The organism is Dorea hominis (assembly GCF_014287705.1).
Lineage (GTDB): Bacteria > Bacillota > Clostridia > Lachnospirales > Lachnospiraceae > Dorea_D > Dorea_D hominis.
In genome coordinates this window covers 1-57671 of sequence record NZ_JACOOY010000015.1, presented here as the reverse complement: position 1 = coordinate 57671, position 57671 = coordinate 1, and the positions used below count along the sequence as shown (strand labels likewise).

The window sequence follows — 57671 nt, the reverse complement described above, 5'->3', positions numbered from 1 at the left end:
TGCGGACAGCGATAATCTTGTATCAAAACGTCCCTGAATCTTGGAGAAGTCATTTCCCTTCGTCTTTGTGATGGAGTCAATATCTTCCTGGCTGGTTACAATTACCCATGCTTTTCCGCGGCATGCAGTTCCCAGATCTTCTACGATGGTCTGCAGGTTCAGCATTAACTGCGTATCATCGGCAATGTACTGTCCGATCTCGTCTACCAGGAAAATGACATGGTGATTCGGTCCTTTTTTCTCACAGTAGTCTTTTACGAGAGATACGAATTTCTCGATGCTGAGATCATAGCTTCCTTTGGCATTTTTGCACCAGTTGCGGGCTGCTTCCTCACTCATGAAGTCCATAGACACGAGTGTTTTTACGATTTTATCCTGAATAACTGCAAATGCTTGCCTCTTCTTTTCCCACGTTGCTCCTGCGATTTCTTCAAATTTTTCTTTAAATTCTTCAAATCTGCCTTCGTTATCTAACTGGCGCTCAAATTCTGCAAGATACGGAATGGAACCACAGTAACCTTGCATCTCATTGAACACTTTCATAAACACTTCTACAATCGCTTCTTTGCCGGAGCCGACTTTTGCAGATCCCTTGGAATCGATATTAAAGAGCATGACATCGGAAGAAATCGTTCCCGAATTCGTCATCTTGGCGATCAGCATCGGATCTTCGATCTTTTTGCCATCTGTAAAATATTCAATGGCTCTCTTTCCTTCGATCACACTGTTTTTCAGCAGATAAGAAAGAATTTTCAGGAAGTGTGATTTACCACTTCCAAAGAATCCGGAGATCCAGACGCCCATTTTATCTGTATTTCCATTAATTCCTTTTTCATAATTTTCAAAGAAATCCCGGAAATGTTTTAACAATTCTTTCGTTACTACATATTCATCCAGTTCCTGATATACATTTTCTTCATCAGACTGACCGACTTTGATAACGCCCTTAATATCACGGTCAATCTGTTTCTCAAACATATCTTTAATCTGCATATTTCTTTTCCTCCGTATCTACACAAGCCGGAATGCCCGGTAATAATTTCTGGAATCCATCGTTCCAAATAGTTTCAGATCCTGTCCGCTGTATTCTCCCGGATAGAATAATACAACAGGTACACTGTCCAGCACCTGATGTAAATTATTCAATATATTATGGCTGGCAATGATCGGATGACACTTACCTACTCCTGTCAGGAACACGACACTGCCTTCCAGGTCTTCCTGCAAAATCTTTGAGATGATCAGATTCAGCTCATTCGTCTCATCCAATCCCAGTGTCTCCACCAGGCTGTCAGCCATTTCAAAAAATCCGTTATCTTTTTCCAGGTCAAGAAAGGCTTCCAGATAGCCTTCTTCTTCCAATACCTGAATCATCGTATGAAACAGGTCAAATTCTATAATTTTAAAATCTTTATTGCCGTTATTAATTCTGTCTTTCAAATATGCAATGTGGCTGCGGACTTCCAGTTCTGCTCTCGGATCATAATCGAATACATAATATCCGACTTCATTTCCAAGTCCTTTGTTCTCTCTGAAAGATTTCTCCGAGATCTTATCCTCGATCTGATTCAGCCGTTCTTCTAAACTTAAATGTGCCATTCTTAGACTCCCTTCACTGCTTTCAAGTATTCTCCTAATCCACTTGCAGTCAGTAGTTCTTCTGTCCGGTAATCGATGTGAACCTGCCTGATCGTTCGTGGCTTCGCACTGCTTTCCAGCATTCCTGCCTCGAACATCATTCTTGTGAAACACTGCTTCAGCTTCCGCACTGCTATGTCTGTCCACCCCGCTACTACATCACTCTGCGTTGCTTTATCGGAGAAAAATACATTCAGATCCCTGTCTGTGATTTCTTTCTCTCCCAGGCGGATTTTCTCGTCATATACTTCATGAAGGAAATCAAAAAATAGTCTGCTGTCCATCAGAATCGCAATCAGATTCAGAATCTTCGCTGTCTCCACATCACAGGTGGTAAATGCCTTAAGCACTGCTTCCGGCAATACCGATAATCTCCGATAAGTGCCATTTAACACTTCATATGCACGATACTCTGCTTTTACCTGATAGATATTTTCTTCCCATGCGATCCCACGGATCTCTTCTCTGCTGTATCCCTTTAACATATATTCTGCTGTCTTCCTCGATTCCTGCAGCCAGAATAATTTTGATGTCAGTCCTGCACTGTATTCCATTATTGTCCACCATCCTTTGCTTCTTTTTCGTAGTGAACAATGTCTCCGAAATCACAGTCCAGCTTCTCGCAGACTTTCTCCAGAACCTTCATGGAAACCAGCTCTCCGTTGGTCATCTTTGCCACGGTACTGCTGCTGATTCCCACCTGATTCATCATATCCACTTTCTTCATATTCTTATCAATTAATAACTTCCATAGTCCATTATATGATACTGCCATATGCCCTACCTCTTCGTTGTACAAAACTTATGGTTTACTTGTGTAATTGTACCATACTGTATGTATTTCTTCAATGAAAAGCGCAAATGGCAGCTTTGACTTTGCGAATATTTTATTTGTATTTTTAAATATGATTGCTAAATATTTTCTACTCGTCCTCCAAATACACCTTCAATGCATTATAACAATTGACTGTATTGCTGTCTGCATCATTAAAATTCTGCGAAAAAGTCTGTAAACTTCCTGTTGGATCTGTTGCCAGATTGGTCAATGATATATATGCGTCATACATTTTTGAAAGAGATGCATATACCTCTTTATACTCTTTCGGTGGATTTTTTAATTCCTTCATTAAAGAATTTACCAGGTCCTTGTTATCATTGATTTCATCGATCTGACTGTTAAAATCACTGTCCGCGTAGAGATTTTCCAATGCATCATTAAAATCAGACACGAAATATCCCTTTGGTTTTGTAAATTTATTTGTTTCACTATCACTTTTTTCATAAATAGCATTGTTCCAGACCTGCTTAACCAGATTTCCACAGGTTTCTGCATCACTGGCACCTGAAAGCATGGAATATGCTGCTGTATTTAAGTTTTCACCATATTCCTTACTCAGTTTCTTTGCCTGCGCCGCTGCTTTTGCAGCTTCGTTCTTCTTGTGTGTCTGTACTCCAACGGCTGCAATAATCGCCACAGCAATAACTGCGATTATTGCTATTATGATCATTTTCTTTGATTTTTGTGTAATCTTCACTCCGGTTACTTCCACCTGCTGTGGGCTTATCTCTCCCCCCCTCTCTGGTTCAATCGGGCATCCGCATTTCGGACAGGTATCCGCTCCTTCTTTCAGTTCTGCTCCACAATCCGGGCAAATTTTCTTCTCTTCTTCAATTAATACCGTACCGCAATGTACGCATTTTTTTGCTTTCTCTGATATTGGTTCGCCGCAATTTGGGCATGTTGTCATAGCCATAATCTTTTTCCCCCGTGTTTTCTATTCTTGTAAATTTATTTTCTACTTCTGACTCTTTTCGCAATATTCTTCGATCTCATCTGCCCAGTCATCCTCGAACAGATCATCATAATCCGTGTCATCATTCAGTTCCATATCGACTGCTCTTCGGATGACTCTTCCGATAGTCCGGAAATTCAGCAGGATTCCTTCGGAATCGTTGGAATAAGTAACGGACCGTTTTCTGTCGATTCCGATCTTCTCTGCTTCTTCCCCGGCGTCTATATTGGCACCTAAGAACAGGAACTGCCATCCACATTCTTTTCTGGCTTCTATCTTCTGTCTGATCTCACTGTACGTATAATTGTCACTGGAATTTTCCAGACCGTCGGTTATAATCACAAAAATTACTTTTCCGGCTTTGTTTTCTTCCGGTAAATGCTTTTGCACATTTTCGGTTTTTTCAATCGCCATTCCAACCGCATCCAGCAGTGCTGTGCAGCCACGCACATAATAGTCGTCCTCGGTCAGTGGTTCAATGATCTCAATCGGAAATCTGTCATGAATAAATTCGATTTTATGATCGAATAAAATTGTAGTGACATTTACACTGTTTCCGTCTTTTTTCTGCTTCTCGATCATACTGTTAAAGCCACCGATCGTATCACTTTCCAGGCCTCCCATTGATCCACTTCTGTCCAAAATAAAAACCAACTCTGTTAATTTTGCATTCATGTGATATCCTCCTTTTTATTTGATAATCACATTCTATATACAAAATGAACGGAGTTGGTCTCCTGTCAGGCGACAATATTTTTAAAATATCTGCTGCCCATATGCTTCCAGTACATCATTTATTTCAAACATATCGTAGATTTTATTTTGCAGAAAATACGCTACGATAATATCTGTCTTCGAGCTTCTTGACAAAGTAAATCCTGCGCTGTTCAGCAGATCCATTGCTTCATCCAGCGACAACTCTAACGCAATTGTAAATGCCAATACGGTTTTCTTGTTCGGCACATAATTAATATCGTTGCGTATTTTCGAAAAATGTCTGCGATCTACATAAGCTTTCGTATATGCTTCGGAATCGGTCATTCCGCGCTCGTCTATCATACGAAGTAATCTCTGCGAAAATGTTTCTTCCATCTGCTTCATAAGATTTTCAATCTTACGATTGGATACCATCGTTGATGACATACCTTTCTTGACCTTCTTCTTTTTCATTGTTGAGATGTCAAATTCATCAGGATCGCATGCGTCAATCTGACACTCTGCTGCCTGAACTTTCCCTTCCGGTTCTTCGTAATATTTCTCTATGTACTTTCCTACTTCATCAATCAATTTCTGGTTTGCCATTGTTCTGCCACCTTTCTCTCTGAAAATAAGTATTGGTTTCCCCTATCTGTTACTCACTGGTTATACTCTATTCCCGGGCCTGTCCAATAAAAAGGTCTTGGCGAAGATATTTATATATTTATATATTTAAAGGATATTTTTAAACTTTTTTACAACATTTCCCTTTTCGTAACATTTGTTACATCTATTTTCTTCATTCTTCGTTATACTACTATCACAAGTTAAGAAACAACACATTAACTTATAAATTAAAAAAAGGAGATTTTAATTATGAAAAAATATGTATGTGAACCATGTGGCTATGAATATGATCCAGCTGTTGGAGATCCAGATAATGGTGTTGCACCGGGAACTCCTTTTGAAGACCTGCCGGACGACTGGGTATGTCCGATTTGCGGAATGGGAAAAGAGGTATTTGTTCCGGAAGAAGCTTAATGCTTCTTCCAGGCAAAACGGTTTCGATTTAGTGAAAGAAATTGCGCTATTCTTCTAACTGCAAAGACGCATGATCCAAAACCTCAATTGTCTTTCTACCTGCCAGACGGATCGTTCCTTCTTCCTGAAGGTTAAGAAGCATCCGCGATAACGATGGTCTGGTTGTATTAAGATAAGATGCAAGATCTTCACGATTCATTTGCAAATTCACTTGATTATCTGCATTGCAGTTTTCCAGAAGATATGTAGCAACTCGCTGACGGAGATTTCCACTGGTCAGTACTTCAATTTGATGATTATTTTTATCGGCTTTTTCTGCAAAGACCTGAAGCATATTGAAAACAACTTTGCTATGATGTACACAATTATTTCCGCATCTGCCTCCAAAGAAATTTTTCGATACTTCCAGTACTTTTACAGCATTCTTAGCCTTTGCATAGCCCGAATAAGCCGATTGATGGAGAAACAATTCAATTTCGCCGAAGTCTTCTCCTTCAGACACCTGGTTGATTCTTGTAATTTTCCCATTCAGATTGATACTCCCCACTTCCACATCTCCATTTAATAGAAAATAAAGTTTTTCAGGGCGGTCACCCTGCCTGAATATATATTCATTTTTTTGATATTTCTGTACGACAGCCTGAGAACAGACCAAGCTTTTCTGCATCTCATCTTCTGTCAGGTTATGAAATATCTGTAACTGTTCTAATTTCATATGTTTCGCCCTTCTCTCTGATATGCCCGGCAGTTAAGGATATGAACCCGGCTCTTTGTTAATAGCTATTATAGGGCAGATATATGAGTCTTTCAACGAAAATACGGAGGTTTTTATTATGACAATTACTTTTGATAATAATTTAATTACAGGGAATGAAACCATTGACACACAGCATAAAGAACTGATTGATCGTATCCAGCAGTTTGTGACTGCCTGTGAATCCGGCGACGGGAAAATAAAAGCAATTAAAATGCTCGATTATCTTGACGCATATACAGATTTTCATTTTAAAGAGGAGGAGACTCTTCAAGAAAAAGTTGCATATCCTGAGCTTGTAAATCATCATGCAAAACATGAAGAGTTCAAGAAATCTATCCAGGAGCTGTATGATTTTCTCAATGAAAATGAAGGTCCAAATGAGCAATTTATTGAACAGGTAAAACGTAACGTTGTAGACTGGTTATTCCATCACATTAAAACATTCGACCGTTCTGTTGCTGAATATATCCACTTGCACGATAATTCTGAACGTTTATAATGGATATTAATAAACATAAACTCAGACAGGAGGGCACACGATATGGTTCATCTCAATCCAGAAGCTATCGCTTATATGCAGAAATATAATCACAAAGATATTCTTCTCTCGATAGAAAAGATTACCAGTTGATGTGCGCCTCCGCGTCTGGAGATATCAGTAGGATTTACTGATAAGAAAAAAGAGGACTTACTGGCAGATGGTTATGTTTGCGAGCAAAGTCCTCTTGGTAATGTGTATTATCGCTCTGATGGAGTTGTTGCCACGGGAGATATTTCTGTAAATTATGTAACTTATCCATGGCTTACTTGTTTTGAAGTAGACGGGCTCACCATTAAAAATCAGACCTCTATTTAAACTGTACTACGACCTTACGTCCGCCTACCGAGCCGTCAAGGATCTTATGGATCAGTTCTTTTGCATGGTCATCTGCTTTCTCCAGAAGTGAGGATGTATCTATATCATCATTGTTCTCTATATCTTTTTCTGCCAAAGAAATTGCTTTCTTGGCATCCTCTTTTGTCTGCCAGTTAAAAATGGCTCTCTTTTCATCCATGAACTTGATGGAATCCGGATCCACCTGTGGTTTTCCTAACACTTTTGCATGTGGAATCGTAACAATTATTTCTTTATCTGTAATCTTTTCTTTCACCTCATCCATCTGGATTCCGGCTTTCAAAGTTGCGCTGTAATGCATCAAAAAACTTTTCTTATTAATAAACGGAATACTTCCATCTTCCATCTGCTCTGTGGACGAATAGGTAACCTGCTGTGTTGCGAGTTCACCAACGTCTTCCAGTTTTCCAGAAATATAATCATTGGTAACTTCTGTCTTTGTCATTGAATTGTAAATATTAATTCCACCAACTGCTCCAATGACAATTCCAACAACCAAGCTAATACAAATTGTTTTCACTTTTTTCACTGCTTTTTTCGATGTTTCTTTCATGTTCATTTTTCTTTCTCCGTTTTCCTTTGTTGTTTCAATCTCTTTAAACTCTTTCATCGTTTTTTCCTCCTTATGACATTGCATTTTGTGAAAATGTAATTGAAATGCTTGTCTTTTTTACTTTTGTTGATTCTAAGTATAAGGATTCTGTCTCTATAAATATACTTCCGTTTCAGGGAATTATCTACCTCTATTCCCCTGATATAGAAGTTATAGCTGTAACCACCCTCCACTTGCAGCAACTGCCAGGTTTAATTTTCGTATCTTATCCTTGAACTGTATCTGCACATTCTTTCCATCTACAGCAATCACGGTTCCCGTTCCGAATTTCCGATGCACAACAGTTATGCCGGGATGAATTTTTTCTATCTTATGCTGCGTTCCAGTAGCAGAATCTTTTTTGACTGCATGAGATGCATATGTCAGATATGTCCCGTCTTTCTTATATCCTGCGGGCTCCCCATTTCTTCCTGCCCTACTATTATTCGATCTGTTTCCGTTTTTTCTATTTCCGGTTGCGCTGTTCGACAAGCTACTATAAACGCTTTCTTTTTTCCCGGAGCGAGTGTTTGTCTTCTCCCGTTTTCCAAGAAGTTCCTCGCAAAAACTGCTCTTTCGATTCGTTGTCATAAGCCGTAAATCCTGCTTTGCTCTTGTTGCTCCTACATAAAATAAACGTCTCTCTTCCTCGTATGTTTCTATTTCTTCTCTGGAAGGCTTTGAACTATGAAGGCTCCTCGGGATCTGTGCCGGCAGGATCCCATCCACTACATCTAACATATATACAATTTCATATTCTAACCCTTTACTTGCATGAATCGTAGAAAGAATAAACGGACAGTCTTCCGATGTTTTCTTAGTTTGAATGATTTCTTTCAATTCATCCAGGCGCCGGATCAGATCCTCTGCCGTAGGCTCTAATTTCCCAATAATCTTCACAACTTCCAGCTTGCTGTCATTTATTTCGTTTCTTTGTAAATAATCTTGATACCCCATATAATTTGTAATGCGATTCACTGCCTTGTCACCCGGTTCCTGTAACAGATGTTTCAAATGTGTTCGCATTGCTTTTGCATTGCTTTTTTTATATTCATCAAGCTTGGAACTTACAAGTGCAGCATCCAAGATCGGCAAATCTCTTTCACGGCTGATTTCTATAATTTCCAACGCTTCTTTCCGGCTTAAATATAGTCTCAGTTTATAATAAATCTGCAGGAACAGTTCTTCATCGCTCGGATTTGCAGCAAATTGAATGATATGAACAATATCAAGAACAACCCGATTCGTGAAGAAAGTCACTTCTGCGTTCCGCATCCGATATGGAATTTCCTGCCGTTCCAAAAGATCAATAAGCGGAATTGCGCATTCATGATCCCGGTACAAAACAGCTGTCTGGATTTCACAACGTTTTGCTACTTTTAACAGATACTGATATTGTGCTCTTCTGCTTTTCAAAGCTATTTCCCGTATCTCTCTTTCTGCTTTTTTTGATGCCCGCATATGTTTCTCATGTCGGAATTGATTCTCCTGGATAAACCGGTCTGCCGCTTCTACGATTTTTGCATTAGAACGGAAATTTTCTTCCATCAGGAGTACTTTTGCTCTCGGATGATCTTTTTCAAACGAAAGCAATGCTTTCGGATACGCCGCACGAAAGCCATAGATACTCTGGTCTTCATCCCCCACCATGAATAACTGTTCTGTTCCAGATGCAAGAAGTTTTATAATTGCATGCTGAATTCTGGATGTATCCTGCGCCTCATCCACACAAATATACGGATAAAGTCTCTGAAAATATGCCAGTAAATCAGGAAATTTACGAAGCATATTGTAAGCGTATACCATCTGGTCGTCATAATCCATCAGACCTTCTTTCCGCATTTTTACACAGTATGCCTGATAGATTTCCAACAGTTTTAATTCTTCTTTTTCTTCTAAATGCCGGATTTCTTCTTCTGTCAGCATCATGTTTTTTATGTATGTAATCAATGTCCTCACATTTTTCAGATCACTTTCTGTCGGGTAACTGTGTTCTGTTTCCTGATAGATTTCTATCAGAAAATGAAGGATGATCTTTTCATCCTGCACCAGTTCAAATGCAGATTTACCGACACTCCGGCTGTAATACTGTATAATTTTTGCACAGATTCCATTGATTGTGCGAAATTCTAACCGTTCAGCCAGTTCTTCTCCAAAATAAGATGCAAACCTCCTGGACATATCTTTTGTTGCTGCGACTGTGTATGTCACTGTCAAGATTTTCTCCGGTGCGATTCCTTTACAGAAAATCATATATCCAAGCCTTGTAACCAATACGGTCGTTTTACCGGATCCTGGTACTGCTAAGAGAAGTATCGGTCCGTCTACACTTTTTACCGCTTGCTTTTGTTGTTCATTTAATTGTACAGGAAACTGCCTTTCAAATGCTTCCCATGACATTTCTTTCATGATTTCAAAATCCTTCCTGTTTCTTGATTCCTTTATTTCTTTACAATATTATTATTTTCTGACTTATTTTCTCTGTTTTTATCTGCCAATTATGTCGAATAACCTGCTGAAAATGTCTGTTTCATTCATTTGCTTTTTTTCATGCTATAATAATTATTCACCAAGTGAAAAATAATAGAGAAAAGAACCATTGTGTTATAGATATTACATCGAAATCTATCTATCACGCAATGGTTCTTTTTATTTTCTTTTTATAGTATCTTTTTCTAAATAATAATATCCATTAATTAAAACCATGGAAGAGCACTGATTACAACAGATACCGTAATTGTTGAAATTGTCATAGATGTTACATTCGCTACTGTTCCATGTACACCTTCCGGCAGTTTTTCTGAGAAAAACTGTGCAATCGGTCCTCCTATAATTCCACCGAGAACACCTGCAAATACCGCCACCGGAATATTCGCACCATACATTAGAACACATGCCGGTCCGACACTGACAACCGGAACATACGTTGCATACCAGCCACCATTATCAAATTTTCCTGCATACAGGAACACTCCCGTTGCCGCTCCGACAAACTGTGATAAAATTATAGCCGGTACAGCTCCTGAGCCATATGCTCCATGATTTCCACATACGATTGTGCCAATCACTGCGCCTGCCAGCAAAAATGCAGATGCCACTTCATTTCCATAAAACTGTGCTTCTGTAAAATCTGCAAAAACCCTGCGTACAAACCAGCTTGTACTATATACATCATCTGCCGGTGCTGCCTCCGTCCGATGTGGTTTCACCGGCACAGGTTTTACCCACGGAAGGATCTTACAAACCATACATACAATAATTCCCGTAATTGCCATCGTTGACACATTTGCTACGACTCCCGGAAGTTTCCACGGAGTCACAATTGCGTTTCCAATCCATATTGCAGTAGGGGCACAGATCAAACCACCGATAATGGAAGATGTCAATAATGCCGGAACGCTTGGACCGTAAAGCAACATAACTGCCGGTGGAGCACCTACTACAGTAATAAATGTTGCGATCCATGTTACGGATGAATCTGCAAATCCATTAATATAACGAAATACAAAAATTGCCAATCCCAGGGAGATGAGCTGTGATGCCAACACCCACGGGAATAAGGTACTACTTCCATAGCAGACATCAAATCCTGCATATTTTGAATTTTTGATCGCCAATATCCATGCTACAATTCCTCCAAGTATAATTCCTATTCCGGCAAATACGCTTGCATAAAACTGTGCTTCTGTAAAATTCATAAAGAACCAGGCAATCTGTTTTGGCACAGAATCCAAAATTCCAGAAATCATATTATTATAATCAAATACTGCATTATTACCGCTTAATGCTTTTAAGCCAAAATAAAATACAAATCCAATGACTATACTTATGATAAATCCCGGTAATGCGCCAGTCATTTTTTCTTTCGTCTTTACTGTCTCACCCATTTTTACCTCCTCATAAATAATATTTTTCCAGATATTTCTGATACAATTTTGCATATCTTCTTACGCTTTCCAGAGAAATATGTTCATTAATACAATGTGCAAGTGCATCATCTCCTGGTCCTGCGATTACAAATGGTACAGATATTTCAGGAATGATCTGTGATGCATCTGTATAGAAATAATGTCCTTTATCTTCTGTTGAAATTCCCACCATCTGTGCTGTTTTCATGATCTGTTTCACCAGCGGGCTGTCTTTTGATGTCTCCAATGCCGGTCTGTCATTCATCACTTCAATGGTAATTTGAATTCCCGGTATTTCTTTTCTGAATCGGTCTGCAATCTCTTCTGTACATTTTAAAATATGTTCATGACTGATTCCCGGAACTGTGCGTATATCCAATTCTGCTTCTGCAGTAGGTGGAATAATATTCGTCATAATTCCACCACACAGTTTTGTAACGGATGCTGTTGTCGTTCCCAGAATAGGATGCACCTCCCCGGTTTCCACTTGTTCTTTTAACTCTGCGACTAATTTTTCTACATACTCAACAGCATTAATCCCAAGGTCTGGTCTGGATGCATGCGACTGCTTCCCTTGCACCGTAATTTTCAACCAAAATGCACCTTTTTCACAAGTACCTATTTTCTCATCTGAAGGTTCGCATATAATTATTTCATCAACTTTATTCACCATACCATCTTCTAAAATTCCGCGAATTCCGCTTCCCTTACTTTCTTCATCTGCAGTAAAGCAGAAATAAATAGATTTCTTTGGTCTTTTTTTTGTTTCCAGCATCCATTTTAATGCCAATATCATGGCCGCGTCTCCACCCTTCATATCAGCAGAACCACGTCCATAGAGGATATCACCTTTTACAATAGCATCATGTGGCGGATAACTCCATTGACTGTAATCTCCACATGCAACCGTATCCATATGACCGACAAATGCGATACCGCCTTCCTCCGTTTCTCCATTTACTTTTATGATCAGAGACGCTCGGGTTTTTGAATGATTAATTTTTTTATATACGATGTTTTCTGGTAACATTTCTAATATGACATCCGCAAGTTTCCCTTCATTTCCTTCCGGCTGGCAAGTATTGATCTGCACCAATTTCTGAAGAATTTGTTTGCATTGTTCAGTTGTTATCTGTGCATACTTGTTATCATTTTCTTTTTTCAACTGTCTTCTCCCCTTTATTTCTGGTACGAAAACATTACAAGCTCACCTACTCCGGTCTTTCTTACCATACCAAATTTGCTAATCCATCCACCTGCTCCACAGTTTCTTCTCACCGCACGGTTTTCAAAGGATACAATTTCTCCATTTACGATTGTGTACGTTGCAAGTTTATCGTCCATATCTACAACTGTAACATTTGCAAGTGCGCCAACACCAAGATGACCAATCTTATCTGTCCACCAATTATTTGCTGTTCTATTTCCGATTAACGCTGCCGGATTACAGGTCATTGTCGCAACTGCATCACTCAGGCTTAAAACTCCACTTTGTGAAAGTTCTATAATAGCCGGAATATTATCTCGTGTATCCCCGAATCCTTTCATCGTTCCCTGATTCTGTCCATCCGAAATCAGAATCTTTACTTTTCCTGATTCCAATGCATCATATGCTAATTTCTGCGATTCTTTTGGAAGTTGAAGCCCTTCACGACTTCCTCGTCCTGCACGAAGCATGGTTGTAACAAACTCTGCGGAAATATTGTCTCCATTTACCAGATCAAGAACGCGTTTCATACCTTCTGCTGCTCCCATGTGTGTTCCACATCCTGCCGCTGTAGCATGTGCCAGATGTAATGGACGTCCTTTTGCAAGTGAGACCAGTCTTTCCGCATGTTCTGGGTCCTGTGTATGGGACATATAAATCAGATTTGCTTTTGAAGTAATTTCATAAATCTTATCAATATTTTCATCAGACATAATAAAATGTCCCATATGATCTTTAATTCCAACCGTTAAAGCAGCCGTTGTATTGGTAATTCCATTTCTTGTCATCTTTGTAGATAATGTATCTGCATCTATCTCGCCTTTAAACATACGAATCAACTCATCTACTGACATCTGTGTTCCAAGTACATTTGCAGCTCCAAGATAAACGCCAAGGTTAATCGGAACTCCATGATCTACTTCCGCACCGAGAAGAGATGGTGCCATAAATGTATTTCCGGCTCCCGGTGATAATCCTAATGTCACGCCATCTTCTGCTGCACAGAAAATTGGATTTGTACTTACTTCAAATAAATCGCCAAGATGTAAATGCATGTCAACCAATCCCGGCATAACAGTAAGTCCTTCGCAATCAATTACGCGATCACCGGTCTCTGCTGCGATATCATCTGCGACCTGACAGACAATCCCATCTGCAATCAGGATATCGGTCTGTTTGTCTACTTTATTCTTTGGATCAACAACATGTCCGCCCTTTAAAATTAACCGTCCGCTCTTTTGTATCTGCCCGATTGTATCCTGCATCTGATTCTTTTTTACAGTTGCCAGTGCTCCGTCCAAAAATCCTACTTTATTTTCGTACATTTGTCTACCTCCTTCTTTGAATACTGTATTGTTATTTATGTGACGTAGTATACCAGACTTTATTTTGACTTTCTTCATCTTTTTGATACTATTTTCTCAGTAAATTATTGTACCAAGTGGACAACAGCGAAAAATATACAAAAAAATATACAGCTAAAAAATTCCTATTTACAAAATTTATTAGCTGTATATTTTTATTTTTCATGCATCTGATATAACTTCAATGCGAGTTCCAGATTTAAACGTTCTTCCTGATCCTGCAGATCCAGTTCTAATATCATTCCCAGTTTACGATATCGGTATTTCATAGAATTGTAATGAATAAATAACTTTTCTGAAGTTACTTTTAAATTCCATCCATTCGTTACCAGAGCAATAAAAGTATCCATCATATCTGTATGATGCTTTCGATCATATGTACAAATTTTTTCGATATATTGTTTTTCAAACTCTTTCGCTTCTGCACTATGACTTACCAGTGACAGCAACTTAAAAATCCCAAGTTCATCATAAAATACAACCGTATCTTCACGTTCCATACTACGGATAATTTCTATCGCTTTTCTGGCTTCTTCCCAGCTGTCATGAATCTGGCTTATATCTTTTCTGTAATTTCCAATTCCGATAGTCGCCGTAAATGGAATTACACGAGCAATCTCATCTTTAATTTCCTTTGCCAGTTTCTTTAAGTTTCCTCTAAACGTCTCTTCATCCTTGTATTTTTCTGTAATAATAAATACAATCTGATCACTTAATTTACTATACACATAGTGTGCATATTCCTGTCCGACACGCTGTTTGCTGATTAACAAAACCCGTGTCATCATTTCCATCATACGTCTGTTTACATTTTCATCCAGATGTTTTAAATACTGTTTTTTAAAATGATCAATATCTACAATAAATACGACTCCACCAAGATAAAAATCCCAGTTATAGATCATCGCACGATTTATGATTTCTTCTTTAGAGCTAATATTTCTGGTTAACATATCCTGCACAAACTGCTCTCTGTAATCAGCTTCAATTTGGCGCGCTGTAAGTTTTTTCTGTAATTTTAATATTAAAATAGTGCCCGCCTGCTCAATCGCAATCTGATAATAATCCCGAAAGGATTCATCATAGTCGTTCCATTTACTTCCAAATACAAGGTATCCGTATTCTTCTTCATTGATATGAATCCGATACCGCCCTGTTTCTTCTATTCCCCCCTGGGCGGTGTCTTTCGTATAATAAGTTTTATCAAAACAGGTATCTACAAATGCGGCTTCCTGATGAATATGTTCTTCCAGAAAAGATAAAATAGTAGAAATATCTTCATCTTCCAATACCATCTTTGTACAAGCCTGATGCACTCGTTCCGAATACTGCAGGATTCTGGATTGATGATTAATCACCTCCTGCAGCACTGGATTGATCACATCTGCAAATGCAAATTCGAATGGAATAGCAATAATGGGAAAGTTCAATTTATTTGCCTTTTCTATTGCATCTTGCGGATATTCATAAATAAACCGGTCTAACTTTATTCCCAGAGCACATGCTCCATGTTTGTCCAGATTTTCAATTAGAAAAGCTAAATATTCCGGCTGATCTTTGACTACATAACCAGATGTAATCAAAAACTCACCGCCTTTCATCCACTTATAAATATCCGGCGCATCCATAACACTGACCGTTTTCACTTCCCGATCACTGCCGTTTTTCCCGGCTATAATCTTAAAATTCCGAAATATATCCATGGCAAGAATATCTCTGAGTCTTATCATTTTCTCACCCGCGTTCCTCTAAACCGCCTTTATTGTCTGTTAATCAACGCAATAACTATTTTTCCTACATTTCCTGTATCAGCTTAACCAGCTTCTCTATGCCATCTTCCGTCCACGCCGGGATCTCCAGAATTGCATTCGGGATGTCCTGATGTCCGGAGTGTGGATTATGCAGCCATACGCAATCCATCTTCGCTGCCCGTGCTGCTCTGCCGCCATTCGTAGAATCCTCAATGACAAGGCAGTTATCTGTCGGAACATTCAGCCGTTCTGCCGCAAGCAGGAACGTATCCGGTTCCGGCTTTGGATGTTCTACATGGTCTCCGCTTGTAATGCTATCAAAATACGGCATCAGACCAAGTCTTGTCATTGCATCCATAATCTCACTCTCTGGTGAGGAAGAAGCAACTGCAAGCTTGTATCCCATTTCTTTTAATTGTTTTAAAGCATTTTCTACTCCTGGCATCTCCGGAAATCCTTCTGCCTTAACAATCTGTGATTTCTTCACCTTCATAATCCGATTCATTTCATCCAGATCCGGAAAATCCACTCCATAATGCTCCTTTACCAGATCTCTGAAAAACTGTCTGGTTGATCCGATACATGGTAAATAAATATCATAATCAAACTCCACATCATAGTGTTCTTTTAAGATCTCTTTCCAGCATCGGTAATGCAGTGGCTCTGTGTCAATCAGTACTCCATCCATGTCAAATATAACTGCTTTTATCATCTTGTAAACCTTTCTGTTTCTTATATCAGTTTTTTATTTATGATATCAAGATTTCTGACATCATCGCAATTATGCTAATATCTCGTCTTTCTTTGCCAGAATTGCTTCGCATGCCGCACATGCCGGACAGTCACAATACTTCGCACCTGCTGCTTTGATCTCTTCTGCATGAGCAAGTACACCTTTTGCAGCATCTCCGAATACTTTTGCTCCCATATCAGATCCTGCAAATGCAATCAGTCCATCGATCGGCATGATATCTTCTTCCAGTTCTGCAATATAATTTTTTGTTACTTCTGCTTCTTTCTCTGTCCCAACTGCTTCAAGCCATGCATTTGCTGCTTCTTTTGCTTCTGCTGAGCAGGATGTTGCCGCGATCAGTTCTTTTGTTTTTTCTGTTACATAAGTTTTTACGTTCTCTGTCATTTCTACACTACTTCCTTTCTTTTATTACCCTTGCCGGAATTCTCTATTTCAGATTATAAGCATATCCGCATAATTTTGCAATCAGGGTTGTATTTCTTTTTTCTGAAATCTATAATGTATTTGCCAGATAGAATTATAGTACTTTACTTTAATTATAAATACAGATTAATCGATTTTAACAGGAGATTTAATAATATGAATGAAACTACGAAAAAAGAATCGCGCCAGATGGATATGCTCCATGGCAAAATTTTCAAAAATATGCTGATCGTTGCACTTCCGCTCGCCGCCTGCAGTATCATGCAGCAGTTATTTAATTCTGTCGGTGTCGCCGTTGTCGGTCGTTTTGCCGGAAGTGAAGCGCTCGCTGCCGTTGGCAGCAATGGGGCTGTTATTAACCTGCTGGTTACATTATTTTCCGGCATTTCACTTGGATCAAATGTAATCATCGCCGGCTATATCGGCGAAGGCAATCAGCAAAAGATTCCAAGCGTTGTACATACTGCCGTTACGCTGGCACTTATAAGCGGAATACTATTACTTTTGCTTGGTCAGATCATTTCACATCCAATCTTGCTGCTCATGGGCGCACCGAAGGATGTCCTTCATCTGGCAACCGTTTATCTGCGGATCTATTTTCTCGGTATGCCATTCATGATGCTCTATGATTTCGGCGCATCGATTCTTCGGAGTATCGGAGATACAAAACGACCACTTCTGGCATTAATTGTTTCCGGTGTGGTAAATGTAATTTTAAATTTCCTGCTTGTTGCCGGTTTCCACATGGATGTTGCCGGTGCCGGTATTGCTACAGTTGTTGCAAATGGTGTAAGTGCACTGCTTGTCATCTTGTTTTTACTGCATGAAGAAGAACCGATCCGGGTTTCTTTTAAAAAGCTCGAAATCAACACTTCGGAACTTATCCGTATTTTAAAAATCGGTGTTCCTGCCGGACTGCAGGGCATGGTCTTTTCTGTTGCCAATGTCTGTATCCAGTCTTCCATCAACAGTTTTGGCTCAAAGGCGATTGCCGGTTCTTCTACTGCGTTAAATTTTGAATACATTACTTATTTTATCGTAAATGCATTTGCGCAGACAACAGTGACTTTCACAAGTCAGAATTACAGTGGAAAAATGTATGACCGTTGCAAGAAAGTCTTTCGGGAAGCCATGCTTGCAAGTATGATTTTCTGCGGGATTTTAAGTATGGTCTTTATTCTCGGACGTAACTTTTTTATCGGTCTGTATACGACAGATCCGGATGTCATCCACTATGCAATGATCCGCCTTGTGATTATTACTTCTCTGGAACTTCTGACAAGTACTTATGAAATCAGCGGCGCTGCACTTCGTGGGATGGGACACTCAATGACACCTGCCGCACTTACAGTCTTTGGTTCCTGTGTTCTGCGTCTGATCTGGATCGCAACCGCCATCCGTATCTGGCACAATTACACTTTGCTGATCTGGATTTATCCGATTTCCTGGGTACTTACCGGAACGATGGTTTTGACTGCATACTTTCTCACAAGGAATAAACTATTTAATCAATAATGATCGCGTAAAAAAGGATTCGAGATTTCATTTCTCGAATCCTTTTTTATGACAGCGAGTAAATACGCCCTTTCTCGTGCGACATCATTTGATGACTGTAAATCATCGTATAAAGTTTGTTCCCCGCCTTGCTTCTTTTTCCGGCAGTCCATATGCTTCTTTTCCAAGTTTGATACTCTTCATTAAGAATGTCATATTTCTTGCAAGTGTACGCATTGTCTGCAGTCCTTCCGCATCCTGACAAGCTTCCTGTGGTTCTCTTCCATGGATACTGTTCCAGTACTGGCTGGATGCGACCGGCATTCCGGAGATTGTAAAATATTTATTCAGTTCATCAAAAGTCGCTGAAAGTCCGCCTCTTCTTGCGGCAACTACACTGGCTCCGACTTTCATCGTCTTATCAAAATGTGTACTGTAGAACAGACGATCCAGATAAGCGATCAATGTTGCATTTGCGGATGCATAATAAACAGGACTCGCAATTACAAGACCGTCACATGCTTCAAATTTTGCTGCGGATTCATTTACAATATCATCAAAAACACATTTTCCTTTTTCCATACATGTATAACAGGCAATACATCCCCGGATGTCTTTGTTTCCGATATCGAGAATCTCTGTCTCGATTCCCTCTTCATGAAAAATCTTCACCATCTCTTCTAAAGCAACTTTTGTGTTTCCTTTTACATGTGGACTTCCATTGATCATTAATACTTTCATCCTATACTTCCTCCTTCTTTTGGTAATAATAAACTCAACAGCAGTGATACAACAAATACACTGACAACCACGTTACCACTAAACACATCACCAACTGCCTGTGGCTTAGTGCAATCTTTGTCACTATAAATATAATTGAAAACAGGATCCAAAGATCAGGGAGTTAGCCTGTTAGCTTATGAATCCATTTATAACTTTTAAAACGCAGAAAAATCGGCAGACACTTAAATATCTGATCTGACTGAACTGCGATCACTACTATTTCAACTGGAAGTTTCCAGTAAAATGCAGTTAAAAAGGATAATGGCATGACAATCCCCCAAACCGAGATCAGGTTAAGATACATGGAAAATTTTGTATCTCCACCACCCTGAATGAGCCCCACTCCAACCGGCATTTGATACGCCATTCCAACCATAACCACACTCATGATCATCATAAAATGATCTGCATATAAAGTTGCCTGCGCACTTAACCGGTACATAGACAATAAGGGGGCTTTCAATGCATGTTGACACTGTATGCTACCAAATTCTGCAATGCGATCACTGCCATCAACTTGAAAAAGGACCGGTAAAACACCGGATCCTTTGAAAAAAATGATTGCTTCATTTATTTCTTTTCCTCTCTGACCTTTCATGCAGGTTTTTGTACTTTATATTTTATATCATTTCGCATAAACAGGTAAAGGAAAATATAAATTTTCTGCTACTTCCTTCTCGCTTATATTGTTCTGAGCAGATTAACCATCTCAACCGCGCCAAGTGCACAATCATATCCTTTATTTCCGCCTTTACTTCCGGCGCGCGCAATTGCCTGTTCAATGTTTTCTGTTGTAAGCACTCCAAACATAACCGGTATTCCGCTTTCCAGGGAAACTGTCGCAATTCCTTTGGACACTTCATTGCAAACGTAATCATAATGCGTTGTATCTCCGCGGATAACCGCGCCAAGACAAATCACTGCATCGTACTTTCCGCTTTTTGCCATTTTCGATGCAACCAGTGGGATTTCAAATGCTCCCGGTACCCATGCGATATCTACATCTTCGTCTTTCACATCATGTCTGAGCAATCCATCCATTGCTCCGCCTACCAGCTTTGATGTGATAAATTCATTAAATCGTCCTGCTACGATTCCTACTTTCATGTCTGTTGCAACTAATTTTCCTTCTAATGTATTCATGTCTTATCCTCTTTTCTTTTTCAGAGTCATTTCCGGCTCTGTTTTATTTATGTATTGTTCCTGAACAATCTGCTTCTATCAAAATTATCCCTCTGTTTTGTCTGTTTAAAATTGTAATAAATGTCCCATACGTTCCTGCTTTGTCTTCAAATATTTCAAATCATAATTCGTTGCATCCATCTGGATCGGCACGCGCTCGCTGATCTCCATTCCGTAATCCTGGAGCTGATATACTTTATCCGGATTGTTTGTCAGAAGACGAAGCGAACGGATTCCAAGCTCTCTTAAAATCTGTGCTCCGATATAATACTCTCTCTGGTCTGCCTCAAATCCCAGTGCCAGATTTGCATCCAGTGTATCCATTCCATTATCCTGCAGACAATAAGCCTTTAATTTATTAACCAGACCGATTCCGCGTCCTTCCTGCCGCATATATAAAAGTACTCCACGTCCTTCTTTTGCAATTTCTTTCATGGAACATTCAAACTGCTGTCCACAGTCGCAACGGAGAGATCCAAATACATCTCCGGTAAGGCACTCCGAATGTACCCGGCATAACACATTTTCTCCCTCTCCGATCTCGCCCATAACAAGCGCAATGTGATGTTCCTGATTCAATTTATTCACATAACAATACGCAGTAAATAATCCGTATTTTGTCGGCATCTTCGTTACTGCCTCGCAGGAAACGAGTGTTTCTTTTACTTTTCTGTACTCCTGCAGCTCTTTGATAGTCATTGTCGGAATTCCATGTTTTTCTGCAAATGCTTTTAATTCGCTTGTACGCATCATCGTACCGTCTTCCTTCATGATCTCACAACACAGCCCACATTCTTTAAGCCCGGCTAAGCGCATAAGATCTACGGTTGCTTCTGTATGTCCGTTCCGTACCAGCACACCGCCGTCTCTTGCAACCAGCGGGAACATATGTCCCGGTCGCCTGAAATCTTCCGGTTTTGCACCGTCTTCAATGCATTTTCTTGCTGTAAATCCACGTTCCTCTGCTGATATTCCGGTTGTTGTATCCACATGGTCAATAGATACGGTAAACGCAGTTTCGTGATTATCTGTATTGTGTGCAACCATTGGTGCCAGTGAAAGGCTTGCTGCTACTTCTTTGCTCATCGGCATACAGATTAGCCCTTTCGCATGCACTGCCATAAAGTTTACATTTTCTGTTGTCGCATACTGTGCCGCACAGATCAGATCACCTTCATTCTCTCTGGTCTCGTCATCCATAACAAGAATATTTTTCCCATCCCGCAATGCTTGTAAAGCATTTTCTATCTTTTGAAATTCCATAGTTTCTCTCCTTCTATTTGACTAAATTATTAATTCTCTGCTGAACCTGTCATCGACAGTTTCCTCTTGATCTCCTGTCTGTTAATACCCGTAACGTTCCAGAAATTCTGCCGTAATTCCACCTGATTTTGAAGATTTACCATTTTTTCTATCTGTATTTCCTTCTGGTTTCTGCAAATTACTGTTCCTTTCCCGCAAGAATTTTTCCACATATTTTCCGATACAGTCTGTTTCCAGGTTTACCGGATCCCCCACTTTCTTTTCCTGCAGTGCAGTATGATTCAGTGTATGTGGAATAACAGATACCTGAAAGGTTTTATCGTCAACTGCCGCTACTGTCAGACTGATTCCATCGATTGTGATCGATCCTTTTTCTACTATGTAGTGTAGTATCCCAGCTGTTGTTTCAACCGTATACCATATTGCAATACTGTCTCTTTGCATTTTGCGGATTGTGCCTGTCCCATCGATATGTCCACTGACAATGTGACCGCCAAATCTTCCGTTTGCCGCCATTGCCCGTTCCAGATTCACTTTGCTTCCTCTTCTAAGAAGTTTAAGGGAAGTCCGGTTCATTGTCTCATGCATAACATCTGCACAAAAACTGTCCGTGTCATATTTCGTCACTGTCAGACAAATACCGTTGACGGCGATGCTGTCTCCTATATGAATATCTTTTAATATTTCCTTTGTCTGGATCTGAAGACGGATTGAGGCATCTTCTGTCCTGATACTGCTTACCTTTCCAACCTCTTCTATGATTCCTGTAAACATTTATATTTCACATCGCTTTCTATTAAAAAATCTTCTCCGATCTGTTTGAGCCGACTGTTCACCAGTTGATATGCATCTGCCGGTTCATCAACGCCCATACCGCCTACCGGTCCGATTCCGGTGCCCCCGAAAATCTTCGGTGCAATATAAGTCTGTACACGGTCCACAATCTGTGCTTCTAATGCATTTGCATTTAATGTGCCGCCTCCTTCCAGCAAAATGCTGTCAATTCCAAGTGCTCCGATTTTCTGTACAAGCTCTTTAAGATCTATTTTCCCATTCTTCTTACTGACCACCAGAACTTCACAGCCTGCTTTTTGATAAAGTTCTATTTTCTCTCGGTTTGTTTCACATGTTGCAAAAATTGTCCTTACCTGCCTTGCTGTCTTCACAATCTGCGAACCCGTTGAAGTGCGAAGTGACGTATCACAAATGATACGGACCGGATCTTTTCCATTGGCAATCCGGCAGGTCAAAAGCGGATCATCTTTTCTGACTGTTTCACTTCCTACCATGATCGCCTGATATTCCAGTCTTGTTTTCTGAACGCACATTCTTGCCGTCTCACCGGTAATCCATTTGGATTTTCCGCTTGCAGTTGCAATCTTTCCGTCCATCGTCATTGCATATTTCATTAATACATAAGGAATTTTTGTTGTTATATATTTCCGAAAAATATGTGTCAGTTCCATGCATTCTTTTTCCAGAACCCCAACTTCTACTTCCACGCCTTTTGATTTCAAAAGCGCAATACTTTTTCCCGCCATCAAAGGATTCGGATCTGTCATTCCTACAACAACTTTTCGAATCCTGTGTTCTAAGATTGCTTCCGTACATGGCGGCGTCTTTCCATAATGACAACAAGGTTCCAAAGTCACATAAAGAGTTGCTCCTTCCGAAGATTCTTTACAGTTCTTTAATGCATTGCGCTCTGCATGCAGTCCGCCATAATATTCGTGATAACCTTCCCCGATAATTTTTCCGTCTTTGACAACCACCGCACCTACCAGCGGATTCGGGTTCACTCTTCCCTTTCCTTTTTCAGCAAGCGTAATCGCACGCTGCATATAAAATTCTTTCTCATCTGTCATTCCTTTTTCACCTCCTGTTTTCTACAGCAATAAAACACGCTTTGCGAGTTTTATTTGCTGATTAGCGGTCGTTAAATGCAACCATTCAAGCATGGCGCATTTTCCTCGTCGCCATAACAAAAAAGAAAATGCCTTGAATTCTACCTCATTCAAGACATTTAAAAGTTTCTTTTGATTATTTTATCAGATATAAAATATAAAAAGCTCTGAAATGGATGTTCATTCCAGAGCTAAATGTTCAAATCTGATTCTTCGTATTGCTTATCAAAGATTCTTCTCATCTTCTTTCATCCAGACTATACTGTCGGCTTCGGAATCTCACCGAATCATACCTTACGGCTCGCGGGCTTTACCGCCGGTAGGGACTTACACCCTGCCCTGAAGATAGTTATTCAATTGACTGCCTTTATTATAGCACTGCGCAAGAATCTGTCAAGAGAGAGTTTTATCCCCACACTTCTTCTGCTACTTCTTTAACGAGTGCAAGTTTTGCCCATTGTTCTTCTTCTGTAAGTTTGTTTCCAATCTCGCAGGAAGCGAATCCACACTGCGGACTTAAACACAGACGGGAAAGTGGTATATATTTTGCAGCTTCATGAATTCTTGCAATAATCTTGTCTTTGTCTTCCAGTTGCGCAGATTTTGTTGTCACAAGTCCGAGTACAACTTTCTTCTCGCCCGATACGGCTGCCAACGGCTCAAATCCACCGGAGCGCTCATCGTCAAATTCCAGATAATATGTGTCTACATTTTCTCTTGCAAATAATACTTTTGCAACGCTGTCATATGCTCCGCTGCTTGCATAAGTAGAATGAAAATTACCGCGGCATACATGTGTATTGATGATCATATCCCCTGGTTTTCCTTCAATTGCAAGATTATTAATACGAACAAGCTGCTCTTTGATCGCTTCCAATCCTTCTTCATCTGTTCCGAAAAATGCTTTTGCATTTGGATCTACCAGCATGCCCCAGGAGCAGTCATCTAATTGTAAATTTCTGCATCCTGCTGCATACAGATCTTTGATCACTTTACGGTATCCTTCTGCAATATCCTGCACCAATTCTTCTGTATCTTCATAATATTTGCTCGTATTCGGCATTGCAAATGGCATGATCATCTGTTCTAAAAACTGTGCCGGAGCAGGAATTGTCTGTTTTGCAACTGTGTTTTCATCTTCCAGTGCTTTCACAAAACGGAAATGCTCTACAAACGGATGCTCTCCTGTTACAGCTACTTTTCCTGTCAGGTAAGTGTCATCGATCATAGCTGCTTCCCCGTGGAACGGAAGTCCTGTCTCTGTTTTGCTGTGTCCGACTCCGTCAAATCCCCACATGAAATCCAGATGCCAGGTTGCTCTTCTGAACTCTCCGTCTGTGAGCACTTTGTATCCTGCTGCCTTCTGTTTTTCAACCAGTGCGCGGATTTCCTGATCTTCTACACTTGTCAGTCCTTCTTTTGTAATGGTTCCTGCCTCATATTTGCTTCTTGCCACTTTCAGCGCTTCCGGACGCAAAAAGCTTCCTACATAATCATATCGAAATGGTGTGTTCTGTTTTGCCATTGTAATTCCTCCTCTGTAATCTATTTTTATTTGCTTTGGTATCTTGTGTACAATGGCTATTATATCGGCATTCCTGTTATTCGTAAAATACACAAAAATAGTTGTTTGTCATAACTTTAAGCTATATCAAGCAACTATTTCTTATATGCATTATTTATAATTAAACGCTAATAAACTATGGTGACAGCGGATTTGTAGCATATTTCCGCAGTGCCTTAAGATACGCATCTCCAAGTTTACTCGGATGAAATTTCTTATGCAACAGAATTCCAATCTCCATCTCCCCTTCTTCATCCAGCGGAACTGCAACAATGTCTGAACTATTCAGATTTTCATCAATCACACCACTGCATACCGTATATCCATTCAGACCGATCAGCAGATTAAATAATGTTGCCCGGTCTCTTACACGGATATTTTTCGGACGCTCTACCATGCTGAATATTTCCTCCGAAAAATAAAATGCATTATGCTCTCCCTGTTCAAACGACAGGTACGGATATGGTTTCAGTTCTTCCATTGTCACGCTTTTCCTGCCTGCAAGCGGACTTCCGGAACTTACAAAAATATGCGGTCGTGCGACAAACAGTCTCTCAAAGCAGAGATCATTCGACTTCAGAAGCTTGTCGATCACCGCTTCATTAAAGCAGTTCTTATATAAGATTCCGATTTCACTTTTCAGACTTGCCACATCTTCAATGATTTCATATGTCTGTGTTTCGCGTAGAGAAAAATCATATTTTTCATTTCCATATTCTTTAATCAAGTCAACAAAAGCGTTTACTGCGAAAGAATAATGTTGCGTCGATACACAGAATTCCTGTTTTCTGGCACTTTTATTCATGTATTTTTCTTCCAGAAGTTCTGCCTGTTCCAACACCTGTCTTGCATATGCAAGAAATTCTTCACCGTCTTTTGATACAACAATTCCTTTGTTGGTCCGCTCAAAGATCCGCACATGCATTTCTTTTTCCAGCTCTTTGATTGATTTTGTCAGACTCGGCTGTGAAATAAACAGTTCTTTTGCAGCTTCTGTCATCGTACCTGCCTTTGCAACTGTAACTACATATTTTAATTGTGCCAGTGTCATCCTCCCTGCTCCTTTCTGTGTGGCATTTGGTGTTATCATACTTTCTTTTTCCTTTCATTGTCAACTTTTTTTGCTTCTTGTCTTGAATCCCCTATTACCCTCCGCTATAATAGGTTATTGATGATTGGAGGAAAAAAATATGATTTCTACAAAAGGCAGGTATGCCCTTCGCGTTATGTTAGATCTTGCCATGCAAGATCCTGAGCGTTATATTCCGCTGAAGGAAATTGCCTCAAGGCAGGAACTCTCAGAAAAATATCTGGAGATCATCCTGAAAACACTTGTAAAACAGAAACTATTACGGGGTATGCGTGGAAAAGGCGGCGGATATCAGCTGACACGTGCACCGAAAGACTATACCGTTGGCGAGATTCTCATGCTTACCGAAGGTAATTTATCTTCCGTAGCCTGTCTTGCACCGGATGCTGAATCCTGTGACCGTGCTTCGTGCTGTCTCACATTACCAATGTGGCAAAAATTCGATTCTATGGTGCATGATTTCTTTTTTGGCATTACCTTAGCCGACCTTTTGGAAAATCGCTCTGGTCAAACAACAGAAAATCAATCACAGGAGTTGTAACAAATGAAATTTATTAAACAATTTGGCATTATTCTTGCCATCTCTTTTATCGGAGAGATTATGAATTATCTGATTCCTCTCCCGGTTCCGGCAAGTATCTACGGTCTTGTTCTGATGCTTCTCTGTCTGCATTTTGGAATTGTACATATTGATTCCGTGAAGGATTCCGGCAAATTTCTCATAGAAATCATGCCACTCATGTTCATTCCTGCGGCCGTAGGTCTGATCGAATCCTGGAAAACCATCGGTTCCAAAATCGGAACTTACCTTATTATAACGGTATTATCTACCATCTTTGTTATGATTGTCGCCGGTCACACGACACAGGCATTTATCCGCTTTTCAAAAAGCAAAGACAATCAGGAAAGGAAGGACTCATGAATTTTTTTGAAAACTCTGTCTTCTTCGGCGTCACAATAAGTCTGATCGCTTATGGCTTTGGTCACGCCCTACAGGGCAAGTTTAAGCTGGCTATACTGAACCCGCTCCTCATCTCTGTGGCATCTATTATCGCCCTGCTTGCGGTCACCCACATTGATTACAAAGCTTATTACAGTGGCGCACAGTACCTGAGTTATCTGCTCACGCCTGCAACCGTCTGTCTGGCAATTCCATTGTATGAACAGTTCGAGCTGCTGAAGAAAAATCTGGCTGCTGTCATATGTGGAATCTTCTCCGGAGTTTTTGCATCCTTATGTTCCATTCTTGCAATGGCTGTATTCTTCGGCTTATCCCACAAAGAATACATTACATTCCTTCCGAAGTCTATTACAACAGCAATTGGCATTGGTGTATCAGAAGAGCTTGGCGGATATGTGACATTAACGGTTGCCGTAATTATCCTGACCGGTATTCTCGGTAATATTATTGCGCCGTTTATCTGTCGCCATTTCCGAATTACAGAACCGATTGCACGCGGAATTGCTATTGGAAGTGCTTCGCACGCCATCGGTACTGCAAGAGCTATGGAAATGGGCGAGATTGAAGGTGCAATGAGCAGTCTTTCCATCGCGGTGTCGGGACTTATCACAGTTATCGGTGCATCCATATTTGCACAATTTATGTAATATCAAATAACTATGGAGGATTCTTTATGCGAAAACTTGTAATTTATCTTTCGAGTTATAAAAAAGAGAGCTTTCTGGCTCCCTTTTTCAAACTTCTGGAAGTCGTTTTCGATCTGATCGTACCACTGGTTGTGGCACGGATCATCGACGTGGGCATTGTGAACAATGACCGCATTTACATTTTACAGCAATTTCTTATCCTGCTCCTGATGGCAGCAATCGGACTTGCCTGCAGCTTTACGGCACAATTTTACGCCGCAAGAGCCAGCGTAGGCTTTGCTACAAAAGTAAGACAGGCTCTGTTCGACCATATTCAGACGCTTTCCTTTACAGAGCTGGATACACTTGGTACAGACACGCTGATCACAAGGATCACCGATGATGTAAACCAGGTACAGAACGGTCTGAATCTTGGGCTTCGTCTTCTTCTTAGAAGTCCTTTTATTGTAATCGGTGCAATGGTTATGGCATTTATGATCAATGTGCGCTGTGCCCTGATCTTTGTTCTGGCGATCCCGATTTTATTTGTCGTCGTATTTTCAATCATGCTTGTCAGCATCCCGCTTTTCAAAAAAGTACAGGGACACTTAGATCATGTAACCGGGCTTACGCGCGAGAATTTAACCGGTGTACGTGTTATCCGGGCTTTCTCCCAGGAAGAAAGCTCTGTCCGCGACTTTGACAGTGCCAACCTCGCTCTGACAAAATTAAATGAATTTGTCGGACGTATTTCTGCATTGTTAAATCCACTGACTTATCTGTTGATCAATATGGCAACGGTCTTTCTGATCTACAAAGCCGGAATTGAAGTAAATCTTGGAAATTTAAAGCAGGGACAGGTCGTTGCACTTTATAACTACATGGCTCAGATTATTGTGGAGCTCATCAAACTGGCTTCCCTCATTATCACTCTGAATAAATCCATGGCATGCGCAGATCGTGTAGCTTCTGTCTTCAGCCTTTCTTCTTCCATGACTTATCCGGAAGAAACAAAAGCGGACAATGACAATACCGACACAGCCGTTGCTTTTGAGCATGTCAGCTTTACTTATGAGGGCGCAGGTGCCGCCAGCCTGAGTGACGTTTCATTTTCTGTAAAGAGGGGACAAACCGTCGGCATTATCGGCAGTACCGGAAGTGGTAAGTCTACACTGGTAAATCTGATCGCCAGATTCTACGATGCAACTGCCGGTTCAGTTTTTTTAAATGGAAAAAACATAAAAGATTACAGCCGCAATGATCTCTGCGACAGAATCGGCGTCGTTCCGCAGAAATCCGTTCTGTTCAAAGGCACCATCCGCGATAATCTCCACTGGGGCAATCCGGATGCAACAGATGAGGAGCTCTGGAATGCACTGGATATTGCACAGGCAAGAGATGTTGTAGAAGCAAAAGAAGGTTGTCTTAATTTTGATATTGCACAGAACGGACGTAACCTCTCCGGCGGACAACGTCAGCGTCTGACGATCGCCCGTGCACTTGTCAAACATCCGGAGCTTCTAATTCTGGACGACAGTGCAAGCGCACTTGATTTTGCCACAGACGCAGCACTTCGAAAAGCACTGCATAATTACTGCAAAGGAACAACAACTTTCCTTGTTTCCCAGCGTGCAGCCAGCATCCGTCAGGCAAATCTCATCCTTGTACTGGATGATGGATCTCTTGTCGGTACCGGAACTCATGATGACTTATTAGAACATTGCAGTATTTATCAGGAAATCTATTATTCGCAATTTCCGGAAGAACGCAATAAAGGAAGAAAGGAGGCAAACGTATGAACCCGAACAAAAACAGCTCCAACCAGAAAAGCTTAACAACTCTCTGGAAAGTATTACGTTTTATCGGAAGATACCGCTTCCTTCTGATTCTGTCTATCCTGTTTGCCTGCATCACTGTCGTCATGCAGTTATATGTGCCAATCCTGTTCGGAGATGCGATTGACCAGATCATCGCGGAGCATCAGGTACATTTCCATAAAATGATATATTTCCTCGGTCGCATAACAACTCTGGTTATCCTTTCCAGTATCATTACCTGGTTTATGAATATGATCAATAACCAGCTGACTTACCGTACCGTACAGGATATCCGTTCAAAAGCGATCCGGCAGATTCAGCGTCTGCCACTTTCTTATCTGGACGGACACAGTACCGGAGACATTGTAAGCCGTGTCATTGCAGACACAGACATATTATCTGATGGTCTGCTTCTTGGCTTCACCCAGTTGTTTTCCGGAATTGTAACAATTATTGTAACTTTACTTTTCATGTTATCCAAAAATATCTGGATTACTTTACTTGTCATCGTATTGACACCGTTTAGTTTCTTTGTTGCGAAATTTATTTCTTCTCGTTCTTATGAGATGTTCCACAAGCAAAGTACTACACGTGGAAAGCAGACAGCTCTTATTGAAGAAATGATTGGAAACCAGAAAATCGTACATGCTTTTGGATATGAAACCACAGCATCTACACGCTTTGATGAGATCAATCAGGATCTGAAAGAATACAGCCAGAAAGCTGTCTTTTACAGCAGTCTGACAAATCCGTCCACACGTTTTGTCAACAACATCATTTACGCAGGTGTAGCGCTTCTAGGTGCCTTCCTTGTTCCTTATGGAATGTTGACCGTCGGCGGGCTGTCCGTTATGCTCTCCTATGCAAACCAGTATATGAAACCATTTAACGATATCAGTTCCGTCATTACAGAGCTGCAGAATGCGCTTGCATGTGCTTCCCACATTTTTGAGCTTCTGGAAGCAGAGCCGGAATCTGCGGATTCAGCAAGTGAGCTGACAGATATAAAAGGAGAAGTGACCATTGATAACGTATCCTTCAGTTATGATCCGTCAAAAGAGTTGATCCGTGATTTTAATTTAAACGTAACACCGGGTATGCGTATAGCGATCGTTGGTCCTACAGGCTGCGGAAAAACAACACTTATTAACCTGCTTATGCGGTTCTATGATGTTCAGAGCGGTTCTATTTCCATTGATGAACAGAACATTCAAGAGATTTCCCGCCATTCTCTGAGACATAGTTTTGGTATGGTTCTTCAGGATACATGGATTAAATCCGGGACTGTCCGCGAGAATATCTGTATCGGAAAGCCTGACGCAACAGATGAGGAAATTCTCGAGGCTGCTAAACGATCCCACAGTCTTGGATTCATCCGTCGCCTGACGGATGGGCTAGATACGATGCTCCACGAAGACAGCTTAAGCCAGGGACAAAGGCAGCTCCTTTGCATTACGCGTGTCATGCTCTGTCTGCCGTCTATGCTGATTCTTGATGAGGCAACTTCAAGTATCGACACACGTACAGAAGTGCAGATTCAGGAAGCGTTTGACAGACTCATGCAAGGACGTACCAGTTTCATCGTTGCACACCGTCTCTCAACGATCCGAAGCGCCGATCTCATCCTTGTGATGAAAGACGGAAAAGTAATTGAACAGGGAACACACGATGCACTGATGCACGCCGGCGGTTTCTACAAAGACTTATACAACAGCCAGTTTGCAAAGGTAACCGAATAATTATAACAATAGACCCTACCGAACCTGCCACTGGCTGATTTCTATAAATATTATAGCGACGCAAAAAGCAGATTCTGTATGAATGCTCTTCATACGGAATCTGCTTTTTATAACTGATTATTTATTTTGTTTTCTATATACTCTTTTTGTATACATTCTGCCTGAATTCTGCAATCTAATAATCTTATACGTCATATACTCCCATGATCACAATACCGATTGCGACAAACAGGATCATCAAATAATGCTTCCATGAAAGCTTCTCCTTTAGGAAGATACGGCTCCACAAAACCGACACAACGCAATAAGATGAGATCATCGGCGCGCTCATTGTAAGATGCTTACTGTCTGCAATTGCAAAAATGTAAGCCAACTGTCCTGCTGTTTCACAAATAGCTCCTGTATACTTTGGAACTTCTAATTTCAATGTAAAATGATCTTTCTTGATCACAATCACATAAATGAAGCAGACAACAGCTGCGATGAAGAATGTCAGCTCATATGCTACATTTGCACTGCTTTCATTCAGTGTCTCAAGAACACGGTTATCTGCATATGTCCCTGCTGCATCCAAAAGGCAATATGCAAGCGGCAGTGCCAGAGCCAGCCAACTCTTCGCATATTGATAATTTCCTGCTTCCTGACGCTTCTTGCGAAGCTCATCATCCTCTTTGGACTCAACAACACCCAGGCCGATTACTCCGACGCATACAAGAATAACTGCAATCAGTATTGCCTTATGCTCTGTATCAAACTGTCCGGTTACCAGCGTTGTTACTGCTACAAGTGCGCCGGATGCATTACAGATTGGTGAAGAGATGGACAATTCAATGTACTGCAGTCCCAGATATCCCAGTGTCATAGAACCGATATATAATAAAGATACCGGTAAATATGTCCAGATTACATGAAGGTTAATCTCTACTCCCTGAACAAATATCTCAATCGCCGCATGGATACCCATAACTACACCAACAGCAATTACCATTTTTAAATGATTGTACTTTTCATTACCATTACGGCAGCCAATCTTCGAAAAAAGATCTGAGCCACTCCAGCAAAGAAGCGCAATCAATGCAAGCCAAAACCACATTTTTTATTTCTCCTCTATTCTTTAGTTTTTCTCTGTATCTTCAGTCTTAGCTCCATCAAGGCTTTCCAGGCTAGAGAAAAATAATTCATAGAAGTCATCTTCTGCTGTCAGCATCGGGGAATTCTCACCACCGCCATTCGTGCTGCGTTTCATTGCCGCGTGAAATTCTTCACCACTGGCAATCAGCTCCATCTCATATAGCTCGTATCCCATCCCACGGCAAGTTCTGCAAAAAGCACTCACCGGATCGGATTTCAGGCGCGTCCCAAGAAGCTGTTTTCGCAAATCCGGATCCTTCCCTGCCCTTGTCTGCAATTCATCCAGAATCTCCACCACGTTTCTCATATTTCTCACTCCTGCTTTTTCTTTTGTGGACTTCACATGACTAAATTGATACATGAATCAGTCACCATGATACCAAAAGTAGGAATACCTTGTCAAATAATTCGAATGTCTTTTATCTATTTTCAGGCTTTTCTGCTTTGTTTACCTATCAATAATGCCGCCATCGGCATCACGATAACGCATGCAATCGCACCAAATATCATAGATACACAATTTTGAAACAGTATTTTTGAATTCAATAATGTTTCCAGCGTATAATTCCGCATCTTCAAATACGAAAATAGCAATAAAGATTCTCCAAGATAAGCAAATAGTAATGTATTCACTGTTGTTCCGATTACTTCTCTTCCAATCTGTATTCCACTTTCTATAATTTCCACAATACTCATATCCGGTTTATGAATGCTGATTTCATATACAGAAGTTGTCACAGTAAGCGCCATATCAAGCACAGCTCCTAATGTACTGAGTATAATCACAGCTATTGCAACATTACGCATATTGATATCAAGATCCATATTATAATACAACACATCCTCTTCCGCCGCCTGAATCTCATTCAGCCCTCCCGTTTCGCTGCTCCATACTATTATATAGATAAAAACAAATAGAACTGTCATTGTCAGTAATGTTGCTATAAATGCACTCTTTGTCTTGACATTTGTGCCATTTTGATAAAATAACGTTATGCAGGAAATAATGACAGCTGCTCCGACTGTAACCAGAAGCACCGGTGCACCCGCGGCCATGAGCCAGATTGCCAAACTTAGAAACAGCATATTTCCACACAATGAAATAATGGATACAACCCCTCTGTCTCCACCAATAACGACAATCAAGAACAGTAACAGCAAACCAAGTATTATCAACATGTCTTCTTCACCTTCCTCACTGTTAATTTCATCATCACAGATGTGATCAGAATGGATACAGGTATTGCCAATACAATTCCAATACTCTCTACAAAGAATCTACATAATTCGCAAGGTATATGCAATCTGATAATCGTCATAAGCCGAACACTGTTATTCATTCTGATCAGACACATCGGAATCAAACCACATCCAAATACAAAAAGCAACACATTAATCATTGTTCCCATAATGTCATATCCAATCTCTCTTCCGGACCGAAACAACTCCCGGAATGTAACTTCCGGCTTCTTCGTAACAAGTTCACTCAGCGCCGCTGCAATTGCCACTGCAACATCCATAATCGCTCCAAGTCCAGACAACAAAATCTCCGCATGAAAAATCTTGTCCGGAGTATCAATGCTTCCCAAATATTCCATCGTAGAATAATCTAACTCATCAACATGACGAATCACAACGTCAAATACTCCCATGATCATCGCCAGTACGAGCAATGTTGACACTAGCGCTGCCCATGTTTTTCTATGGATTCCGTTTAAACCAACCAATGTAAAAACTGCAAAGAAAATTACCATTTTATTACAGATTGCTACCACGTCTGCCTCATCACTACTGCTTAGAAATCCGATTGCAAATATTATGATGTTGATTCCCACCGTCACGATAGTGAGTATGCCTTTCTTTCCCGCAATGGTCATCAATATAAATATCAAAAGTCCCAATAATATGACAAGTTCAGCATCCCTTTTCTTTCCTTGAATACCGGAACCCACATTACTGTAAGATCCACTCAACAGTACTTTATCGCCTTTGTGATATTTCTGTTTCAACATTCCTGTATCTGTGTATTCATTGGAAAAGTCAACAACTTCTCCTTTATTTTTCCCATTCAGCACGACACCCCGAATCTTTTGCTTATATTTGATCTCATGTGTTCCACGGGTGCTCTTATTCTCTCCCACCTTGCTTGTCTCAACTTTTGTCAGTTTTGCAATCGGCGTCTGATACAACCAGGCATCATTCATAACAAATATAACCATAATCAGATATATCATTCCGAATATTCCATATAGCTTTGCTCTTTTACTTTTCTTTATGTATTCTTTTATTTTCTTTGCAATCAGTTTCATTTTTTTCTTTTCTCATTTTATCTGTAATTTTAAATTTACAAGATGACCATACAACATATCATCTTCGAATTCTTTATATGTTTCGAATTTACCAGTTACCTCTATCTCTATCTCATCTTTGGGGTATTCATCCTGACTATTTCTTTCCTGTTCGGAAAATCTTTTTGTATAGCTGTCTGCTGCGGTAAATATCCAACTGCCAAATTCTGACAACTGATCTGCATATCGGAACCTCCTACTGCAAAGCTTCTTTCAGTGCACCGTCTACCCATGCATCAGACTCTCCTCCTACATAGATGAACAGATCACAATCTGATACTTTTGCAAGATCTGCTGTTGTCGGTTGATAGCTGTGTAAATCCACACCATTATCAAGGAGCATGGTCAGTTCCATGTTCTTGCTTTTTTATGAATAAAGCCCTCCGTTATTTTGCATATTTTCTAAAAAAGCATACAAAAACAAGACGGTATCTTTTTATACCATCCTATTTTTCAGAAACGTTTTATTCAATCATTCATCCTGACCTTCTGGCTTACCAAGGAGAACGTAAGCAAAATCCAACCGTATGCCGGAAACAGAGAAACTACAGCTATTAACACAAAATTTCCTGTACAGTAACATGCTGTCCTTGTATAGATTTCAAATAATTAACTAACTCTGTCATCTGTTTTGTCTTGTATCTGGCTTTTGCCATTTCGATCTCTCCCCTTCAATTTGGAAATCGTTTTCATTTTATCACAGCATTTAATCTTGTCAATATAATTTGGAAATCATTTTCATTTTTCTTAAATTTCTTCTGGTACTTTGTTCGTTCCCATCAGTATCAAAACCATATCTTCGCTTAATGCTTCGGAAGGATCCGGGTTAACTTCTATAAAACAAAAAGAACCTGAAAGTCTTAACTTTCAGATTCTTAAAGAGCAGGGGATGAGAGAATCGAACCCTGTGGGAACTCCTCACAATCCCCATAAAATAAGCATTTCTTCGATTGAGTTTTGACTACATTTGACTACCTTTTGACAACATGGGTGGTAAAAAACAAGAAAGGAGAAATCGTTCGGCATGGTATCATCTTTTTCATGCGTCACTTCATATCTCCTCTAAAATACATTATCGTCTGGATAGTGTGTCATAATATCTTCTACATTACAATCCAATATATTACACAGCTTATCAATCGTATTCACTTCAACATTCTGATTATGTCTTAATCTGTTCAGTTGAGAACGGTTCATATGATAATGCGTATACAAATCATATTGTGAAATGCCTTTGGCTTTCATTGTCTCCCATAATTTATCGTATTTAATCATCTCACGAATTTTCCGCTTTCTTTCATAATTCCTTGCTATGTAATTATTATTAGCGTAAAATAGCATTTATAATAGTGTTCGTATGCGAACACTAATTTGAAAGGTGTCGTATGAGAAAACGCTATATTATTATGAGAATATTGATATGTATTATTGCTCTTCTGGGATATTTACAATACGGACGTGAAGAACAAGCTGTTAACACTATGGTCAGCACTTCTGATACTTTTTATAAACAAGAGTTTGATGTCATTGCTAATAAGCTGTTTAACTTAGACAAAGAAAAATATGCAGAAGAACTCATTGAAAAGGCAGTTGAGAATAAATATAGAAACGTTCGCTTTTCTTATGATATTACAGGTTATCCGAACGAAATAGTTATATCTGTTTATTCCAATGAGTGGAGTTATGAGCATAATCAACGTATGTATCAGATTATATATTCATCAGATAATGACGGTAATAATGTTAAAAACAATGCTGATAAATTTAAGATTCAAATATACGAAAAATGATTTAGATTTTCATATGACTTACTTATCGTTTAATGATACAATAGTTACAGAAAATTGAATTTTATTGAAAAGAGGGTATATAGATGAATTTTATAGATAAGGCTTTATCAGAGATTACCAATGGTGAAGACTTTGTTCAAGCAATGGCAGATATTTATGAACATGCAGAAGTCCGAAAAGAGTTCGGAAATTTGCCATCTTGGATTCAAAATATTATAACAGTCATAGATTATGACACAGAATTAGCCATGAATGGTTTAGACTTTAAATCTTATAAGAATGTTATTGAAGCTCTCACTGATATGGGATTGATTGAAGAAGCAAAAGTACTAACCGCTTTTGAAAATGACTCTTCACAAGAAAATACAGATATTTACTATTATAATCTTGCTCTAAATAATGATTATGAATCTTTTTGGGATAAAGTATACTCGTATGCTGACCAAAATATAAAGAGATAAATTCACACTTGTAAAGTAAGGATACAATACGATGAAAAATAACATCAAAAGAAAAGATAATATTAAATCTGTAACATTAGTAATAGATGCATATGACGATAGGAAATTGGAAATTCCACTTGAGGTGTGGCAAGTTGATGTTATCTGTAGAATGCTTGGTTTAAGCGTAGATACAGCTAACTTAGACACTTATAGTATGCGAAGTAAAGAGCAAGTAGATGAGGATATGAAAATGTATTATCACATCTTAAGAAATTTACATAATAAAGAGTAGGATAATATAACAGCAGGGGGAATATAATATTGAAAATTATTCCGCAAAATACAGAAAATCTCTTATGGAACAAATTATATAATGAATATAAATTCACACCCAAGATACACGGACAATTTGAATGGATAAAAATCCCCATTGAGAATAAGACGTATCACAAAGACACTCCTTGGTCAGATGAACAGGAGCATCTAATTAATTCTTTTTTGGAAGAGTTGGTAAGTGATAAAATGTATGCTTTTGATTGGCAACATGACTGTTTTACATTTTCCCCAAAAGAATATATCCCTTGTGATTATGAATATTATGACACTAACAGAAAATGTACTGTTTATTTTCCTACCTACTATCCGAATGGGGATTATCATTTATTTTTTGATTCTGACTGGAAATATGGAATATTTGGAAATCCTTGGAAAAAAGAAATTATTGTAATGGGGAAAAATCTAATAGAAAAATTTGAAAGCAATAAAACGAATTTAAATATTAATTGATTTTTATAAGTTCATTCTAAAATAATGTTTGAATGCTGATATCCTACTGAATATTTCCATGTTTTCATTTTATAAATAAGATTTTCGTCATCTAGTGATGTCAAGGAACAAGGCGAAGCCGATACGCCGTTAGGGCAGTCCTTGACAGAACGGACGGTATCCAATACAACCATGCTATATAGAGGACTTGAAAGGTCACCAACCTTGCAAGTCCTCTTGTCTGTTATCTGGAAACTTTCCGGAGATAAAGCACTTCCTTTTCGATTTCACGGACAAATTCATCACACAAGACAGGCTGACAATCACTCGCTACATAGCAATTTTTTTCGGACGAATAGGCAAACGAAAAGATTTCCGTTTCCAATGTCTTTTCATTGATTCCATAATAATATATCTGAGAAGTGGCAAGTGTCATATGAATACTGGAAAAATCCCTTGTAAATATCTCATATGATTCTGGTTGAGTAAGTTCTTTTGGATATTGATAATACTCTTTTGAATCTTCCCGTAAGAAAATAGGTACGATATGCATTTCATTTAAACTGACATTTACATATATTTGATATCTTGGGATTAATGCCCCATACTGTGTCTGAAATCCGATATATGCCGTGTCGGTGTTATTCAATAAGTATTCCATTTCTTTGTAAAATACATATCCCGTAGTCTGATTATCTGTAGCACTGATATTTTCCATAGGCACATTTTCACCCATTAACCAGTTAATATTGATATCCAGTGCGTCAGCAATCAGTTCCAATTTATCCTTTTTGGGATTGTAATTTCCAGAAAGATAAGAACTAAACGCACCCTTTGTAATTCCTGTTCGCTGTACCATTTCCACTTGCTTTACATTTCTTACATTCATCGCAAATCTGATTCGTTCTGCAATTGTGTTCATTTCGATATCCTCTACTTTCTCTGTGTGGCTGATTCATTTATTCTGTACTCACTATATCATAAATACTCTGCAAAGAAAATAAAAAGTTTATAAATTTCTAAACTTTATATTGATTTTCGTTTTGCTCAATGTTATGATTTAAATAGTTTAGAAATAACTAAACTTCAAATATCCATGGATTTCAATACTTATTAAGACGACTGTCCTATCGGTGATACGGGGAGAAAGGATAATGCTTATGCAGATTACATTAACAAAAGAACAGATCAAAGAGGTATTCGGGGAACTTCGTTATATGGGAGCTGATTATTGCTACCGCTATGACAAAGATACCAGAAAGAAAACCGAAGATATCGAAGCGGTCAAACTTCATCTTGGAAGTATGAAACTTGGTAACAGTGTTGATATTCGACTGGAAATGACAGAAATCCCAACTATCGAGCCATATTCTGTAGTGGAACTGGATACACCTGTCTATGCTCCATATGTTCAGAGAGGAAATTATCCTACACTGGTAGAACGTGTAACCTGTAAAGGGATTCGTTGTATTTCCCAGAAAAATGCATAGTAACATATGAACTTCCTGTCTCTTGCTGTCCGTACCAAACGGACAGTAAAAGAGACAGGGATAGTGGCTCTGCCACTATCGGCAAAGGAGGATTATTATTTGGAAGAAAGAAGTAAATCAGTTCTTTCAGAACCCTCCTATACTAACAGGAGGGTAACACGACAAAAAAACAGTCTGACAGCCTTGATTGACTGGTGTCAGATTACAGCGAAAGATGTAGATTTATTCACTGTCATAACGGACATCCTAAAAATTCCTCTTTCACTTATGGAACTTCAGAATAAAGGGAAAGGAATTGCCGGACATGAACTGGTTGCCGGATTTGATAATATCAAGATTCTAAAACCGACTGGTAAAATGCAGTACAATGGATTTCAGATATTAATGAGTGGCTCTGGCTGTAGAAATTATGAAAACTTCCTTGTGATAAACAAAGAAACATGGTTTGATTTCTTCGCAAGGGTATGTCAGTATCATGTGAATTTTCCACGAATTGATTTAGCAATAGATGACCATAAACCATATCTTAACATTCCAGAACTGATACGTTTAACAAAGCAAGGCTTAATATCTAGTCAGTTACGTAATTATTCTGAAAATGCTTCTGGTGAATTAAGTGAATCAATACCTGTTCATAAAGGAAACACGCTTTATCTTGGGAGTAGCAACAGTGATTTCCGAATTGTTTTCTATGAAAAAGGGTACGAACAGGCAGAAAAATTTGGCAAAGAATTAGACCCGAACTGGAACAGATATGAACTGCGATTCCGACAGGAACGGGCAAATAAAGTTGTACAGGAATTAATCGCCAGACGTGATGTTGCAGAGATTGCAATGTCTGTACTAAATGGTAAAATCCGTTTTCTTGAACAGCCGGAAAACAAATCTACTTCACGGAAAAGACTTTATCCTACTTATCCCCCTTGGGAATTATTTATGCAAGATATAGAGAAAATAAAGCTGACAATTCAACCGCAGAAAAAGACACTTGATAGTATCTGGAACTGGTTAGAAAGTTCCGTTGCTCCGTCTTTAAAATTATTTTCAAAAATCGGAGAACTGGATAACTGCGATTATATACAGGTATTAATCGAACAGGCAAAGATGAATGATACCCAGATAAAAATTTATGAAGATTACAAAAAATCTTCCAAACTACCAATAACAGAAAGGAGTTATTCTGATAATGAGTAAGCGAAATATCTGAATGATTCGCCCATAATAACAGATAAATGACAATATAAATTTAAAATAAAAAAATACAGGGCATTAACTATACACAGAAAAATTAAATAGGCACAAGATATTTTGAGACAATACCCTTATCATATTGATGTAATTTATGACTGAACCCAACGCTTACGACGATACAGATTTATTGAATTACGCAATCCAAACAGGTATAATCTCTTTAGATACCATGCTGAATGATATAACAGATATGGAAAGAAAGGAAATACTTGCACAGCATGTTTACGCAATTACAGTAACAACAGACAAATCGGGAAAAGAAATTTATTCCACGTATCTTCCACAACAAGACGGAAACCGACTTTACAGACGCAGAAATACCCGTGAAGAACTGGAAAATGTCATTGTAGAGTTTTACAAGGCTCTACAGGAAGAAATTTATATTGATGATGTTTTCTATGAATGGATAAATCGCAAACTGGATTTCGGCGAGATACAGAAAGCGTCTTATGACAGATACGTGAACGATTACAAAAGATTTTTCCACTACACTTCTGTTTCAATTACCAAAAAGAAATTTAAAAATGTCACAGAAGATGATTTGGAAGTATTTATCAAATGCACCATTCGTGACCTTACACTTACTAGAAAGGCATATGCCGGATTACGGACATTGATTCGTGGTATCTTCAAATACGGTAAGAAGAAAAAGTATACTGCAATCAGTATCACTGAATTTTTTGGAGATTTAGAACTGCCGAATAATCTTTTTAAACGGAAGATTATAGATAAGCAGAAAGAAGTGTTTATGGAAGATGAAATTCCCGTAGTCATTCAACGTCTGAAAGCAAAGCCGGATATTTATAATCTTGGTATTCTGCTTACATTTCAGACAGGTTTACGTGTCGGTGAACTAAGCACTCTAAAGAAAGAAGACTTACACGGACGTATTATTAAAATCAGACATACCGAAGATAAATACCGAGACGAAAACAATAAATGGATTGTAGCTGTAAAAGAACACGCTAAAACAGATGCTGGTAATCGGGATTTAATCATATCCTCTACCGCACTGGATACGTTGAATCAAATATTGGAACTGAATACATCGGGAACATATTTATTTGAGCATAACGGAAAACGTATCAGAGGAAATACTTTTAATAAAAGACTGTCCAGAATATGTAATGAATTACATATCCCACATCGTACCATGCACAAGATACGAAAGACTTATGGAACAACCTTAATAGACAGTGATGTAGATGAGGGATTTATTACAGAACAAATGGGACACAGTGATATCAGTACAACAAAAAAATTATATTATTTCAGCAATAAAACAACGAAAAACAAAGAAAAACAGATTGAAAATGCTATCTCATTTTAGGAATAATTCCTGTTTGACTACATACTTGACTACATTGGAATTATCTAGAAAATGAAAAAAGCCAGAAGCCTTGGAAATTCAAGGTTTCTGACTCTTCGGTCAACAGGGGATGAGAGAATCGAACTCCCGCCAAAGGTTTTGGAGACCCCTATCATACCACTTGACCAATCCCCTATGTGCTTGTCTGTGTGATTGACACTAGATATTTATACCACAGATTAGCACTATATGTCAATATTTTTTCTAAATTTTTTCATTTAATTTTTATATCCCTTTATTTAGAAGGCATGATTTCCTATCGCATAAATAAGGCGACAGAAAAATCTGCCGCCTTATAATTATATTCTGTATTATATTTATTTTGCCACTTCTGCACGTCCTATTCCGATATCCATCTTCTTGAATACACTGAGCAGGACTTTTCCAATTGCGAGTACAAGCACTGCTGCTGCAATCGCTTCCGGGATTCCGGATGCTGTTACGGTTCCCATGACAAGGCCCCATACTGCACTGACCGCAACATCTTTTGCTTCTGCATACTGCTTTGCAAACAAGAGATAAATACTTCCCATCACACAGATTGTATTCACCATTGATCCTGCAAATCCAACAATTGGAAGTGCAATAACTGCATTCATCTTAATCTTCTCAAACAAAATCCAGAGCCATCCTGCAGCTACTCCGATCAAAATTCTGCATCCTACAGATATCCAGATTGCCTTTACTGCACCAGTAAGTCCTGTTGTGCTCATAAATGGTGAGAATGCAAAGGATAACAATGTTGGAGCCATCGTGTTGCTGATCAGAGAGCAAATACCAAATACGCCGCCAAGAATTGCTCCTGCTGCCGGTCCAAGTAAAATTGCTCCGAGAATTACCGGGATGTGTACCGTTGTCGCCTTAATAATCGGAAGCTGGATCATCCCAAGCGGTGTGTTCGCCAGTACGATTACAATTGCTGCCATAAGTGCAACACTTACCATCCACTTTGTGTCGTGTTTCTTTGTTTTCATTATTCAATTCCTCCTTGTTATCATTCCTGCCTTGCAGGATACAATACAATTACGCTCGTTATTGTATCATCCCAGACACGATAGCACAAGGATTTTCTTGTATAATTTCACGTACTTTATAATTCTACAATCTTTGCTTTATGATAGATTTTCGGAAGGAATTTCTTTCATATTTTTTTCAGATAAATTTACTGTCAGAATCGTCGAAATTCTTATATGGATATCTTCTTTAAATTCTTTATTTAAACGAATCAGATTCTCTTTAATTCTCTGTTCTATGCAGGACTTCAGAATCTTCTGTGCAAAATCTACCTGTAAAAGCACTTCTACACCACTGATTGTCACACCACCGCCAGAATGAAAGAAGAGAATCGTCTCCTTTGCAATTATTTTAACAATCGTTTTTGCTAAATGTTATAAATTATTTAGCGTTTAGTATAAGTTTGTCTTTCATATTATGAAGCATTTCATAACCACAGGGAAGTCATCCACTTGCAAGATTCTAAAAAAAACGATATAGTGAACATTAGAATATCAGAAAATATCAGAATAGAAAGAGGTTTTTTTATGAACTTAAAAGATAAACATGTCTTGCTTGGCGTAACAGGTGGCATTGCCGCATACAAAACTGCAACTCTTGCAAGCAGTCTTGTAAAAACCGGCGCAGATGTCCATGTGATCATGACTGAAAATGCAACAAATTTTATTACACCTGTCACATTTGAAACTCTGACCGGGCACAAATGTATCATTGATACTTTCGACCGCAATTTTGAATTTAAAGTAGAACACGTATCTCTTGCACAGATGGCAGATGTCATCATGGTTGCCCCTGCAACTGCAAACGTCATTGCAAAACTGGCACACGGTCTTGCTGATGATATGCTGACAACAACGATTCTCGCAAGCAAAGCGCCAAAACTGATTGCTCCGGCAATGAATACCGCCATGTATGAGAATCCAATCACACAGGATAATCTGAAACGCCTGCAGTCTTATGGAATGGAAGTCATCACACCGGCAAGCGGACGTCTCGCCTGTGGTGACACCGGAGCCGGAAAAATGCCGGAACCGGATACTTTGCTTCAATATATTTACAGAACATGTGCATGCGAAAAAGATATGACAGGCATGAAAGTACTGATCACAGCCGGACCTACCCAGGAGGCAATTGATCCAGTCCGTTATATTACCAATCATTCTTCCGGGAAAATGGGCTATAATCTTGCCAGAGCCTGTATGCTACGTGGTGCGGATGTCACTCTCGTAACCGGAAAAACATCCCTGACTCCTCCGCTTTTTGTTGAAACGATTCCTGTCGTAACTGCATGTGATATGTACGAAGCAGTCACCGAGAGAAGTGCCGACATGGATCTCATCATCAAAGCTGCTGCTGTCGCTGATTACCGTCCTGCTATTGTTGCTTCTGAAAAGACAAAAAAAGCAGACGGACAGCTTTCTATTGAACTGGAACGCACCGATGACATTTTAAAATACCTCGGCGATCACAAAAAACCGGGGCAGTTTTTATGTGGCTTTTCTATGGAAACGCAGAACATGATTGAAAATTCCAGAAAGAAGCTGGATAAGAAACATTTAGATATGGTAATTGCTAACAACTTAAAAGAAGCCGGCGCCGGTTTTGAAACAGATACGAATATCGTGACAATCCTGACGAAAGATACCACTATAGAGCTTCCGATCATGAGCAAGGAAGAGGTTGCTTTTCATATTTTGGATCACATCCTTGCCTGCAAGGATGCAAAAAACGAATTTTAGATGTAAGTTATTCTATGTACTCCGGTTCATCTGCTGTTTTAATTTTCAGACGATGAATTGTCATAAACTTTAATCACAGCGATAAAATAAGGCGGTGGTATAGATGTCCAATTCTATACCACCGCCTTATTATAATTCTTTACTTAATATAATACTCTCAGGTTCTCACTCACTTCATGCTTCCACAAACTGTCTCTGGCAGCATTACATCGCTTCTATATAAATCTCCCGCACTTCTTCTTTTGTAAATACTCTCGGGTGATTATTAATGCTTGCAAGAGATACCTTGAATGCATTCTCTGTCATCCAGTCTACATCTTCCATTTTTACACCTTCGTTGCCCAGAGATGTTTTAAGTTCCAGCGTTTCCAATAACTGCTCTAAAATATCGACCAGTTCATTTTCATCTTTCCCGCCGAGAAGTCTTGCAATCTCAGCAAATCTTTCCGGTGCTGCCGGAATACTCTTCTTATAAATAACCGGCGTCAGTGCCGCAAGTCCTCTTCCATGTGTAATATTTCTAAGCCCACTTGCCGGATGTTCCAGGCCATGAGACGCTGCAACTCCTGCCTGATTGATCACCATTCCGCCATAAGTACTTGCAAGTGAAATCGCGCCCCACGCATCTTTATCTTCATAATTTTCATACGCTTTAACCAGATTTTCACCGATCAATCGGATTCCTTCTTTTGCAAATAATTCCGTTACCGGCGCACATGCTTTGCTTAAATATGCTTCCATACAATGGCAGAGCGCATCAAAGCCAACCGATGCCAGAACTTTCTTCGGCATTGTCATCATCAGTTCCGGATCAATAACAGATGCTTTGGCAATCACAGAATAATCCCGCAAAGACTTTTTGTCCTTCGTCTCATCATCTGTCAGTACTGCAAAACAGTTTCCTTCACTTCCGGTTCCGCAGGTCGTCGGTACAAGAATCAACGGCAGTGCTCCTTTACCAGTCTTTTTTCCATAAATATAATCAAATATTTTTCCTTCATTTACTGCTGCAAATGCGATGGATTTCGAACAGTCCATAATACTTCCACCGCCCAGGCCAAGTACTACTTCACAGCCATTTTCACGTGCAATCTGTGCTCCTTTTTCTGCCGTAGAGGCAAGTGGATTCGGTTCCACCTCATCAAACAGCAAATGCTCCAGGCCTTCTGCCTCCAGCAATTTTTCTACGCGATCCAGTAATCCGGAACGCTTTGTACTCCCACGTCCGGTTACGATCAACACTTTTTTTCCGTATTTTTTTACTTCTTTTCCAATGCACTCTGCTTTTCCTGCTCCGAAAATCAAATGTACCGGTAATTCATACTCAAATGCTTTCAGTTCCATATTCTCTCAACCTTTCTTATTTTAAATAAAAAAGCTACAGCATCTCTGCCATAGCTTCCTCGCTTCCAGTTAGTTTCATTCTATCTGTGTCTTTTCTGTTTGTCAACTGATTTTTGATATACCAAGTTTCTTCTTTGTTTTTTCTGCAGTATTTTTCGTCATTATTCCATTCCTCCTGTCTCATCCAGATATTCTTTCAAAGCTGTCTTCCAATCTTGCGGTTCCTCGATACCTGTGAGACGGAGCATCATATTATCCAAAACGGAATAAGTCGGGCGTGCAGCGTCTTCCTTTACAACCGGATACAATTCCAGTTCTCCTGTCTTTCCTGTAAGACTCAGGATCGTTCTTGCAAACTCATATCTGCTGCAGCTTCCCGGACACACTACATGGTAAAGACCATACTCTTCATTATCAATAAAATGACGGCCTGCCTCCTGGCAAGCCGTCAAACACGTTGTTCTTCTACTTCTTTACAACTGTAAAGTCAAGATTTTTCTATAAAATTCTACTTCTCATCTATATTGAATCAACAAAAGAGCATATAATCTTTCGGTTGTTTTCATCTTTCTGATATAAAAATTCAGGATGCCACTGAACACCAACTACATATTTACGATCCGGCATATAAATGCTCTCGATCAAGCCGTCTTCTGAAATTGCCATTTGCTTAAATTGAGGCGATAATTTTTTAACTGCCTGATGATGGTAGCTGTTCACTTTCATTTGCTCTTTACCTAAAAGATCATAAAGCGGGGTATCTTTTTGTATTGTATTAAAATGTATCATTTCATTGTATGACGGTTGTATACGATGGTCGAGATCGCTATCATATTCCGACTTCAGGTCTTGATACAAAGTTCCCCCGTAACAGACATTCATTAGCTGTATACCACGGCAGACACCTAAAACAGAACGGTCTTTTTCGACTGCTTTCTTTAAAATATACTGTTCCATTTCATCTCGTGCCTCACACAAAGTCCCACACCATGGTTTTTGCTCCTCGTTATAAATAGAAGGCGCCACATCCGGTCCTCCGGTTAATAAGAATCCACCGCATATTTCAAGGAAATAATCTAACTCATTATGGTTACTTGTCAAAGGAAGTAACATAGGTATCGCATTTTCTGCTTCCAACATTTCCAGATAATCCGGCTGTATCCAATAACATTTCTTTTCTCTATCATACAGTGGCATAACACCAATTACTTTTCTCATCATTTTCTTCCTCTCAAATACATACTTTTACAGGCTTTGGTAAACGAACAGGCGATTCATTCCCTCCTGCCAGGGATACTCAAAAGCTGCTGTTTTATAATCACTCAATCTTGCCGTTTCCGTTGCAAATTGAATACCGACTTTTGAGGCATCAATTCCCAATGTTTTATGTGTAGGCTGATACTGCAAATATTGAAATGAAATATCTCCGGTACCACGGCCAAAATCCGGTACATTCTTTGAAAATCTGATTCCACATTTCTGTTTCTCGCTCTTATGCTTTGTCCAAAGTCATGCCATCCCCTTTTAGTCCTGCATATGTTGCATTGTTTCTAATAATTTAGCACTCTGTCAAAATCCTATAAAAAATCTCAAGCAACAAATCAAGTCATAAGCAATCAATCCAACTAATACAATACTGATCAATCCATTGATTATCACTATTGCTTTATTTTTTCTTGATATAATAAGACTGATAATGTTTAATGCTACCGCGAATCCACTTACAAATGGGTATATGAAAAACCCTGAAACTGGTGCCAGCCATATTAAACAGGCAATTATTTCTACAAATATCGAAACAATTGTCAATGCAATAGAAATTCTTTTTTGTTTTGTATTGCGAATTTCTTCTTCCATAGTTATCTTTCTCACCTCCAGTTTCGTCCATATATTATATCGTTTTATGAACGATTTTTCCACTATTTTTATGTATTACTTTTCTTGTTGTCTTATGATTTCTGATAATATCGACAGCAACTTATCCTTGTATCATTTTATCCATTTCAAACACATAGACTTCGGATTTTGACATCATTTCTTTCACTAAATAAAAAAGGATTTTATGCAGTTTCTGCTTATCTCAGCTCCTGCATAAAATCCAGAATTTCTTTTACATATTATATGTAGTACACATTATAGATTTTTAAAAACTCATAATCTGTTCTTCGTCAAGTCTTTTAAGAATTTCGCATGCCAGCTTAACAGCATTATCAAAGTCGGCATAAGCTGAAATTCCATAATGCGTATGTGCATAGCGAACCGGAACTCCGATAACGATAACCGGAACTGCTTTTTCAGTCAAATGTATAGCTGCACCATTGGTTGAACCGGCACTACGAACTGAATCCTGAACCGGAATACCAAGCTTTTCTGCCAAATCCAACGCATATCTTTGATAACGTGGATTCGTGATCATACGGGAATCAATGTGACGCAGCATCGGTCCGCGCTTGATAGCTGTCTGAACCATATACTCTTCAACACAAGTATCATCTGCCGGGCATCCTTCAAAAACAATTGCAATATCCGGCTTAATCACCTGTGCTGTCACGGTAGCACCACGTACACCAACCTCTTCCTGTGCTGCACAAGCGCCAACAATATCAACATTCAGATCCTCACCAGCCAGTGTATGCATAGTCTTAAGAATTGCCGCACATCCCAGACGGCAGTCAAAGCTCTTGCCCACCATCAGATCTGTGTTTTCTGAATATGTAAATGTCACATCCGGCACTACCGGTTCACCGATACGAATGCCGAACTTTTCAATTGCTTCTTCTTTAGAAACAGCACCAACATCTACTGTGATATCTTTCATATCCAGAGGTGCTTTACGCTCCTGCTCTGTCATGAAATGCGGAGGCTTGCTGGCAGTAAGACCTGGAATATATTCTCCGAATCGGTTGCGAACCAGGACTTTATGAGCTGGAATATTGTGGTTAACCCATCCTCCGACCTGAATAATGCGAAGTGTTCCGTTCGGGCAGATAGCCTGCACCATAAAACCAACCTCATCACTATGTGCGTCAAGCTGAACAACCGGACGTTTGCCATTATTTTCTTTGCGGCGGATATACAGATTGCGCATGCGATCTTCTTTAATTTCTCCAAGTCCTTCTGCGTAAGGACGAATCGCTGCAACCACTTCATCTTCGAAACCGGATGTACCGTTTGCATTTGAAATTGCTGCAATCATTTCCAGCGTCGTTTTTTTATCCATTTTAATACCCCTTTATGAAAGTTCTACTTTCTTGAATTCTTCCATGAAATCAACAATATAGTTTGCTGTAGTCTCAAGCATCTCCTTGCCCCACTCTTCTGTAGCGGTGCTCGGATGATCCGGTCCGATCCAGCCGCTGTCTGTTACATGTGGAGTATTACGTATAATATCAACGCTAACTCCCTTGAACTCAACAGAACGGAAACCGGTTGTCTTCAGATTATCAGACAGGTGCTTAAACTTAAGCTCCCCACCGATCTCACTCTTATCAACTAAAGATGGATCGATTCCAAGAATTGCAGCTGTTTCTTCACCGCCGCCGTGGCCGCCTTTCCACGCTGGGTTCATATCCCATGCCATCAGCCACCAGTTAAGCATAGCAACCAGACAGCCCTTATCTTCAAATTCCATGCCAAGGCGCTCAATCATCTTCATGTTTCCGCCGTGTCCGTTCAGGAAAACGAATTTTCTTGCGCCGTGACGATACAGACTCAGGAAAATCTGACGGCAAAACTGATAGAGTACCTCGACGTCAATATCAATTGTACCCGGATACGGAGCTAAACTCTGACAGGCACCGTATGGAATAGTCGGAGCAATCAAAACATCACTCTTCTTCTCAATTTTCTCTAACAAATGATCCGGAATCAGTGTATCGGTTCCAAGTGGCATGTGACGACCGTGACACTCAATACTACCGATAGAAATAAGTACCATATCATTTTTTTCAAAATATTCTTGGGCTTTCGGCCAAGTCAAATCTGTAAGTCTCATAGTTTTCTTTCCTTTCACATATAATAATTATTCTCTTCTGAAAATCGGACTATCCGGAAACCGGACAGTCCGACATCCGTTCGTTACTGTGCTACTTTAACTTTATCCAGGCTGTAGTGTCCGTTATTATCCCCATTTCGTAATATCCAAACAGATACGCCTATAATTTTCGAGCCGCTCTTGATAAAATAAGTATAGTTTAGGCAAATAGGATTGTCAACAATTTCGAATTGATGTTAACAACAAAAAAATGTCAGTATTTTTGTTGATTTTCACCATATTTTTTTCTCTAAACAGTGTTTTTAAAACTTTTTACAACTGCATAACATGCTTTTTTATGCTTTTGTACCAATTTTTCAAAACAATAATTGTTAATAATGTTATTGTGTGACTTTTCATGTATTTTTTTGTAAAAAAATAATACTTTCGCTTTTGTTAACAATCCACTATAATTGTAATTAGTTTTTAGATAACGGACAAAAGATACCCGTATAACTTTTCTATTAGTAAGGAGGAAACAAAACATGCGAAAAATTGGCGGTTTATTCAACTATGAACCAAGCAAACCTATCGAAAACGGATACTTTTCACGTATCTGCTCACCTAATGATGATCTGGCATTTACCATGTCTGGACGATGCGGTATCTATTATTGTTTACAGGAGATTGCACGTCACGATACGCGTAAAGTAGCATATGTGCCTTTGTATACCTGCGAGACAGTCCTTGCTCCTTTTGAGAAAGCTGGATATCAGCTGAAATTTTATGAGCTGGACAAAGATTTGCACAGCATTTTTGATACTTCTGTTATCGATGAAATCAGTGTTTTATCTCTTTGCGGCTACTATGGCTTCTGCAACTATGATCACGACTTCGTTAAAGCCTGCAAAGAAAAAGGAGTTGTAATTTTTGAAGATGTAACTCATTCCATGCTCTCAGCTGACGGTATCGATCCTCTCTGTGATTATTTTGCCGGAAGCTTCCGAAAATGGATGGGGGTTGATTGCGGTGGATTCGCTGTTAAACGAAACGGAACCTTTGAAACACCTCTTCTGCCAGTAGAATCAACACATCTTAAACAGCGAAAAGAATACTACGAGACAGGAGACGGCGATGTTTTCTGGGAAGGAGAGCTGCGACTTCGTCAGATATTTGACAGCTTTGCCGGAGATGATAATTCAGAATATCTCCTTCGCCATGCTGACTTTGATTACATTTGCAAGACAAGACGTGAAAACTACGCTGCACTTTTAGACGCTCTTACCGCACCCCTTCATGGTGTGCAGGTAGCCTTTCCTGAACTTCCAGAGGCTACTGTTCCAAGCCATTTCTGCCTGTATGCCGAAAAACGTGACGAATTTCAGCAATACCTGACAGATCACCAGATTCGTTCGACTGTCTACTGGCCAGTGGGTCCGCTGGTTCATCCACTGCCAGATTCATCAGAACAATACATTTATGACCACATTGTATCCGTTCCTTGCGATCAACGCTTCACACCTTCTGATATGCAGTATGTTGCGCAAGTTTTAATGGATTATTCTGAAAATTAGATGAGGTAAATATGCAGGAACAACGAAAAGCATCAAACACAACTACATCAGAAATTGTTCTTAAATCTCTGCGGGAGCAGATTATTAACGGAACCCTTCAGCCTCAGGAAAAACTGGTAGAGGCTGAAATTGCCCAGAAATTCGGGCTCAGCCGAGGTCCTGTACGCGAAGCACTGCGACAGCTTGCCGTTGAAGGTTTAGTCGATTACTGTCCTAACAAAGGATGTACAGTCGCACTGCTTTCTCCACAAGATGCGTATGAAGTTTTCTTTTTACGCGGCAGCCTCGAAAAACTGGCAATTCAAAAAAGCAACTGTCGACTTAGTGATTATAGTCTCCTGATAATGGAAGCCAGCATTGAAGAATTTCGAAAGGCTGTTCTCGAAGGTAATACCATGAAGGCCGTTCACGCAGATGAGATATTTCACCAACAGATCATTCGCTCTGCTCAGCTTGATCGATTGACCAAAATGTGGGAGCTTCTAAGCCCCCTGAATGGTGCCATGTTTCTCTCGGTTCAAAATGCTAATCACTTTGGACAGTTAAACGGAGATGCTGAAACGCTTCAGAATGCTAAATGCTTAGAACCAAACACTCCGGATTCACGCACCTCTCATAACGGAGGTGCTGCAGTATGGACACACCAAAGCTTGTTGGAAGCCATCCGAAGCAGCGACCTCCAGGCAGCCTGTGCTCTTTTGGATCAGCATTATGAAGAAACCGGCAAACGTGTATACAGACTTTCACTCATGAAAGAACAGAGCTTTTAATTCGTTTCATTAATATTCAAGAGGGCCTGGAATTATTCCGGACCCTCTTGAACTTTTATTATCCTTTACAGCTGTGAAGTCAAGATTTTTCAATTGTGAAATAGTTTTTATAATAATGTAAACTTAGCTACATCTTCATGTGGATTTACTTTTGCCAAACCAATCTCTCCAAATCGTGCTGTAAATGGTATGAATTTTTCCTGCATCGTCTGAAATGCCTTCTGCATCTGCACTTTATCCAATGTTTTTCCAAGAGTTATATGTGGCAACCATGAAAAAGGCTTATAATATTCACTCAACGTTGTCTCGGGAATATCACAAAATGCTTTATATATTTCCCCAGACAGATCAAACAGCTTCTGATTCATCACAGGCATTGCATACAGTACATACGGAAACAGCTGTCCAATCGAAACAACCTTCATGTTCCCTGCACACAATTTTCCATTCAAATCTTCAAATGCCGGCTTCAAAACATTCACATTTCTCGCCTCAATCGAAGCAATTGTCATATGTGGCGGTACTTTATTCTCAATCATAAAATAATTGCCTGATTTTTCTGCAATTCTGTCTATATACCGCTGCAATATTTTATTTGTTTTCTCGTCAAAATAAATAGAAATAAGATACATGTGTTTTCCTTTAGACTATTTTTCATCACTTTATCGACTTTATCATCAACAGTTGCATAACTGTTTGTGTGTGAATGATGGAGATAAATATCCTTATTTTGATGTGAAATTGACTACACATCCTTAGCTGGGCACACAACTGGAATTGTTCAATTCTTTTTAATTCCATCTGGCATATAATCTTTCTCAGTTATCTTGCGAATAACCCGGCATGGATTTCCAGCTGCCAGACTATAAGGAGGAATATCTCTTGTTACAACGCTTCCTGCACCAATTACGCACCCTTCTCCTATGGTGACACCACCGCAAACAACTATATTAGATGCCAGCCAACAATTATCTTTTATAGTTATTGGTTTCGCATATTCTAGATTATAAAAACTACCATCTTCTCTCTTTCTGATATTGCGTTCTTCAGGTAATAATGGATGCATAGGAGTTGCCAATGTAACATTTGAGCCAATCATCACATTATCGCCTATATGTATTTCACATACATCTAAACATGTAAAATTAAAATTAGCAGAACTGAGTTTTCCAAAGAAAGTATTGCATCCGTAATCAAAATAAACAGGTGCCTGCAAATACGGAAGCTCCTCTGTTGTTGGCAATAATTCTTGCAATATCTGTGCTTGCTCTTCTGGCTGATCTTCATCTGTCGAATTGTATTTTCTTGCTAATTTACGTGCATTCAGGCGTAATTGCTCCAATTCTTTATCTGTTGGATCGTATAACTCACCACTTAGCATTTTTTCTCTTTCAGTCATTTTCAATAGCCTCCAATTCCCGATTTCTATATTTGTTTCCATAGCATGGTGTACTCTTTTTCACGAGTAGCTTCATCCAAACCTTCACATTGAATAATGAACCCTTCTCTTTTTTCCATTCTATCACAAGCTCATCATTAATCATCAATTTTTTATATTTTTCTTTCCCCCACTGTAAAACAGCCTTTAAGCGTTTCGTTATATAGAGGGGTAGCCTGCTAAATAATCTAAGACTGCTTGTTGTTTCAATTCTTTGGAATATTTTTTATTCCCTTTCAATGTGAATGCATTTGCTCCCATAGATTCATAGTTTCGAACCCATTGTTGGACAGATGCGAGACTTACATCAAACATATCGGCAATTCGCCGTTGGCTTTCTTTTCCATCCAGATATAGATTTACAGCATATATCTTATCCTCAACAGATACTTTTCTTTTAGGCATAAAATATGCTCCCTCCTAAGTGACAAGTTTTTATTATTTCACTTGTCTACCTAGAAGGGAGCATATCATTTTTTCCTAACAGTCTTTTCATTTATTTCTACATATTCCGCAACACCTTTATCATATCGTTTTCACTTTATTTTTTGAATAACAGAGCGGAAAATGTTTCAATTTTCTTTTTTGTTTCTACGGAAATTCAACATTTCTTTTTATTTTTTGCAAGAACGCATTGACGAAACGTCAAAATATGGTAAAATAATAAAAGTCTACAAAAATTATAACGGAGGGCATGACAATGATACCATATGAAGAATTATCAAAAGAAGAGTTATTAGAAATAAAATCCGATCTCGACGCACAATTTGAAGCAATCAAAGCAAAAGGATTAAATCTTGACATGTCCAGAGGAAAACCTTCCACCGAACAGTTAAATCTTTCCATGGAAATGATGGATGTTCTGACAAGTGAATCTGATCTTGTCTGTGAAGAAGGTGTTGATTGCCGTAACTACGGTGTTTTGGATGGAATTAAAGAAGCCAAACAGCTTCTTGCTGATATGATGGAAGTACCAAAAGACAATATTGTTATCTTTGGTAATTCCAGCCTGAATATTATGTATGATACCATTGCACGTTCCATGACACATGGCGTAATGGGCAGTACACCATGGTGCAAACTTGATAAAGTAAAATTCCTCTGTCCGGTTCCTGGATACGACAGACATTTTGCTATCACGGAATATTTTGGAATCGAAATGATCAATATCCCAATGACTCCAACCGGTCCTGATATGGATCTTGTTGAAAAATATGTAAATAATGATCCTGCCGTAAAGGGTATCTGGTGTGTACCCAAATATTCCAACCCGCAGGGTATCACATATTCAGATGTAACAGTACACCGTTTTGCAGCATTAAAACCGGCTGCTGAAGATTTCCGTATTTTCTGGGACAATGCATACGGAATCCATCATTTATATGAAGATAAGCAGGATTACCTGATTGAGATTCTGATGGAGTGTAAGAAAGAGGGCAACCCGGATATGGTTTACAAGTTCTCTTCTACTTCCAAGATCAGCTTTCCAGGTTCCGGTATCGGTGCTATTGCCGCATCGGATGCAAACCTCGAAGACATCCGTAAGCAGATGCGTATCCAGACAATCGGTCATGACAAGCTTAACCAATTAAGACATGCAAGATATTTTAAAGATATCCATGGTATGGTTCAGCATATGAAACGCCATGCAGATATCCTTAGGCCAAAATTTGACATGGTTTTGTCTTCTCTTGACCGCGAATTATCCGGTCTTGGAATTGGAAGCTGGATGGCTCCACGTGGCGGTTACTTCATTTCCTTTGATTCTATGGAAGGATGTGCCAAAGCTATCGTTGCCAAGGCAAAAGAAGCAGGTCTGGTCATGACAAATGCCGGTGCAACTTTCCCTTATGGAAAAGATCCGAAAGACAGCAATATCCGTATTGCTCCGTCTTATCCGACAGTAGAAGAATTGAAAACTGCATGCGAGATCTTTACTCTTAGTGTAAAACTCGTCAGCATCGATAAACTTCTCTCTAATATACTGGGTATCTAATTTTTGATATTGTGTCGTTATTAAACAGGAGGCTGATCAACTAATGATTAGCCTCCTGTTCAATATATGTAAAAAAGAACCATCGCACTTTAGTGTGCAACAGTCCTTTTCTCCGTCGTTATTTCATTTACCAGTCTGTATAAAGATCGATGTTTCCTCTTCCACTTCCAGTATCGTATACTTTACCAGGTCCCAGAGACGTTTGTACAACCGTTCCTTTCGGATAATCATCACTTGCTAAAACAATATAATTGCCTGAGTCACGAATCGTTCCGTCACTTGCAATATGACGTCCAGGAATGCCTAATCCACCGCCTGGAAGAACACGCTGGGAATAATATGTCTCTGTATGTCCATTGTACGTTATACGCCCCTTCTGCGGCGTCAGACCGCCGGATGGGATAATATAATTGCCATGACGAACTCCGGAACCGCCTGTCGTATTTCCTCCGGTATTACCGCTGTTATTAGACGAAGGTTTTTTATTGTGTTTTTTCGTGCTGGATTTCTTTGAAGTAGACTTCTTCGCAGTCTTTGTCTGCTGTGTCTGCTTCTTCTTAAGTTCTTCCTGTCTTGCCTGCTCCGCACGTGCGGCCTTAAGCTTCTTATTAAAATCATTCAGATCCGTCGATGTCGCATCTGCTTTGTTTTTTAACTGCTGTTCTTCGCTGTCCATCTGACTCTTGAGATCTGACAGTTCCTGTTGCTGTTTCTTCAAATCTTTTTCCTGCTCTTCGATTCCCTTACGCACCTTAACCATGTTCTCGAGCATATTACGGTCATACTCTGTGACATTCTCTATGAAATCGGCTTTATTAAGGAAATCAGCCATACTGTCAGCTTTCAGAAGTAACGTAAGCATAGTAGAAGAACCATTCTCATACATATACTTAATACGAGTCTTCATGTTCTCATACTGCTTCTCTTCATTGTTATAAGAAATCTTCAATGATGCTTCCAGTCTGTACACTTCATTATCCGACTGATCGATCTTCTTCTGTGTAGCTGATATCTTATCACTGATTGCTACCAAATCCTGGTTCAGTCCATCCAACTGATTTTTAAGATTACTTGTCTTATTTTCAAGATTGTTAACTTCTGAAGCCTGTACTGGTATACTCGGTACGGCAGTCATTAATGCACATGCTAATGCAACTCCGCATCGCATATGTTGTTTTCTACTTCTTTTCATAAAATTCATCCTTTTAAAATCTCTTGTTATCGAACCAATTTATGTATTATAACCTATTTTCCCAAAAACTGCAAGTTTTACAGAATTCGGATGCGCTTACACTGAAGCTTTTTACTCTTCCAGATTCCACTTACATTTCCGCATGTCTACGTATCCATTTTCCTTGAAAATAACACCTTCTTCTTTCAGAAGCTCTCTGCATATGCCAGCCCGGAGCTGTCCTTCCTGCATGGTTTACCACTCTGTGACACGGATAATCTCCGTAATCCCCCGCCTCGCTTAGCACTTTTCCAACCAGTCTTGCATTCTTTTCCCGTCCGATCAGGGCAGCGATCTGTCCATAGGATGCTACCTTTTCTTCCGGTATTTCTTCCACTACAGATAGGATCTCGTAAATCAGTGATTCAGCTAATATCTTTTTCATATCTTCCTCAATACTCTCGTAATCTCCTTTCATTCTGCCTAAATCTTTCTTACATTTTAATATGATCAAGCATGTTCACAAATACGGATAAGTTGTTGATTTCTATAATTTCTTTCTATAACTTATCCCTATCATAGTTTGAGATTTGAATAGGAGATTTGTAATCGAGCAGATAATTTTCTCCTCGCCATAACAAAAAAAGACCAACAATCGTTGATCTCCTTACTTTATATACCTTCAAAACTGCATACAAGAAATACTTCATCCTTTACCTATCACCTTGCTTGGTCATGCCCTCGACCGATTAGTATCAGTCAGCTCCATGTGTTACCACACTTCCACCTCTGACCTATCTACCTCGTCGTCTTCAAGGGGTCT

63 protein-coding genes, 1 tRNA gene, 1 rRNA gene, 2 pseudogenes and 1 riboswitch (1 of these 68 running past the window's edge) are annotated in these 57671 nt (G+C 39.4%); of the genes and pseudogenes, 19 read left to right on the top strand and 48 right to left on the bottom strand.

Annotated elements, in window-relative coordinates; genetic code table 11:
* From brxC to H8S07_RS11290, 7 genes are all read right to left on the bottom strand, one after another.
* A protein-coding gene (gene brxC / locus H8S07_RS11320; RefSeq protein ID WP_186856038.1) for a BREX system P-loop protein BrxC crosses the window boundary here: on the bottom strand, positions 1–993 show its 5' portion. Its footprint begins 2619 nt before the window's first position; only the first 993 of its 3612 coding nucleotides appear in the window; it begins with the start codon at positions 991–993; its stop codon lies beyond the left edge, outside the window.
* 18 nt (positions 994–1011) lie between these two features.
* Positions 1012–1599 (bottom strand): DUF1788 domain-containing protein, encoded by a 588-nt coding sequence (locus H8S07_RS11315; RefSeq protein WP_186856037.1) that lies wholly within the window; start codon positions 1597–1599, stop codon positions 1012–1014.
* A gap of 2 nt (positions 1600–1601) precedes the next feature.
* Positions 1602–2192: a DUF1819 family protein gene (locus H8S07_RS11310; protein ID WP_186856036.1), complete on the bottom strand. Its 591-nt coding sequence runs from the start codon at positions 2190–2192 to the stop codon at positions 1602–1604.
* Positions 2192–2413, bottom strand: a complete 222-nt coding sequence (locus H8S07_RS11305; RefSeq protein WP_186856035.1) for a helix-turn-helix domain-containing protein — start codon at positions 2411–2413, stop codon at positions 2192–2194. Before H8S07_RS11305 ends, H8S07_RS11310 begins: the two co-directional genes overlap by 1 nt.
* 148 nt (positions 2414–2561) lie before the next feature.
* On the bottom strand, positions 2562–3392 hold the full coding sequence (locus tag H8S07_RS11300) for a zinc ribbon domain-containing protein (RefSeq protein ID WP_186856034.1): 831 nt from the start codon (positions 3390–3392) through the stop codon (positions 2562–2564).
* A gap of 42 nt (positions 3393–3434) precedes the next feature.
* Positions 3435–4106, bottom strand: coding sequence for a vWA domain-containing protein (locus tag H8S07_RS11295; protein WP_186856033.1), 672 nt, complete (start codon positions 4104–4106; stop codon positions 3435–3437).
* An 81-nt stretch (positions 4107–4187) separates the two neighbouring features.
* Positions 4188–4733, bottom strand: coding sequence for a hypothetical protein (locus tag H8S07_RS11290; RefSeq protein WP_186856032.1), 546 nt, complete (start codon positions 4731–4733; stop codon positions 4188–4190).
* Between the two features lie 270 nt (positions 4734–5003).
* On the opposite strand from H8S07_RS11290, the gene rd reads away from it, so the two are divergent.
* The gene (rd, locus tag H8S07_RS11285) at positions 5004–5168 is read left to right on the top strand and encodes a rubredoxin (protein ID WP_021860312.1); all 165 of its coding nucleotides are present in this window, start codon (positions 5004–5006) and stop codon (positions 5166–5168) included.
* A 46-nt stretch (positions 5169–5214) separates the two neighbouring features.
* On the opposite strand, the gene H8S07_RS11280 is transcribed toward rd, so the two are convergent.
* Positions 5215–5883 carry a Crp/Fnr family transcriptional regulator gene (locus tag H8S07_RS11280; RefSeq protein WP_117538027.1) on the bottom strand — a complete coding sequence of 223 codons (669 nt, stop codon included), beginning with the start codon at positions 5881–5883 and terminating at the stop codon, positions 5215–5217.
* 118 nt (positions 5884–6001) lie between these two features.
* Between H8S07_RS11280 and H8S07_RS11275 the strand changes: the two genes are divergently transcribed.
* The gene (locus H8S07_RS11275) at positions 6002–6424 is read left to right on the top strand and encodes a bacteriohemerythrin (protein ID WP_186856031.1); all 423 of its coding nucleotides are present in this window, start codon (positions 6002–6004) and stop codon (positions 6422–6424) included.
* 349 nt (positions 6425–6773) lie between these two features.
* Here the strand turns inward: H8S07_RS11275 and H8S07_RS11270 are convergent, their stop codons facing one another.
* The 8 genes from H8S07_RS11270 to H8S07_RS11235 all read right to left on the bottom strand — a co-directional run bounded on the left by H8S07_RS11270 (position 6774) and on the right by H8S07_RS11235 (position 16780).
* Positions 6774–7430: a DUF4230 domain-containing protein gene (locus H8S07_RS11270; protein WP_186856030.1), complete on the bottom strand. Its 657-nt coding sequence runs from the start codon at positions 7428–7430 to the stop codon at positions 6774–6776.
* A gap of 153 nt (positions 7431–7583) precedes the next feature.
* Positions 7584–9821, bottom strand: a complete 2238-nt coding sequence (locus H8S07_RS11265; RefSeq protein WP_243176017.1) for an ATP-dependent helicase — start codon at positions 9819–9821, stop codon at positions 7584–7586.
* 287 nt (positions 9822–10108) lie between these two features.
* The gene (locus H8S07_RS14505; protein WP_186856029.1) at positions 10109–11299 is read right to left on the bottom strand and encodes a hypothetical protein; all 1191 of its coding nucleotides are present in this window, start codon (positions 11297–11299) and stop codon (positions 10109–10111) included.
* Positions 11300–11309: 10 nt separating this feature from the next.
* Positions 11310–12485, bottom strand: coding sequence for a M20 family metallopeptidase (locus H8S07_RS11255; protein ID WP_186856028.1), 1176 nt, complete (start codon positions 12483–12485; stop codon positions 11310–11312).
* A gap of 14 nt (positions 12486–12499) precedes the next feature.
* On the bottom strand, positions 12500–13852 hold the full coding sequence (locus tag H8S07_RS11250; protein ID WP_117538021.1) for an amidohydrolase family protein: 1353 nt from the start codon (positions 13850–13852) through the stop codon (positions 12500–12502).
* Positions 13853–14046: 194 nt separating this feature from the next.
* The gene (locus H8S07_RS11245) at positions 14047–15621 is read right to left on the bottom strand and encodes a PucR family transcriptional regulator (RefSeq protein WP_186856027.1); all 1575 of its coding nucleotides are present in this window, start codon (positions 15619–15621) and stop codon (positions 14047–14049) included.
* 64 nt (positions 15622–15685) lie between these two features.
* Positions 15686–16354, bottom strand: coding sequence for an HAD family hydrolase (locus tag H8S07_RS11240; protein WP_186856026.1), 669 nt, complete (start codon positions 16352–16354; stop codon positions 15686–15688).
* A 69-nt stretch (positions 16355–16423) separates the two neighbouring features.
* Positions 16424–16780 (bottom strand): molecular chaperone Hsp90, encoded by a 357-nt coding sequence (locus tag H8S07_RS11235; protein ID WP_105310374.1) that lies wholly within the window; start codon positions 16778–16780, stop codon positions 16424–16426.
* Between the two features lie 195 nt (positions 16781–16975).
* Here H8S07_RS11235 and H8S07_RS11230 point away from each other — a divergent pair, with 195 nt between their 5' ends.
* Complete coding sequence (locus tag H8S07_RS11230; protein WP_243176016.1) at positions 16976–18334, top strand: MATE family efflux transporter; 1359 nt, start codon at positions 16976–16978, stop codon at positions 18332–18334.
* A 102-nt stretch (positions 18335–18436) separates the two neighbouring features.
* On the opposite strand, the gene H8S07_RS11225 is transcribed toward H8S07_RS11230, so the two are convergent.
* The 8 genes from H8S07_RS11225 to H8S07_RS11190 all read right to left on the bottom strand — a co-directional run bounded on the left by H8S07_RS11225 (position 18437) and on the right by H8S07_RS11190 (position 26060).
* Entirely contained in the window at positions 18437–19054 is a 618-nt protein-coding gene (locus H8S07_RS11225) for a flavodoxin family protein (protein ID WP_186856025.1), read from the bottom strand.
* A gap of 163 nt (positions 19055–19217) precedes the next feature.
* Positions 19218–19694 carry an MATE family efflux transporter gene (locus tag H8S07_RS11220; protein ID WP_118520375.1) on the bottom strand — a complete coding sequence of 159 codons (477 nt, stop codon included), beginning with the start codon at positions 19692–19694 and terminating at the stop codon, positions 19218–19220.
* Positions 19695–19777: 83 nt separating this feature from the next.
* The gene (ribH, locus tag H8S07_RS11215) at positions 19778–20239 is read right to left on the bottom strand and encodes a 6,7-dimethyl-8-ribityllumazine synthase (RefSeq protein WP_021860297.1); all 462 of its coding nucleotides are present in this window, start codon (positions 20237–20239) and stop codon (positions 19778–19780) included.
* A gap of 105 nt (positions 20240–20344) precedes the next feature.
* The gene (locus H8S07_RS11210) at positions 20345–21541 is read right to left on the bottom strand and encodes a bifunctional 3,4-dihydroxy-2-butanone-4-phosphate synthase/GTP cyclohydrolase II (protein WP_186856024.1); all 1197 of its coding nucleotides are present in this window, start codon (positions 21539–21541) and stop codon (positions 20345–20347) included.
* A gap of 81 nt (positions 21542–21622) precedes the next feature.
* A complete protein-coding gene (locus H8S07_RS11205; RefSeq protein ID WP_186856023.1) occupies positions 21623–22315 on the bottom strand; it encodes a riboflavin synthase in 693 nt (230 codons plus the stop codon).
* Positions 22297–23406, bottom strand: coding sequence for a bifunctional diaminohydroxyphosphoribosylaminopyrimidine deaminase/5-amino-6-(5-phosphoribosylamino)uracil reductase RibD (ribD, locus tag H8S07_RS11200; RefSeq protein ID WP_186856022.1), 1110 nt, complete (start codon positions 23404–23406; stop codon positions 22297–22299). The genes H8S07_RS11205 and ribD overlap by 19 nt, the downstream gene beginning before the upstream one ends.
* Before the next feature lie 275 nt (positions 23407–23681).
* A riboswitch (FMN riboswitch) is annotated at positions 23682–23796 on the bottom strand.
* A 55-nt stretch (positions 23797–23851) separates the two neighbouring features.
* Entirely contained in the window at positions 23852–24970 is a 1119-nt protein-coding gene (locus H8S07_RS11195) for a 5-methyltetrahydropteroyltriglutamate--homocysteine S-methyltransferase (RefSeq protein WP_186856021.1), read from the bottom strand.
* A gap of 175 nt (positions 24971–25145) precedes the next feature.
* Positions 25146–26060, bottom strand: a complete 915-nt coding sequence (locus H8S07_RS11190; RefSeq protein ID WP_186856049.1) for a LysR family transcriptional regulator — start codon at positions 26058–26060, stop codon at positions 25146–25148.
* A 139-nt stretch (positions 26061–26199) separates the two neighbouring features.
* On the opposite strand from H8S07_RS11190, the gene H8S07_RS11185 reads away from it, so the two are divergent.
* From H8S07_RS11185 to H8S07_RS11165, 5 genes are read left to right on the top strand one after another with little or no spacing between them, the layout of a single operon-like run.
* The gene (locus tag H8S07_RS11185; protein ID WP_021860021.1) at positions 26200–26640 is read left to right on the top strand and encodes an RrF2 family transcriptional regulator; all 441 of its coding nucleotides are present in this window, start codon (positions 26200–26202) and stop codon (positions 26638–26640) included.
* A 3-nt stretch (positions 26641–26643) separates the two neighbouring features.
* Positions 26644–27021, top strand: coding sequence for a CidA/LrgA family protein (locus tag H8S07_RS11180; RefSeq protein ID WP_021860022.1), 378 nt, complete (start codon positions 26644–26646; stop codon positions 27019–27021).
* Positions 27018–27707 (top strand): LrgB family protein, encoded by a 690-nt coding sequence (locus H8S07_RS11175; RefSeq protein ID WP_021860023.1) that lies wholly within the window; start codon positions 27018–27020, stop codon positions 27705–27707. Before H8S07_RS11180 ends, H8S07_RS11175 begins: the two co-directional genes overlap by 4 nt.
* Positions 27708–27733: 26 nt before the next feature.
* Positions 27734–29485 (top strand): ABC transporter ATP-binding protein, encoded by a 1752-nt coding sequence (locus H8S07_RS11170; protein WP_186856020.1) that lies wholly within the window; start codon positions 27734–27736, stop codon positions 29483–29485.
* Positions 29482–31242 (top strand): ABC transporter ATP-binding protein, encoded by a 1761-nt coding sequence (locus H8S07_RS11165; protein WP_186856019.1) that lies wholly within the window; start codon positions 29482–29484, stop codon positions 31240–31242. Before H8S07_RS11170 ends, H8S07_RS11165 begins: the two co-directional genes overlap by 4 nt.
* A 184-nt stretch (positions 31243–31426) precedes the next feature.
* On the opposite strand, the gene H8S07_RS11160 is transcribed toward H8S07_RS11165, so the two are convergent.
* The 7 genes and pseudogenes from H8S07_RS11160 to H8S07_RS11125 form a co-directional block, all read right to left on the bottom strand.
* Positions 31427–32335, bottom strand: a complete 909-nt coding sequence (locus H8S07_RS11160; protein ID WP_118520385.1) for an EamA family transporter — start codon at positions 32333–32335, stop codon at positions 31427–31429.
* Positions 32336–32356: 21 nt separating this feature from the next.
* Complete coding sequence (locus H8S07_RS11155; protein ID WP_186856018.1) at positions 32357–32680, bottom strand: hypothetical protein; 324 nt, start codon at positions 32678–32680, stop codon at positions 32357–32359.
* Between the two features lie 122 nt (positions 32681–32802).
* The gene (locus tag H8S07_RS11150) at positions 32803–33552 is read right to left on the bottom strand and encodes a YibE/F family protein (RefSeq protein ID WP_021860028.1); all 750 of its coding nucleotides are present in this window, start codon (positions 33550–33552) and stop codon (positions 32803–32805) included.
* Positions 33546–34682, bottom strand: coding sequence for a YibE/F family protein (locus H8S07_RS11145; RefSeq protein ID WP_021860029.1), 1137 nt, complete (start codon positions 34680–34682; stop codon positions 33546–33548). The genes H8S07_RS11150 and H8S07_RS11145 overlap by 7 nt, the downstream gene beginning before the upstream one ends.
* Positions 34683–34694: 12 nt before the next feature.
* Positions 34695–34895 carry a hypothetical protein gene (locus H8S07_RS11140; protein WP_207722422.1) on the bottom strand — a complete coding sequence of 67 codons (201 nt, stop codon included), beginning with the start codon at positions 34893–34895 and terminating at the stop codon, positions 34695–34697.
* Positions 34896–34926: 31 nt separating this feature from the next.
* Positions 34927–35079 (bottom strand): annotated as a pseudogene (locus tag H8S07_RS11135) (metal ABC transporter solute-binding protein, Zn/Mn family); the annotation flags it as partial.
* Between the two features lie 704 nt (positions 35080–35783).
* Positions 35784–35996 (bottom strand): helix-turn-helix domain-containing protein, encoded by a 213-nt coding sequence (locus tag H8S07_RS11125; protein ID WP_004846074.1) that lies wholly within the window; start codon positions 35994–35996, stop codon positions 35784–35786.
* Positions 35997–36106: 110 nt separating this feature from the next.
* Between H8S07_RS11125 and H8S07_RS11120 the strand changes: the two genes are divergently transcribed.
* From H8S07_RS11120 to H8S07_RS11105, 4 genes are all read left to right on the top strand, one after another.
* A complete protein-coding gene (locus H8S07_RS11120; protein ID WP_117890480.1) occupies positions 36107–36511 on the top strand; it encodes a hypothetical protein in 405 nt (134 codons plus the stop codon).
* A gap of 83 nt (positions 36512–36594) precedes the next feature.
* Positions 36595–36972: a hypothetical protein gene (locus H8S07_RS11115; RefSeq protein WP_117649998.1), complete on the top strand. Its 378-nt coding sequence runs from the start codon at positions 36595–36597 to the stop codon at positions 36970–36972.
* A gap of 31 nt (positions 36973–37003) precedes the next feature.
* On the top strand, positions 37004–37246 hold the full coding sequence (locus tag H8S07_RS11110; RefSeq protein ID WP_117649997.1) for a hypothetical protein: 243 nt from the start codon (positions 37004–37006) through the stop codon (positions 37244–37246).
* A gap of 29 nt (positions 37247–37275) precedes the next feature.
* A complete protein-coding gene (locus H8S07_RS11105) occupies positions 37276–37740 on the top strand; it encodes a DUF2716 domain-containing protein (protein ID WP_181975440.1) in 465 nt (154 codons plus the stop codon).
* A 223-nt stretch (positions 37741–37963) separates the two neighbouring features.
* Here H8S07_RS11105 and H8S07_RS11100 read toward each other — a convergent pair whose 3' ends face one another.
* Complete coding sequence (locus tag H8S07_RS11100) at positions 37964–38641, bottom strand: helix-turn-helix domain-containing protein (RefSeq protein WP_118001019.1); 678 nt, start codon at positions 38639–38641, stop codon at positions 37964–37966.
* A 238-nt stretch (positions 38642–38879) separates the two neighbouring features.
* Between H8S07_RS11100 and H8S07_RS11095 the strand changes: the two genes are divergently transcribed.
* The 3 genes from H8S07_RS11095 to H8S07_RS11085 all read left to right on the top strand — a co-directional run bounded on the left by H8S07_RS11095 (position 38880) and on the right by H8S07_RS11085 (position 41790).
* Positions 38880–39209, top strand: coding sequence for a hypothetical protein (locus H8S07_RS11095; protein WP_117650033.1), 330 nt, complete (start codon positions 38880–38882; stop codon positions 39207–39209).
* A gap of 63 nt (positions 39210–39272) precedes the next feature.
* Complete coding sequence (locus tag H8S07_RS11090; protein WP_408640170.1) at positions 39273–40403, top strand: replication initiation factor domain-containing protein; 1131 nt, start codon at positions 39273–39275, stop codon at positions 40401–40403.
* A 247-nt stretch (positions 40404–40650) separates the two neighbouring features.
* Complete coding sequence (locus tag H8S07_RS11085) at positions 40651–41790, top strand: tyrosine-type recombinase/integrase (RefSeq protein ID WP_242997437.1); 1140 nt, start codon at positions 40651–40653, stop codon at positions 41788–41790.
* A 103-nt stretch (positions 41791–41893) separates the two neighbouring features.
* Here the strand turns inward: H8S07_RS11085 and H8S07_RS11080 are convergent.
* From H8S07_RS11080 to H8S07_RS11070, 3 genes are all read right to left on the bottom strand, one after another.
* A tRNA-Trp gene (locus tag H8S07_RS11080) sits at positions 41894–41964 on the bottom strand.
* 182 nt (positions 41965–42146) lie between these two features.
* The gene (locus H8S07_RS11075) at positions 42147–42803 is read right to left on the bottom strand and encodes an ECF transporter S component (protein ID WP_021860032.1); all 657 of its coding nucleotides are present in this window, start codon (positions 42801–42803) and stop codon (positions 42147–42149) included.
* A gap of 138 nt (positions 42804–42941) precedes the next feature.
* The gene (locus H8S07_RS11070) at positions 42942–43148 is read right to left on the bottom strand and encodes a hypothetical protein (RefSeq protein WP_186856015.1); all 207 of its coding nucleotides are present in this window, start codon (positions 43146–43148) and stop codon (positions 42942–42944) included.
* A 222-nt stretch (positions 43149–43370) separates the two neighbouring features.
* Between H8S07_RS11070 and coaBC the strand changes: the two genes are divergently transcribed.
* Positions 43371–44582 carry a bifunctional phosphopantothenoylcysteine decarboxylase/phosphopantothenate--cysteine ligase CoaBC gene (gene coaBC, locus H8S07_RS11065; RefSeq protein WP_186856014.1) on the top strand — a complete coding sequence of 404 codons (1212 nt, stop codon included), beginning with the start codon at positions 43371–43373 and terminating at the stop codon, positions 44580–44582.
* Positions 44583–44786: 204 nt separating this feature from the next.
* On the opposite strand, the gene H8S07_RS11060 is transcribed toward coaBC, so the two are convergent.
* From H8S07_RS11060 to H8S07_RS11035, 6 genes are all read right to left on the bottom strand, one after another.
* Entirely contained in the window at positions 44787–45926 is a 1140-nt protein-coding gene (locus tag H8S07_RS11060) for an iron-containing alcohol dehydrogenase (RefSeq protein ID WP_186856013.1), read from the bottom strand.
* A 161-nt stretch (positions 45927–46087) separates the two neighbouring features.
* Positions 46088–46378, bottom strand: coding sequence for a sugar nucleotide-binding protein (locus tag H8S07_RS11055; RefSeq protein ID WP_186856012.1), 291 nt, complete (start codon positions 46376–46378; stop codon positions 46088–46090).
* Positions 46379–46445: 67 nt separating this feature from the next.
* Positions 46446–47147 (bottom strand): gamma-glutamyl-gamma-aminobutyrate hydrolase family protein, encoded by a 702-nt coding sequence (locus tag H8S07_RS11050; protein ID WP_021860037.1) that lies wholly within the window; start codon positions 47145–47147, stop codon positions 46446–46448.
* Positions 47148–47495: 348 nt separating this feature from the next.
* Positions 47496–47783 (bottom strand): hypothetical protein, encoded by a 288-nt coding sequence (locus tag H8S07_RS11045; protein WP_021860039.1) that lies wholly within the window; start codon positions 47781–47783, stop codon positions 47496–47498.
* A 286-nt stretch (positions 47784–48069) separates the two neighbouring features.
* Complete coding sequence (locus H8S07_RS11040) at positions 48070–49146, bottom strand: M42 family metallopeptidase (protein ID WP_118661153.1); 1077 nt, start codon at positions 49144–49146, stop codon at positions 48070–48072.
* 12 nt (positions 49147–49158) lie between these two features.
* A complete protein-coding gene (locus tag H8S07_RS11035; RefSeq protein ID WP_186856011.1) occupies positions 49159–49920 on the bottom strand; it encodes a creatininase family protein in 762 nt (253 codons plus the stop codon).
* Between the two features lie 524 nt (positions 49921–50444).
* On the opposite strand from H8S07_RS11035, the gene H8S07_RS11030 reads away from it, so the two are divergent.
* Together H8S07_RS11030 and H8S07_RS11025 are read left to right on the top strand one after the other, a co-directional pair.
* Positions 50445–51473: an aspartate aminotransferase family protein gene (locus H8S07_RS11030; protein WP_186856010.1), complete on the top strand. Its 1029-nt coding sequence runs from the start codon at positions 50445–50447 to the stop codon at positions 51471–51473.
* Between the two features lie 11 nt (positions 51474–51484).
* On the top strand, positions 51485–52243 hold the full coding sequence (locus H8S07_RS11025; protein WP_186856009.1) for a GntR family transcriptional regulator: 759 nt from the start codon (positions 51485–51487) through the stop codon (positions 52241–52243).
* Between the two features lie 107 nt (positions 52244–52350).
* On the opposite strand, the gene H8S07_RS11020 is transcribed toward H8S07_RS11025, so the two are convergent.
* The 4 genes and pseudogenes from H8S07_RS11020 to H8S07_RS11010 all read right to left on the bottom strand — a co-directional run bounded on the left by H8S07_RS11020 (position 52351) and on the right by H8S07_RS11010 (position 54086).
* The gene (locus H8S07_RS11020) at positions 52351–52782 is read right to left on the bottom strand and encodes a 2'-5' RNA ligase family protein (RefSeq protein ID WP_243060540.1); all 432 of its coding nucleotides are present in this window, start codon (positions 52780–52782) and stop codon (positions 52351–52353) included.
* Positions 52783–53024: 242 nt separating this feature from the next.
* Positions 53025–53642, bottom strand: coding sequence for a sugar O-acetyltransferase (locus H8S07_RS11015; RefSeq protein ID WP_186856008.1), 618 nt, complete (start codon positions 53640–53642; stop codon positions 53025–53027).
* A gap of 26 nt (positions 53643–53668) precedes the next feature.
* Positions 53669–53755 (bottom strand): annotated as a pseudogene (locus H8S07_RS15035) (GNAT family N-acetyltransferase); the annotation flags it as partial.
* A gap of 85 nt (positions 53756–53840) precedes the next feature.
* On the bottom strand, positions 53841–54086 hold the full coding sequence (locus H8S07_RS11010) for a helix-turn-helix domain-containing protein (RefSeq protein WP_186856007.1): 246 nt from the start codon (positions 54084–54086) through the stop codon (positions 53841–53843).
* A gap of 295 nt (positions 54087–54381) precedes the next feature.
* On the opposite strand from H8S07_RS11010, the gene H8S07_RS11005 reads away from it, so the two are divergent.
* Complete coding sequence (locus H8S07_RS11005) at positions 54382–55677, top strand: PLP-dependent aminotransferase family protein (protein WP_186856047.1); 1296 nt, start codon at positions 54382–54384, stop codon at positions 55675–55677.
* A 127-nt stretch (positions 55678–55804) separates the two neighbouring features.
* Here the strand turns inward: H8S07_RS11005 and H8S07_RS11000 are convergent, their stop codons facing one another.
* The 3 genes from H8S07_RS11000 to H8S07_RS10990 form a co-directional block, all read right to left on the bottom strand.
* Positions 55805–56869 (bottom strand): coiled-coil domain-containing protein, encoded by a 1065-nt coding sequence (locus H8S07_RS11000; RefSeq protein ID WP_186856006.1) that lies wholly within the window; start codon positions 56867–56869, stop codon positions 55805–55807.
* A gap of 130 nt (positions 56870–56999) precedes the next feature.
* The gene (locus H8S07_RS10995) at positions 57000–57293 is read right to left on the bottom strand and encodes an MGMT family protein (RefSeq protein ID WP_330598564.1); all 294 of its coding nucleotides are present in this window, start codon (positions 57291–57293) and stop codon (positions 57000–57002) included.
* A gap of 284 nt (positions 57294–57577) precedes the next feature.
* Positions 57578–57671, bottom strand: a 23S ribosomal RNA gene (locus H8S07_RS10990); the annotation flags it as partial.

Bases quoted from the DNA above. Each gene is read 5' to 3' on its own strand.
- H8S07_RS11155 (WP_186856018.1), bottom strand. From the start codon at position 32,680: ATGAGAAACGTGGTGGAGATTCTGGATGAATTGCAGACAAGGGCAGGG.
- H8S07_RS11160 (WP_118520385.1), bottom strand. From the start codon at position 32,335: ATGTGGTTTTGGCTTGCATTGATTGCGCTTCTTTGCTGGAGTGGCTCA.
- H8S07_RS11240 (WP_186856026.1), bottom strand. From the start codon at position 16,354: ATGATAAAAGCAGTTATATTTGACATGGATGGAGTACTGATTGACACA.
- H8S07_RS14505 (WP_186856029.1), bottom strand. From the start codon at position 11,299: ATGGGTGAGACAGTAAAGACGAAAGAAAAAATGACTGGCGCATTACCG.
- H8S07_RS11300 (WP_186856034.1), bottom strand. From the start codon at position 3,392: ATGGCTATGACAACATGCCCAAATTGCGGCGAACCAATATCAGAGAAA.
- H8S07_RS11230 (WP_243176016.1), top strand. From the start codon at position 16,976: ATGAATGAAACTACGAAAAAAGAATCGCGCCAGATGGATATGCTCCAT.
- H8S07_RS11210 (WP_186856024.1), bottom strand. From the start codon at position 21,541: ATGGAATTTCAAAAGATAGAAAATGCTTTACAAGCATTGCGGGATGGG.
- H8S07_RS11280 (WP_117538027.1), bottom strand. From the start codon at position 5,883: ATGAAATTAGAACAGTTACAGATATTTCATAACCTGACAGAAGATGAG.
- H8S07_RS11030 (WP_186856010.1), top strand. From the start codon at position 50,445: ATGCGAAAAATTGGCGGTTTATTCAACTATGAACCAAGCAAACCTATC.
- H8S07_RS11150 (WP_021860028.1), bottom strand. From the start codon at position 33,552: ATGTTGATAATACTTGGTTTGCTGTTACTGTTCTTGATTGTCGTTATT.
- H8S07_RS11175 (WP_021860023.1), top strand. From the start codon at position 27,018: ATGAATTTTTTTGAAAACTCTGTCTTCTTCGGCGTCACAATAAGTCTG.
- H8S07_RS11195 (WP_186856021.1), bottom strand. From the start codon at position 24,970: ATGGCAAAACAGAACACACCATTTCGATATGATTATGTAGGAAGCTTT.
- H8S07_RS11040 (WP_118661153.1), bottom strand. From the start codon at position 49,146: ATGGATAAAAAAACGACGCTGGAAATGATTGCAGCAATTTCAAATGCA.
- H8S07_RS11295 (WP_186856033.1), bottom strand. From the start codon at position 4,106: ATGAATGCAAAATTAACAGAGTTGGTTTTTATTTTGGACAGAAGTGGA.
- H8S07_RS11190 (WP_186856049.1), bottom strand. From the start codon at position 26,060: ATGACACTGGCACAATTAAAATATGTAGTTACAGTTGCAAAGGCAGGT.
- H8S07_RS11235 (WP_105310374.1), bottom strand. From the start codon at position 16,780: ATGACAGAGAACGTAAAAACTTATGTAACAGAAAAAACAAAAGAACTG.
- H8S07_RS11015 (WP_186856008.1), bottom strand. From the start codon at position 53,642: ATGACTGAAAGAGAAAAAATGCTAAGTGGTGAGTTATACGATCCAACA.
- H8S07_RS11005 (WP_186856047.1), top strand. From the start codon at position 54,382: ATGATACCATATGAAGAATTATCAAAAGAAGAGTTATTAGAAATAAAA.
- H8S07_RS11000 (WP_186856006.1), bottom strand. From the start codon at position 56,869: ATGAAAAGAAGTAGAAAACAACATATGCGATGCGGAGTTGCATTAGCA.
- H8S07_RS11050 (WP_021860037.1), bottom strand. From the start codon at position 47,147: ATGATGAGAAAAGTAATTGGTGTTATGCCACTGTATGATAGAGAAAAG.
- H8S07_RS11270 (WP_186856030.1), bottom strand. From the start codon at position 7,430: ATGAAAGAGTTTAAAGAGATTGAAACAACAAAGGAAAACGGAGAAAGA.
- ribD (WP_186856022.1), bottom strand. From the start codon at position 23,406: ATGACAGATGAGAAAGAATTTTATATGCAGCGTGCGATTACGCTTGCT.
- coaBC (WP_186856014.1), top strand. From the start codon at position 43,371: ATGAACTTAAAAGATAAACATGTCTTGCTTGGCGTAACAGGTGGCATT.
- H8S07_RS11250 (WP_117538021.1), bottom strand. From the start codon at position 13,852: ATGTACGAAAATAAAGTAGGATTTTTGGACGGAGCACTGGCAACTGTA.
- H8S07_RS11205 (WP_186856023.1), bottom strand. From the start codon at position 22,315: ATGTTTACAGGAATCATAGAAGAGGTTGGAAAGGTAAGCAGTATCAGG.
- H8S07_RS11290 (WP_186856032.1), bottom strand. From the start codon at position 4,733: ATGGCAAACCAGAAATTGATTGATGAAGTAGGAAAGTACATAGAGAAA.
- H8S07_RS11220 (WP_118520375.1), bottom strand. From the start codon at position 19,694: ATGAAAGGTCAGAGAGGAAAAGAAATAAATGAAGCAATCATTTTTTTC.
- H8S07_RS11180 (WP_021860022.1), top strand. From the start codon at position 26,644: ATGAAATTTATTAAACAATTTGGCATTATTCTTGCCATCTCTTTTATC.
- rd (WP_021860312.1), top strand. From the start codon at position 5,004: ATGAAAAAATATGTATGTGAACCATGTGGCTATGAATATGATCCAGCT.
- H8S07_RS11010 (WP_186856007.1), bottom strand. From the start codon at position 54,086: ATGCCTAAAAGAAAAGTATCTGTTGAGGATAAGATATATGCTGTAAAT.
- H8S07_RS11170 (WP_186856020.1), top strand. From the start codon at position 27,734: ATGCGAAAACTTGTAATTTATCTTTCGAGTTATAAAAAAGAGAGCTTT.
- H8S07_RS11315 (WP_186856037.1), bottom strand. From the start codon at position 1,599: ATGGCACATTTAAGTTTAGAAGAACGGCTGAATCAGATCGAGGATAAG.
- H8S07_RS11265 (WP_243176017.1), bottom strand. From the start codon at position 9,821: ATGAAAGAAATGTCATGGGAAGCATTTGAAAGGCAGTTTCCTGTACAA.
- H8S07_RS11115 (WP_117649998.1), top strand. From the start codon at position 36,595: ATGAATTTTATAGATAAGGCTTTATCAGAGATTACCAATGGTGAAGAC.
- H8S07_RS11225 (WP_186856025.1), bottom strand. From the start codon at position 19,054: ATGAAAGTATTAATGATCAATGGAAGTCCACATGTAAAAGGAAACACA.
- H8S07_RS11120 (WP_117890480.1), top strand. From the start codon at position 36,107: ATGAGAAAACGCTATATTATTATGAGAATATTGATATGTATTATTGCT.
- H8S07_RS10995 (WP_330598564.1), bottom strand. From the start codon at position 57,293: ATGAAAAAGATATTAGCTGAATCACTGATTTACGAGATCCTATCTGTA.
- H8S07_RS11060 (WP_186856013.1), bottom strand. From the start codon at position 45,926: ATGGAACTGAAAGCATTTGAGTATGAATTACCGGTACATTTGATTTTC.
- H8S07_RS11095 (WP_117650033.1), top strand. From the start codon at position 38,880: ATGCAGATTACATTAACAAAAGAACAGATCAAAGAGGTATTCGGGGAA.
- H8S07_RS11035 (WP_186856011.1), bottom strand. From the start codon at position 49,920: ATGAGACTTACAGATTTGACTTGGCCGAAAGCCCAAGAATATTTTGAA.
- H8S07_RS11185 (WP_021860021.1), top strand. From the start codon at position 26,200: ATGATTTCTACAAAAGGCAGGTATGCCCTTCGCGTTATGTTAGATCTT.
- H8S07_RS11025 (WP_186856009.1), top strand. From the start codon at position 51,485: ATGCAGGAACAACGAAAAGCATCAAACACAACTACATCAGAAATTGTT.
- H8S07_RS11305 (WP_186856035.1), bottom strand. From the start codon at position 2,413: ATGGCAGTATCATATAATGGACTATGGAAGTTATTAATTGATAAGAAT.
- H8S07_RS11165 (WP_186856019.1), top strand. From the start codon at position 29,482: ATGAACCCGAACAAAAACAGCTCCAACCAGAAAAGCTTAACAACTCTC.
- H8S07_RS11110 (WP_117649997.1), top strand. From the start codon at position 37,004: ATGAAAAATAACATCAAAAGAAAAGATAATATTAAATCTGTAACATTA.
- H8S07_RS11145 (WP_021860029.1), bottom strand. From the start codon at position 34,682: ATGAAACTGATTGCAAAGAAAATAAAAGAATACATAAAGAAAAGTAAA.
- H8S07_RS11275 (WP_186856031.1), top strand. From the start codon at position 6,002: ATGACAATTACTTTTGATAATAATTTAATTACAGGGAATGAAACCATT.
- H8S07_RS11075 (WP_021860032.1), bottom strand. From the start codon at position 42,803: ATGAAAACAAAGAAACACGACACAAAGTGGATGGTAAGTGTTGCACTT.
- ribH (WP_021860297.1), bottom strand. From the start codon at position 20,239: ATGAATACATTAGAAGGAAAATTAGTTGCAACAGACATGAAAGTAGGA.
- H8S07_RS11125 (WP_004846074.1), bottom strand. From the start codon at position 35,996: ATGATTAAATACGATAAATTATGGGAGACAATGAAAGCCAAAGGCATT.
- H8S07_RS11100 (WP_118001019.1), bottom strand. From the start codon at position 38,641: ATGAACACAATTGCAGAACGAATCAGATTTGCGATGAATGTAAGAAAT.
- H8S07_RS11020 (WP_243060540.1), bottom strand. From the start codon at position 52,782: ATGATTGAGAATAAAGTACCGCCACATATGACAATTGCTTCGATTGAG.
- H8S07_RS11085 (WP_242997437.1), top strand. From the start codon at position 40,651: ATGGAAAGAAAGGAAATACTTGCACAGCATGTTTACGCAATTACAGTA.
- H8S07_RS11045 (WP_021860039.1), bottom strand. From the start codon at position 47,783: ATGGAAGAAGAAATTCGCAATACAAAACAAAAAAGAATTTCTATTGCA.
- H8S07_RS11310 (WP_186856036.1), bottom strand. From the start codon at position 2,192: ATGGAATACAGTGCAGGACTGACATCAAAATTATTCTGGCTGCAGGAA.
- H8S07_RS11245 (WP_186856027.1), bottom strand. From the start codon at position 15,621: ATGATAAGACTCAGAGATATTCTTGCCATGGATATATTTCGGAATTTT.